The organism is Nannocystis sp. RBIL2 (assembly GCF_026626745.1).
In the GTDB taxonomy this organism is placed as follows: domain Bacteria; phylum Myxococcota_A; class Polyangia; order Nannocystales; family Nannocystaceae; genus Nannocystis.
Genome location: NZ_JAPNJW010000001.1, coordinates 1 through 57,671, shown reverse-complemented (window position 1 = coordinate 57,671; position 57,671 = coordinate 1). Strand labels below are relative to the sequence as shown.

The 57,671-nt window shown below is 72.0% G+C and carries 43 protein-coding genes (1 of these 43 running past the window's edge); 22 read left to right on the top strand and 21 right to left on the bottom strand.

Annotated elements, in window-relative coordinates:
• The 3 genes from OV090_RS00215 to OV090_RS00205 form a co-directional block, all read right to left on the bottom strand.
• Nucleotides 1-1,554: the 5' portion of a hypothetical protein gene (locus OV090_RS00215; protein WP_267701398.1), read on the bottom strand. 519 nt of this gene lie to the left of the window's left edge; 1,554 of the gene's 2,073 nt are visible here — the first part of the coding sequence; its start codon is at nt 1,552-1,554; the stop codon falls past the left edge of the window.
• Nucleotides 1,555-1,731: 177 nt separating this feature from the next.
• Nucleotides 1,732-2,739, bottom strand: a complete 1,008-nt coding sequence (locus OV090_RS00210) for a fused MFS/spermidine synthase (RefSeq protein ID WP_267701397.1) — start codon at nt 2,737-2,739, stop codon at nt 1,732-1,734.
• A gap of 89 nt (nt 2,740-2,828) precedes the next feature.
• A complete protein-coding gene (locus OV090_RS00205) occupies nt 2,829-4,286 on the bottom strand; it encodes a ferritin-like domain-containing protein (RefSeq protein WP_267701396.1) in 1,458 nt (485 codons plus the stop codon).
• A 455-nt stretch (nt 4,287-4,741) separates the two neighbouring features.
• Here OV090_RS00205 and OV090_RS00200 point away from each other — a divergent pair, with 455 nt between their 5' ends.
• Complete coding sequence (locus tag OV090_RS00200) at nt 4,742-5,506, top strand: ATP-binding protein (RefSeq protein ID WP_267701395.1); 765 nt, start codon at nt 4,742-4,744, stop codon at nt 5,504-5,506.
• A gap of 79 nt (nt 5,507-5,585) precedes the next feature.
• Here OV090_RS00200 and rnk read toward each other — a convergent pair whose 3' ends face one another.
• Nucleotides 5,586-5,993, bottom strand: a complete 408-nt coding sequence (rnk, locus tag OV090_RS00195) for a nucleoside diphosphate kinase regulator (protein WP_267701394.1) — start codon at nt 5,991-5,993, stop codon at nt 5,586-5,588.
• 289 nt (nt 5,994-6,282) lie between these two features.
• Between rnk and ada the strand changes: the two genes are divergently transcribed.
• Nucleotides 6,283-7,356 carry a bifunctional DNA-binding transcriptional regulator/O6-methylguanine-DNA methyltransferase Ada gene (ada, locus tag OV090_RS00190; RefSeq protein WP_267701393.1) on the top strand — a complete coding sequence of 358 codons (1,074 nt, stop codon included), beginning with the start codon at nt 6,283-6,285 and terminating at the stop codon, nt 7,354-7,356.
• A gap of 56 nt (nt 7,357-7,412) precedes the next feature.
• Here ada and OV090_RS00185 read toward each other — a convergent pair whose 3' ends face one another.
• Nucleotides 7,413-8,252 carry a hypothetical protein gene (locus tag OV090_RS00185; RefSeq protein WP_267701392.1) on the bottom strand — a complete coding sequence of 280 codons (840 nt, stop codon included), beginning with the start codon at nt 8,250-8,252 and terminating at the stop codon, nt 7,413-7,415.
• A 246-nt stretch (nt 8,253-8,498) separates the two neighbouring features.
• On the opposite strand from OV090_RS00185, the gene OV090_RS00180 reads away from it, so the two are divergent.
• On the top strand, nt 8,499-9,380 hold the full coding sequence (locus OV090_RS00180; RefSeq protein WP_267701391.1) for a peptidoglycan-binding domain-containing protein: 882 nt from the start codon (nt 8,499-8,501) through the stop codon (nt 9,378-9,380).
• A gap of 309 nt (nt 9,381-9,689) precedes the next feature.
• Complete coding sequence (locus OV090_RS00175) at nt 9,690-11,735, top strand: DUF4215 domain-containing protein (protein WP_267701390.1); 2,046 nt, start codon at nt 9,690-9,692, stop codon at nt 11,733-11,735.
• A 118-nt stretch (nt 11,736-11,853) separates the two neighbouring features.
• Here the strand turns inward: OV090_RS00175 and OV090_RS00170 are convergent, their stop codons facing one another.
• Nucleotides 11,854-12,846: a hypothetical protein gene (locus tag OV090_RS00170; protein ID WP_267701389.1), complete on the bottom strand. Its 993-nt coding sequence runs from the start codon at nt 12,844-12,846 to the stop codon at nt 11,854-11,856.
• A 235-nt stretch (nt 12,847-13,081) separates the two neighbouring features.
• On the bottom strand, nt 13,082-14,686 hold the full coding sequence (locus tag OV090_RS00165) for a mechanosensitive ion channel family protein (RefSeq protein ID WP_267701388.1): 1,605 nt from the start codon (nt 14,684-14,686) through the stop codon (nt 13,082-13,084).
• Between the two features lie 482 nt (nt 14,687-15,168).
• Here OV090_RS00165 and OV090_RS00160 point away from each other — a divergent pair, with 482 nt between their 5' ends.
• The 3 genes from OV090_RS00160 to OV090_RS00150 are packed head-to-tail and all read left to right on the top strand — an operon-like array spanning nt 15,169 to nt 20,351.
• Entirely contained in the window at nt 15,169-16,566 is a 1,398-nt protein-coding gene (locus OV090_RS00160; RefSeq protein ID WP_267701387.1) for a family 2B encapsulin nanocompartment shell protein, read from the top strand.
• Nucleotides 16,567-16,599: 33 nt separating this feature from the next.
• Nucleotides 16,600-17,997 carry a family 2B encapsulin nanocompartment shell protein gene (locus OV090_RS00155; RefSeq protein ID WP_267701386.1) on the top strand — a complete coding sequence of 466 codons (1,398 nt, stop codon included), beginning with the start codon at nt 16,600-16,602 and terminating at the stop codon, nt 17,995-17,997.
• 2 nt (nt 17,998-17,999) lie between these two features.
• A complete protein-coding gene (locus OV090_RS00150) occupies nt 18,000-20,351 on the top strand; it encodes a germacradienol/geosmin synthase (RefSeq protein ID WP_267701385.1) in 2,352 nt (783 codons plus the stop codon).
• Nucleotides 20,352-20,367: 16 nt separating this feature from the next.
• Here OV090_RS00150 and OV090_RS00145 read toward each other — a convergent pair whose 3' ends face one another.
• The 4 genes from OV090_RS00145 to OV090_RS00130 all read right to left on the bottom strand — a co-directional run bounded on the left by OV090_RS00145 (nt 20,368) and on the right by OV090_RS00130 (nt 27,338).
• Nucleotides 20,368-21,441: a serine protease gene (locus OV090_RS00145; protein ID WP_267701384.1), complete on the bottom strand. Its 1,074-nt coding sequence runs from the start codon at nt 21,439-21,441 to the stop codon at nt 20,368-20,370.
• 101 nt (nt 21,442-21,542) lie between these two features.
• On the bottom strand, nt 21,543-23,378 hold the full coding sequence (locus OV090_RS00140) for a DNA/RNA non-specific endonuclease (RefSeq protein ID WP_267701383.1): 1,836 nt from the start codon (nt 23,376-23,378) through the stop codon (nt 21,543-21,545).
• Between the two features lie 175 nt (nt 23,379-23,553).
• Nucleotides 23,554-25,320 carry a S8 family serine peptidase gene (locus tag OV090_RS00135; RefSeq protein WP_267701382.1) on the bottom strand — a complete coding sequence of 589 codons (1,767 nt, stop codon included), beginning with the start codon at nt 25,318-25,320 and terminating at the stop codon, nt 23,554-23,556.
• Nucleotides 25,317-27,338 carry an endonuclease gene (locus OV090_RS00130; RefSeq protein ID WP_267701381.1) on the bottom strand — a complete coding sequence of 674 codons (2,022 nt, stop codon included), beginning with the start codon at nt 27,336-27,338 and terminating at the stop codon, nt 25,317-25,319. The genes OV090_RS00135 and OV090_RS00130 overlap by 4 nt, the downstream gene beginning before the upstream one ends.
• A gap of 226 nt (nt 27,339-27,564) precedes the next feature.
• Between OV090_RS00130 and OV090_RS00125 the strand changes: the two genes are divergently transcribed.
• The gene (locus OV090_RS00125) at nt 27,565-28,566 is read left to right on the top strand and encodes a hypothetical protein (RefSeq protein WP_267701380.1); all 1,002 of its coding nucleotides are present in this window, start codon (nt 27,565-27,567) and stop codon (nt 28,564-28,566) included.
• 35 nt (nt 28,567-28,601) lie between these two features.
• A complete protein-coding gene (locus OV090_RS00120; protein ID WP_267701379.1) occupies nt 28,602-29,486 on the top strand; it encodes a hypothetical protein in 885 nt (294 codons plus the stop codon).
• A 10-nt stretch (nt 29,487-29,496) separates the two neighbouring features.
• On the opposite strand, the gene OV090_RS00115 is transcribed toward OV090_RS00120, so the two are convergent.
• Together OV090_RS00115 and OV090_RS00110 are read right to left on the bottom strand one after the other, a co-directional pair.
• Nucleotides 29,497-31,851 (bottom strand): FG-GAP-like repeat-containing protein, encoded by a 2,355-nt coding sequence (locus OV090_RS00115; RefSeq protein ID WP_267701378.1) that lies wholly within the window; start codon nt 31,849-31,851, stop codon nt 29,497-29,499.
• A 253-nt stretch (nt 31,852-32,104) separates the two neighbouring features.
• Nucleotides 32,105-33,211 carry a hypothetical protein gene (locus OV090_RS00110; RefSeq protein ID WP_267701377.1) on the bottom strand — a complete coding sequence of 369 codons (1,107 nt, stop codon included), beginning with the start codon at nt 33,209-33,211 and terminating at the stop codon, nt 32,105-32,107.
• 1,137 nt (nt 33,212-34,348) lie between these two features.
• On the opposite strand from OV090_RS00110, the gene OV090_RS00105 reads away from it, so the two are divergent.
• The 3 genes from OV090_RS00105 to OV090_RS00095 all read left to right on the top strand — a co-directional run bounded on the left by OV090_RS00105 (nt 34,349) and on the right by OV090_RS00095 (nt 36,760).
• Nucleotides 34,349-35,401: a cyclic nucleotide-binding domain-containing protein gene (locus tag OV090_RS00105; protein ID WP_267701376.1), complete on the top strand. Its 1,053-nt coding sequence runs from the start codon at nt 34,349-34,351 to the stop codon at nt 35,399-35,401.
• Nucleotides 35,402-35,678: 277 nt separating this feature from the next.
• The gene (locus OV090_RS00100) at nt 35,679-36,218 is read left to right on the top strand and encodes a hypothetical protein (protein WP_267701375.1); all 540 of its coding nucleotides are present in this window, start codon (nt 35,679-35,681) and stop codon (nt 36,216-36,218) included.
• Complete coding sequence (locus OV090_RS00095; protein ID WP_267701374.1) at nt 36,215-36,760, top strand: hypothetical protein; 546 nt, start codon at nt 36,215-36,217, stop codon at nt 36,758-36,760. Before OV090_RS00100 ends, OV090_RS00095 begins: the two co-directional genes overlap by 4 nt.
• A gap of 140 nt (nt 36,761-36,900) precedes the next feature.
• Here the strand turns inward: OV090_RS00095 and OV090_RS00090 are convergent, their stop codons facing one another.
• Entirely contained in the window at nt 36,901-37,221 is a 321-nt protein-coding gene (locus OV090_RS00090; protein WP_267701373.1) for a hypothetical protein, read from the bottom strand.
• A 199-nt stretch (nt 37,222-37,420) separates the two neighbouring features.
• Between OV090_RS00090 and OV090_RS00085 the strand changes: the two genes are divergently transcribed.
• The 5 genes from OV090_RS00085 to OV090_RS00065 all read left to right on the top strand — a co-directional run bounded on the left by OV090_RS00085 (nt 37,421) and on the right by OV090_RS00065 (nt 42,526).
• Entirely contained in the window at nt 37,421-37,876 is a 456-nt protein-coding gene (locus OV090_RS00085) for a hypothetical protein (protein WP_267701372.1), read from the top strand.
• 133 nt (nt 37,877-38,009) lie between these two features.
• Complete coding sequence (locus OV090_RS00080) at nt 38,010-38,759, top strand: DUF2071 domain-containing protein (protein ID WP_267701371.1); 750 nt, start codon at nt 38,010-38,012, stop codon at nt 38,757-38,759.
• A gap of 143 nt (nt 38,760-38,902) precedes the next feature.
• Nucleotides 38,903-39,682: a hypothetical protein gene (locus OV090_RS00075; protein ID WP_267701370.1), complete on the top strand. Its 780-nt coding sequence runs from the start codon at nt 38,903-38,905 to the stop codon at nt 39,680-39,682.
• Nucleotides 39,683-39,908: 226 nt separating this feature from the next.
• Entirely contained in the window at nt 39,909-41,117 is a 1,209-nt protein-coding gene (locus OV090_RS00070) for a trypsin-like serine protease (RefSeq protein WP_267701369.1), read from the top strand.
• Between the two features lie 68 nt (nt 41,118-41,185).
• Nucleotides 41,186-42,526, top strand: coding sequence for a hypothetical protein (locus OV090_RS00065; protein ID WP_267701368.1), 1,341 nt, complete (start codon nt 41,186-41,188; stop codon nt 42,524-42,526).
• Between the two features lie 17 nt (nt 42,527-42,543).
• Here OV090_RS00065 and OV090_RS00060 read toward each other — a convergent pair whose 3' ends face one another.
• From OV090_RS00060 to OV090_RS00050, 3 genes are read right to left on the bottom strand one after another with little or no spacing between them, the layout of a single operon-like run.
• On the bottom strand, nt 42,544-43,188 hold the full coding sequence (locus OV090_RS00060) for a hypothetical protein (protein ID WP_267701367.1): 645 nt from the start codon (nt 43,186-43,188) through the stop codon (nt 42,544-42,546).
• Between the two features lie 6 nt (nt 43,189-43,194).
• Nucleotides 43,195-44,631, bottom strand: coding sequence for a sigma-70 family RNA polymerase sigma factor (locus tag OV090_RS00055; protein WP_267701366.1), 1,437 nt, complete (start codon nt 44,629-44,631; stop codon nt 43,195-43,197).
• Nucleotides 44,632-44,665: 34 nt separating this feature from the next.
• On the bottom strand, nt 44,666-45,670 hold the full coding sequence (locus OV090_RS00050; protein WP_267701365.1) for a hypothetical protein: 1,005 nt from the start codon (nt 45,668-45,670) through the stop codon (nt 44,666-44,668).
• Nucleotides 45,671-45,912: 242 nt separating this feature from the next.
• Here OV090_RS00050 and OV090_RS00045 point away from each other — a divergent pair, with 242 nt between their 5' ends.
• A complete protein-coding gene (locus OV090_RS00045; protein ID WP_267701364.1) occupies nt 45,913-47,586 on the top strand; it encodes an amidohydrolase family protein in 1,674 nt (557 codons plus the stop codon).
• Between the two features lie 206 nt (nt 47,587-47,792).
• A complete protein-coding gene (locus OV090_RS00040) occupies nt 47,793-48,827 on the top strand; it encodes a hypothetical protein (RefSeq protein ID WP_267701363.1) in 1,035 nt (344 codons plus the stop codon).
• A 78-nt stretch (nt 48,828-48,905) separates the two neighbouring features.
• Here OV090_RS00040 and OV090_RS00035 read toward each other — a convergent pair whose 3' ends face one another.
• From OV090_RS00035 to OV090_RS00025, 3 genes are all read right to left on the bottom strand, one after another.
• On the bottom strand, nt 48,906-49,073 hold the full coding sequence (locus OV090_RS00035; RefSeq protein WP_267701362.1) for an alpha/beta hydrolase: 168 nt from the start codon (nt 49,071-49,073) through the stop codon (nt 48,906-48,908).
• Nucleotides 49,074-49,161: 88 nt separating this feature from the next.
• Nucleotides 49,162-50,217: a tryptophan 7-halogenase gene (locus OV090_RS00030; protein WP_267701361.1), complete on the bottom strand. Its 1,056-nt coding sequence runs from the start codon at nt 50,215-50,217 to the stop codon at nt 49,162-49,164.
• A complete protein-coding gene (locus OV090_RS00025; protein ID WP_267701360.1) occupies nt 50,214-53,036 on the bottom strand; it encodes a LodA/GoxA family CTQ-dependent oxidase in 2,823 nt (940 codons plus the stop codon). Before OV090_RS00025 ends, OV090_RS00030 begins: the two co-directional genes overlap by 4 nt.
• Nucleotides 53,037-53,488: 452 nt before the next feature.
• Here OV090_RS00025 and OV090_RS00020 point away from each other — a divergent pair, with 452 nt between their 5' ends.
• Together OV090_RS00020 and OV090_RS00015 are read left to right on the top strand one after the other, a co-directional pair.
• Nucleotides 53,489-54,619, top strand: coding sequence for a DNA alkylation repair protein (locus tag OV090_RS00020; RefSeq protein ID WP_267701359.1), 1,131 nt, complete (start codon nt 53,489-53,491; stop codon nt 54,617-54,619).
• 96 nt (nt 54,620-54,715) lie between these two features.
• On the top strand, nt 54,716-55,873 hold the full coding sequence (locus OV090_RS00015) for a hypothetical protein (protein ID WP_267701358.1): 1,158 nt from the start codon (nt 54,716-54,718) through the stop codon (nt 55,871-55,873).
• Here OV090_RS00015 and OV090_RS00010 read toward each other — a convergent pair.
• Nucleotides 55,865-56,584: an AraC family transcriptional regulator gene (locus OV090_RS00010; RefSeq protein WP_267701357.1), complete on the bottom strand. Its 720-nt coding sequence runs from the start codon at nt 56,582-56,584 to the stop codon at nt 55,865-55,867. The two genes, OV090_RS00015 and OV090_RS00010, sit on opposite strands and share 9 nt — an antisense overlap.
• 348 nt (nt 56,585-56,932) lie before the next feature.
• On the opposite strand from OV090_RS00010, the gene OV090_RS00005 reads away from it, so the two are divergent.
• The coding region (locus OV090_RS00005) for a hypothetical protein (RefSeq protein ID WP_267701356.1) at nt 56,933-57,671 on the top strand (739 nt) is incomplete at its 3' end.

Sequence of the window (57,671 nt, the reverse complement as noted above, 5' to 3'; positions counted from 1 at the left end):
CTGGCCGGGGACGCCGAGCATGCCGCGGGTGACGTCGACCTGCACGGCCATCAGCGAGGCGCCGAAGATGCCGCCCTGGCTGTTGCCGAAGTAATAGGCGGCCGAGGTGTCGAACATCGCCGGGTCGCCTTGCCAGGTCAGCGACGGGTCGCTGGCGAAGTCGCCGAGCATCATTCGTGTGGCGAGGATGAAGTTGAGGATGCCCTGCTGGCCGCGGTCGGGGATCGCCGCGAATTGGTGGAGGTTGCCGCCCAGCGCGCCGACGATCGTGACGATGTCGTCCTCGGCCATGCCGACCCAGTCGACCGCGAACAGGATGTAGTTGTAGTCCTCGGCGAACTGGCGGAAGTGGCTGGCCTTGACCTGCGAGCGGCTGCCGAGCAGGCCGTGGCCGTAGGCGACCGGGGCCGAGGGCGCAGTGAAGGCGCTGTACGGGATGAGGGCGGTGAACGGATAGGTGGCGGTGCCGTTTTGGGTCGGCAGGCCGGCGTCGTCGAGGATCATGCGGCCGCCCGACTCGGGCTTGTCGAGGTAGAGCGGGACGGTCATCTCGCCCTCGACGCACAGGGCGATGAACTCGTCGCAATCTTCGGTGATCGACTTGATCTCGTAGGCGGGCCCGGCCGCGCCGACCTGCGCCAGCGCGTGATCGCGGATGTGCAGCAGGCGCCCGGTGGTGTTCTCGGTGCTGCTGACGGTGTAGTCCCAGGCGAGCTGCAGCTCGTCGCGGACGACGCCGGCGGCCTCGAGGCGCTGGAAGATGTCGGCGTAGAGCGGGCGACGGGCGTCGATCGAGGGGTCGTCGGGGAACGGGGTCAGGTCGCGCAGGGCGGCGAACGCCGGCGAGGGCGCGAGCGGCTCGCCGCCGGCGTCGACGACGTTGCGCACGGCGTAGATCAGGCGGGCGCCGTCGCGCGGGCGCGTGACCGGGCGGATCAGCAGGGTGCGCCGGGCGTCGTCGCCGTGCGACATGTCGAGCTCGGTGAAGTGCGGCACGAGCTCGCCGGTGTCGACGTCGAGGACGATGGTCGGGCTGTCGGGCGTGACCGAGAGCTCGATGCTCCACGGGCCCGGCAGGCCGGTAATGGTGGCACCCGGCATGTGCACCATCCCCGGCAGGCCGCCCGAGAAGCCGTCGAGCTCGGCGAACACGTCGGTCTCCGGCAAGATGCCGCCGGTCGACATCGGCAGCGAATCGCGCGGGAGGGCGACGCGGCGACCGGTCGGGGTGGTCGCGTCGGCGGTGGTATAGACATTGTTGGGGAACGGGAACAGGCAGTAATTGGGGTCGAGCGGGTCGCACTCGAGGGTCGGCCAGTCGACGTTCGGGTCGGGCTCGGGCACCACGGGACCGGTGGTGCTGTCGTCCGTGCCCCCCGTGGTGGTGGTCGGGGCGGTCGTGCCGGTGCCGGTCGGCGGCTCGTCGGTGGTGGCGGCCGAGCCGGTGGAGGTGCCGTCGGAGGCGGATTCGGTGGCAGAGTCGCCGCAGGCGCCGACGAGGGCGGTGAGCGTCAAGGCGGTGAAGGTGGCGGCGAGCGGGCTGGTCCGGATCACGCTAAAGTCTCCCTCGGTCCGTCTTATCACAGCTCGCCGCAGCGCCTTCACGAGGCCGGCGTGCGCTGACACGGAGGCGTGACGACCTCGTGACGACCCCGTGCGCTTACGCGCGAGCGGTGAGACGCGACTTTCAGAGCCCGCGATCGCGGAGCCGCGGAGCCGCCGATCCGCAGATCAAGGCGAGGGCCGCCGCTCCCACGGCAAGGTGACCGCGGCGAGCTCGGTGAACGAGATCTTCCAGGTGCCGAGCGCGTCGAGGGCTTCGGCGCGGCTGCGCAGGGCCTCGGGGGTCGGCGCTTCGTCGGCGGTCAATGCGAGGACGATCCAATTGCTGCTGCCGGGGCGGCGGACCACCTGGACGTGCGGGAACACCTCGGCGATGGCATTCACGTGGGCGTCGTAGCCGGTCAAATGGTGAATGTTGAAGGCCGCGACGCCGCCCGGATTGAGGCGGGCCTTGACGCGGCGGAGGAAGCCGAGGCCGCGCAATTCCTCGGGCACGCCGGAATTGTCGGTGCCCGGGGCGCCGGGGTCGAGGAAGGCGTCGAGCCAGATGATGTCGTACGATTCGCCCTCGCCGGCGATGAAGCGAACGGCGTCGTCGGTGAAGATCCGCAGCCGCGGCCCCGGGACCACGCCGAACCACTCGCCCGCCAGGCGCACGACCTCCGGATCGATCTCGACGGCGTCGATCTGCGCGGCCGGCACGCGCGAATGGAGGTAGCGGATCATGGTCCCGCCGCCGAGGCCGACGACCAACAGCCGCCGCGGGTCGTCGACGACCATGAACGGCGCGGTCATGGTCTCGACGTAGGAATGCGCGGGGACGTCGGGATCGGCGAGGTCGACGATCGTCTGCACGAACTCGTCGCCGCGCTTGCGGATGAAGCCGAGGGTGCGCTTGGTGCCGGTCTGTTGCACCCGGATCTTCGAATAGGGCGAGGTGGCCTCGGCGAGGATCTTGCGCCCGCGGACGCGCGCGGGCGGGGCCGGGGCCGGCAGGGTCTGATCCGTCGCGGCGGCCGCGACCGGGGCGCTCGCGGGCGGGGGCTCGTCGGCCGCGGGGCGGTTGCAGCCGCCTGTCCCTGCGGACAGGAGGCACAGGGCGAGGACGCGCGCGAGGGACCTGCGGCTGCGGCAGGCGAAGTCAGGCGAATGCGACGAGGCGACGGCGGCGCGCACGCGGCGATGGTATCACCGGCGCGCCCCGGACGAGCGTCAGACGGCGGCCGCGAGCGTCGGGCCAGGAGGCGAGACGGCGGCTGCGAGCGTCAGACGGGGAGTTCGGTCGGGCGCGCGACTGCGAGGTCGTCGAGCAGGGCGCGGGCGCACGGGAGGACCACCGAGCGCATGCACTGGGCGGCCAGGGCGACGCGCTCGCCGGCGGGGAGGCGGCCGTGGCGGCGCATCAGGGCTGGGTCGAGGCGGTCGCGCGGCGGCGCGGCGATCCGCACCGCGAGGGCCTCGGCGACGACGCGGCGCAGGGCCGGGCCGCCGCGGCCGAGAGCCCACTGGACGGTGCGCCAGGCCAGCGCGGCGTGGCGCTGCTCGTCGTCGGCGATCCGCCGCAGGGTCGCGGCGAGGGCCGGGTCTTCACATGTCCTCGCGGCCAGGTCGAGCTCGGCCGCGGCCAGGGTCTCGCCGACGCAGCCCTCGCGGACGACCGCGGCGACGACCGCGGCCAGGTCGCCGGGGCCGCCGAGGGCGTCGTCGGTGGCCAAGGGCCCGGGGCCGATCGGGGCGCCGGCGTAGTCGGCGGCGAGGGCGAAGGTCAGGCGGGCGTGCAGGACCTCGTCGAGCTGGGCCGCGCAGGCCTCCTGGACCAGCCCGGGCGGGGCGCCGTGGGCGAGCAGCTGCAGGGTGAAGCGCGCGAACGAGGCGACCGAGGCGTGCTCGGCGAGGGCGTCGGCGGTCCACAGGGCCGCGAGCTCGGCGCGGGCGGCCGGCGCGAGCGCGGCGACGAAGGCCGGCGCGGGGCCGGGGGCGTCGGCCAGCCAGTCGCGGCGGCGCGCCGGGGCGGCGGTGCGAGCTGTCCCTTCGACCAGGAAGGGCCGGCCGTCGGTGCAGTTCCAGCTGTACTCGACGACGTGGCAGCACTGGCCGTCGACGGCCAGCGGGCCGCAGGCGAGCTGGTAGCCGAAGTCGGGGCACAGGTCCGGCAGCGGGCCGAGGCAGTCCGGCGCGCACTGATCGCAGCTCTGCAGGCCGTCCGGGAGGGGCACGCAGATCCGCATATAATCATAACAGTCGGAAGCGTTGTAATCCTCGCACCCCGGGATCTCGAGCAGATCGGTGGGCATCAACTCGTCGCCGAGATCCATGAGGTTGACGCAGGCCGGGCCGGTGGTGCTCGAGGTGTCGTCGGTGGTGCCGGACGTGGTGGTGGTCGTGGACGTCGTCGTGGAGGTCGTGGTGGAGGTCGTGGTGGTCGCGGGCTCGACGGGGCCGGTGCTGTCGACGGCGGTGGTGGCGACCGGACCGGTGCTGTCGACGGTGGTGGCGAGCGTGGTGCCGGCGCCGGTGGTGGTGGTCGTCGCCGCGCCGGTGGTGGGGTCGGCGGGGCCGCTGGTGGTCGTCGGGGCGGTGGTGGCCGCGCTGGTGGTGGTTCCGGTGCCGCTCGCGGTGCCGGGGTCGTCGCCGAGCGGCGGCCGGGTGCAAGCGGCGGTGAGGCCGAGGGCGTGGAGGAGCGCGACGCGGAGACACGTGAGCGACGAGGAGGCGGCCGACATCCTCTCCAGGCTAAGCGGTGTCGCGGCAGCGGCGGCACCTGGGGCCGGGGCGGGACATCACGCGCAGACCGGCGGCGACGGTGATGGATCGCGCAGGCTCCGGCCATCGCGGGCCCGTGAGCCGGCCGGGCGCGCATGTCCGAACGGTCATGTCACCCGCGACGGGCGGGGCCGGCCGGGACTTGGAATTCGTTGCATTCGCTCGCCTCGCGGTCGCGGGCCGCGCAGGTCGGGCGGGGCTCTGGTCATTGGCCGGCGTTCCGGGGCCGGTGGACGCGGCGCAGCGGCCGAACGAAGGCGCCGCAGACGTGCGATGGCGCCGGGCCGTCGCGCCGCCGCTCGCCCACGCGCGGGGGGACGGCGGTGGGCCAGCGTCTGCACGCTTGCGACACGGTGCTACACGGATCGCTGTGAATGCGTCAGCACACCTCTGCCTCGCAATCGCCAGCCGACGCATGGAAGTCGAGTCCGCGTCGCAGGCCGTGAACGGTTTCCTGCGCCGAATCGGGGTCGACGACGAGGCCTGCTGGCGCACCGAAGTCGCCCTGCGCGAGGCGGTCGCCAACGCGATCGTCCACGGCAACGGCGAAGACCCGCGCAAACAGGTCGGCGTGGCCGTCGAGCTCGGCGGCGGCCGCCTGGTCGTGCGCGTGCACGACGAGGGCGCCGGCTGGGACGGCAAGCGCCTTGCTGACCCACGCGACACGACGCGCCGGCTCGAGCCGCGCGGCCGTGGCGTGTTCCTGATGCGCCACTTCATGGACGAGGTGGTCCACGACCGCCGCGCCGGCGGCGGGACGACGGTGACGATGTCCACGCGCCTGGCGGACCCGACCCGGCCGCCGCGCGGGGCGTACGAGCCGGAGCCCCGGGAGGCCGCGATGACCCTCGCGGCGCGTCAACGCGACGACATCCACGTGTTCGACGCGGCCGGCAAGATCACGATCGGCGCCGGCGCGGTCCGCCTGCGCGAGGGGGTGCTGACGGCGCTGGAGGCCGGGGCGCGCAAGCTCTTGATCGACATGGCGCGGGTGACGACGGTCGACTCGTCGGGCATCGGCGCGCTGGTCAGCGCCTACTCGGCGGCGGCCGACTGCGGCGGCCGGCTGGCGCTGTGCCGCCTGCCGCCGAAGGTGCTGGAGATCCTGCAGGTCACGCAGCTCATCGGCGTGTTCGAGGTCTACGCCAACGAGCGCGAGGCGCTCGAGGGGCTGGCGTGACTTCGAGACATGTCCGAAGCGGCATGTTCAAGAGAGCATGTCACCAAGGACATGCTCTCCAGGGCATGTAGCGAGCGGCTCACAGGTCGAGGTCGCCCATGGCCTCGGGCTGGTAGAGGATCTCGAGCACGGTGAGCTCGGCGACCCGGCCGTCGGGCAGCGGCCACTCGATGTCCTGGCCGACGGCGAGGCCGAGCAGGGCGCTGCCGACCGGGGCGAGCACGGAGACGCGATCGGGGCCGACGTCGTCGGGGTAGACGAGGGTCAGCTCGTGCTCCCGGGCGCTGCGGCGCTCTCGCAGGCGCACGCGCGAGTTCATCGACACCACGGTGGGCGGAAGCGCGGCCGGGTCGACGACTGCGGCGCGCTCGAGCTCGTCGTCGAGGGCGTCGGCGGCGTCAGTGCCTCGCACCATGGGGTTGGCGAGCAGGCGCTTGAGGCGGCCGAGATCGAGGCGAGAGATCGTGATCGGTGGGACGGATTGCATGGCGATGGCCTCTGAAAAAAAATGAAGCCCGCCGAACGGCGGGCCTCGTCTGCAGGATGCGCGATGGCCCGGGCCGGCGCAACCGCGGCGGGCGGGCGCCGCGCGCGAGGCAGGCGACATGTCCGTTGCGCCAGGTGACCGCGCGGCGAGGTCGGCGAATGCGGCGTCTCCGGCGTCGTCCGCGCGCAGGCGAATGCGACAGCAAGACCCGGAGTGCCTCGGGCCGGTGGAGCGGCTAGCGTGACGGAAGCGGCGGGCGGATCCGCCGGAGCACAGGAGCACGAGCGCCATGTCCACCAAGTCCGCAACGCGCGCGGCAGCCGTCGTCAGCGATCCTCGCTGGGCGGCCGTGGTGGCGGCCGATCCGGCCGCCGACGACAGGTTCTTCTACTCGGTCGTGACGACGGGCGTGTACTGCCGGCCGTCGTGCGCCTCGCGGACGCCGCGGCCGGAGAACGTGGCCTTCCACGCCACGGTTGCCGAGGCCGAGGCCGCCGGGTTCCGCGCTTGCAAGCGGTGCAAGCCGGGCGGGCTGTCGCAGGCCGAGCTGCACGCGGAGATGGTGGCCGCGCTGTGTCGCTACATCGAAGACGCCGAGCGGGCGCCGCGGCTGACGGCCCTGGCGGCGCACGCGGGCCTCAGCGCGTACCACGTCCACCGGATCTTCAAGGCCATCACCGGCCTGACGCCGCGCGCCTACGCGGCGGCCCGGCGCGACGCGCGGCTGCGCGAGGAGCTGGGGCGCGGCAGCACGGTCACGGAGGCCATCTACGGCGCGGGCTACGGCTCGGGCGGCCGCTTCTACGCGCGCGCGGAGCAGGTGCTCGGGATGACGCCGTCGGCCTACCGCGCCGGCGGGGCGGCCACTGCGATCCGCTTCGCCGTCGGCGAGTGCTCGCTCGGATCGATCCTCGTCGCCGCCAGCGAGCGCGGGGTGTGTGCGATCCTGCTGGGCGACGACCCGGACAAACTGGTGCGCGACCTGCAGGACCGGTTCCCGCGCGCCGAGCTGATCGGCGGCGACCCCGAGTTCGAGCGCCAGGTGGCGTCGGTGGTCGCGTTCGTCGAGGCGCCGGGGCTCGGCCTCGACCTGCCGCTCGACGTCCGCGGCACCGCGTTCCAGCAGCGCGTGTGGCAGGCGCTGCGCGCCATCCCGGCCGGGGCGACGGTCTGCTACGCCGACATCGCCGAGCGGATCGGAGCGCCGCGCTCGGTGCGGGCGGTCGCGCAGGCCTGCGCCGCGAACGCGCTGGCGGTGGTGATCCCGTGCCACCGCGTGGTCCAGCGCGACGGCGGCCTGTCGGGCTACCGCTGGGGCGTCGAGCGCAAGCGCAAGCTGCTCGACCGCGAAGCGAGCGCGTGAGCCGGGGCCGTTCTGCGTGGTCTTCGGGACATGTCTGATAGGACATGTCTTGAAGGTCATGGGACGAGGCCGCACGCGCCGACGTCGATCAGCTCGGGCGGCTCGTTCCAAGCCTCGAAGTCGTAGCACTCGAGGCCGTCGGGGCAGACGCCGCCGAGCTCGCAGTAGGGCAGGCAGCAGCCGCCTTCGGGGCTCGCCTGGCACATCGGCGCGGCCTCGGACGGGGAGCACATGAGGCCGCGATCGCAGTCGTTGGCGGCGGTACAGGCGTCGTAGATGTGGCCGCCCTCGCCGGAGACGTCGGGGGCGCAGACGAAGCCCGCGTCGCCCGCGGCGCACATCTCGCCCTCGATGCAGTCCTGCGCCAGCGGGTTGCAGGTGTGCAGGCACTTGTAGTGGTAGTCGCCGAAGCCCTTGGTACAGAGCTGGCTCTCGGGACACTGCGGGGTGGCGGCCTGGCCGTCGCAGACCTGGACGCACACGCCCTGTCCGCTGGGGATCACGTTCCAGCACAACAGGCCGGCGTCGCAGTCGTCGGGGCCGGCGCCGTAGCCGTCCTCGGCGAGGCACAGCTCGCCGACCTGCGCGGGGCTCTCGTCGAGCGGCACGCACTTGGCGCCGTCGAGCGTGGGGTCGCCGTCGAGGCTGTAGAGGTTGCACTTCTGGCCTGGGGGACAGTCCTGCTGCCAGGGGTCGCACTGAAACGCCGGGCCGGGGCCGACGTCGTGCCCGGGCCCGGTCGGGCCAGGGCCGGACGACTCGCTGATGCCGGCCGGCTCGCCGTCGTCGACGTCGTCCAGCGGCTGGTCGGTCGAGCGGGTGCCGCCGGCGGCCTCGCACGCGAGGGCGAGGGTGAGCGGGGCGAGGCGCCGGAATATCGAGTTCGTCCGCGTCATGAGCGAGAGCCTAGCGGCGGTACCGCCTCCAGGTCCGGACTGCGATCGGAACCGCGACGGGCGCGGGCGCCTCGGGGCCCCGCCGGTGCGCAGCAGCGGGTTTATCGTGGCACCCTGGTGCGCGCATTGCGGGTCTCGTGAAAAGGGCCCCGATCGGCGGGCTTCGCCGCGGGCCGCGGGGCCGAGTTGAACGCCGGTGCCCGGGCGCGTACTCTGGCGAAATAGGCGAAGAAGGGTGGGCGTGCGATGGTGACTGTGCGGGCCGAGAGCCTCGATTTGTCGCTGCGTGAGGTGCTGTTCTTGCTCGATCGCGGGGTCCGGGCGGTCCAGGCCGACCACGGTCTGGCGATCGACGGAATCGTCGGTCCGCGGACGCGCGCGGCCTTGGACGCGCTGCTGCGCGAGCCGGTCGGGTTGCCGCGCGGCAAGGGGATGTTCGTCCGCTCGGTCAAGCACGTCGGCTCGATCGAGGCCATGCTGGCCCGGGTGGAGCAGACGGGGCTGCGCTGGCTGGCGTTCCAGGGCATCTGGCAATACGCGGACAAGAAGAGCAGCCGGTGGACCGGCTTCCTCGGGCACGCCAGGGCGCTGCGCGCGGCGGGGCACGCCTGCTGGGTGTGGGGATTTCCGTGGCCGGGCCGCGAGGCGGAATTCGTCGAGGTGCTGCTGGCGTCGGCGACGAGCTGCGGGGCCAGCGGGGTGCTCGTCGACGCCGAGGCGCCCTATCTGGACGCGCCGGAGGCGGCGCCGCGATTGATGGCAGCGCTGTTGCCGGCCGCGCGCGCGGCCGGGCTGGCGGTGGGGTTCACGTCGTACGGCGCGCCGTGGAACTTCCCGCGGTTCCCGTGGGCAGCGTTCACCGGGGTCGACTTCGCGGTGCCGCAGATCTACGACATCGACAACAATCAGGGGTCCGGGTATCCGCAGCGATCGATCGCCGTCTACCGGGAGCTCGGCTTCTCGCGCGTGATCCCGGCGTGCCCGACGTTCGGCAAGACGGCCGCGCAATTGACGGCGCTGCACGCAGCGATCGCGCCGCCTGACGGCGCGGCGGTGTGGTGGGATTGGTACAACAGCACGCAGAAGCCGTTCACCTGGAATCACGTGAGAGACTTCGAGTTGGCGTAATCGATCGCGCTCGGCGGTGGCGCCGCGGCGGCTGAGCTTGTCGCGGGATCTCCGGCGCCGGCGCTCGCCGTGTATGCAATGATGGCACCGCAGGCCCCGCTGCGAACGCGAGCATTCTCGAGTGCGGACGTGCCGCGGCGGGGGGCGGTCATGCGTCCGCGAACGTCGCTTTGCGCGCGCGCGCTCCCCGGTCGGTCGGCGCGGAGTTGCGCCGGTGGGCCGTCCTCGAGCGCGGACCTCGAGCCTCCATCCGTGGAGCGTCTCCGGCCGAACTATGACCTCTAGAGTGGCTCCCGGAGGATTTCAGGAATGAAGCGGAGCTGGCTTGGGACATTGGGGGCGTTCGTCCTCATGGTGGTGGGCTGTGGCGAAACGGACGCGACGACCACCGAGACGTCGAACGGGTCGGCGACGTCGACGGGGACGGAGACGGGCACCACGGCGCCCGATCCGACGACCGGGACGACGACGACCGGGACGCCGACGACGACGATGATGGTGCCGACAGGCACGTCGAATACCACGACCGGGACGACGGGTGAACCCGATCCGGAATGTGGTGACGGCCAGATCGACGACGGCGAGGCGTGCGACGACGGTGCCGACAATGGCCCAGGCAAGAGCTGCAACGCTCAGTGTGCCGTCAATGTCTGCGGCGACGGCGACCCGGGCCCCGACGAGGCGTGCGACAACGGGGCGATGAACGGCGACATGAACAGCTGCAAGTCGGATTGCACGCAGGCGAGCTGCGGCGACGGCGTGGTCGGGCCGGGCGAGGGCTGCGACGACGGCAATCAGGTCGACGACGACGACTGTACCAACAGCTGCGCGCTGGCCAGCTGCGGCGACGGCATCGTCGCGCCGACGGAGGCCTGCGACGACGGCAATCAGGACAACACCGACGCCTGTACCAACAATTGCACTCTGGCCGCCTGCGGCGACGGCTTCGTCGGGCCGGACGAGGGCTGCGACGCCGGGCCCGACAACAGCAACACCGGCGCCTGCACCCTCGAGTGCAAGGAGAACGTGTGCGGCGACGGCTTCGCCCAGACCGGCATCGAGGAGTGCGACGAGGGCGCCAACAACGGGCCCGGCGCGGTGTGCAACGCGATGTGCCTGCTCAACGTGTGCGGCGACGTCGACAAGGGCCCGGACGAGGAGTGCGACGACGGCAACATGATGTCCGGCGACGGCTGCTCGCCGACGTGCAAGCTCGAGGGCTGCGGCAACGCGATCGTCGACCCGAACGAGGACTGCGACGACGGCAAGGACGGCGACAACGACGACGGCTGCACCGACGTGTGCAAGCTGCCGGCCTGCGGCGACGGCTTCGAGTCGCCGAGCGTCGGCGAGGAGTGCGACCTCGGGCCCGGCAACAGCGACTCGGGCGTCTGCACCGCCGGCTGCAAGGACGCCGAGTGCGGCGACGGGCTGGTCCAGGCCAACGTCGAGCAGTGCGACGACGGGCCGAACAACGCCAACGGCAACGCGTGCAAGGCCAACTGCACCCTGAACGTGTGCGGCGACGGCTTCGTCGGCCCCGGCGAGGGCTGCGACGACGGCAACCAGAGCAACGCCGACGCGTGCACCAACGTCTGCAAGCCCGCCTCCTGCGGCGACGGCTTCGTGCAGGCCGGCGAGCAGTGCGACCTCGGCCTGCTCAACAGCAACCAGGGCCTGTGCACTCTGGCGTGCCAGAACGCGGCGTGCGGCGACGGCTTCGTGGCCCCGACCGAGCAGTGCGACGACGCCAACCAGAACAACAACGACGCGTGCACCAACACGTGCAAGAACGCGGCCTGCGGCGACGGCTTCGTGCAGCCGGGCGAGCAGTGCGACGACGGCAACGCCAGCAACACCGACGGCTGCACCAACGCCTGCGCGCCGGCCAAGTGCGGCGACGGTTTCGTGCAGCCGGGTATCGGCGAGACCTGCGACGACGGCAACAATATCCCCAACGACGGCTGCAACCCCGGCTGCGGGACCACCTGCAAGGCCGTCAACGGGCTCAACTGGTGCTACAACCCGACCGCCTGCGGCCAGCCGTGTAACGCCGTGTGCGCGTTCTACGGGCTGACCCCGGTGCCCGACCCGAACGTGTGGTTCGCGGCCCAGGACACGCAGCCGGAGTGCCAGGCGCTGGCCTCGGCGTTCGGCCTCGCCAGCATCGCGATGAACAGCTGGACCTACGCCTGCCTCGAGGACGACGCCGGCGATCACACCAACACGCCGCTGGTCGGGTCGATGTACTGCTCGACCTACGCCGGGTGCCCGAACGAGCACCTCAACAACATGGACCAGGTCGGGATCGCCTGCGGCGCGGGCAGCCGGCGCTCGATCTGCCCGTGCCAGTGAGCGAAGCAGCCGGATGGCTCTCGGGACAGGTGTTCCGGGGGCCGTCCGGGGCGTGACTGCGCTGGATGGCTCTCGGTACATGTCACGAGGGACATCCGGCGCCGGGCCGCGCCGACGGTCAGCCGGAGGAGGTGCCTTCCATGCAATCCTCCGTCACCCACGTCGGCACGCCGTCGATCAGCTGGCAGCTGCCGTCGCACGCCAGGGCCAGCAGGTCGCAGTCCGGCGCGGCGATGCACGGGCCGAAGCGCACGCTGCCGTCGATGTCGTCGCAGAAGGTCCGGCCGGCCACGCCGTCCTGCTCGCAGGCGAGGTGGAGGCCGACCAGCGCGCACGTGTCGCCCGGCGACGCCGTGCCGCCGGCCTCGGGCTCGCCGGGGATCGGCTCGTCGATAGTCGCGGGCTGCAGGACGGGCAGGAAGAACTCGTTGCAGCAGCCGTCGAACAGCTCGATGGTGCTGCAAGCGTCCGAGTCGAGGCCGAAGGGGAGCTGGCAGGTGCCGACCTCGGCGCCGTCGATCCGGCAGGTGCACAGCGGCGCGTCTCCGGTGGCGCACTGCATGTCGTACGAACGATCGTCGAGGCAGTCGCTGCCGTACTCGCACTCATTGGGCGAGCTGCCGCTCGACGGGTTGCCACCGAGGTGCGAGCAAAAGCCGCGGCAGACGTCGTAGGCGGCGTACACGGAGCCGCACTCGGGGCTCTCGCACGCCCACACCTCGTCGAAGGCGGTCGCCTCGGCCTCGCAGCGGCGAGCGGCGCGCATCTCGGCCCGGCACTCCTCCTCGAACTGGAAGCCGACCATGCACCATTCGTAGCAGGTGTAGTCGGTGCGCGAGCAATCGGCCGACCCGCGCTCGCTCAGGTTGGTGCACAGATCGATGCAGAGCTGCTCCTCGGTCGAGGGGCGGGTGTGCTCCGGCTCGTTCATCGGCCCCGTGGTGGGGCCGGTGGTGGTGCCGTCGGTCGGCGCGGTGGTCGCGGCGGTCGTGGTGCCGTCGGTCGTGGTGCCGGCGGTGGCAGTGTCGGTGCTGCCGGGGTCTTTGGGGCCGCAGGCGAGCAGGGCGGCGGTGGCGAGGACGGGGAAGGCGTGGCGGTAAGCTAAACGCATCGGCGGATGCTACGGGACGGCCCGCGCGGGTGACAAGCGGGGCGTCGCCGAGAGGCAGGGGAATCCACCTGCTGTCTCTCGAGACATGTCATCCGTGGCCGCGACGCGACCGGGCGCGAGGCCTCGCGGTTCGTCGACGCGCACCGGCTCGCTCGCGCCGCGGACGGCCGAGCCGGCGACGCGGGGGGGACGGCCCTCACCGGTGTCGCCGTGCCGACGCGCGCGGCGCTCGGCGTCAGCGCGGGGCCGGGACGTTGTGCAGGACGACGACGTGGCTGGCCTGCGGCGCGACGCCGGCGGCCACCAGGGCGGTCAGCAGCTCGGCGCGCAGCAGCTCGCAGGTGGCGTCGTCGCGGCCGGGCTTGACGCGGGCGACGCAGCGGACGAGGACGCCGGTGTCCTGCAGATCCTGGACGACGAATTCGGGGTCGTCGAGGATGTCGGGGCAGCGCGGCCGGAACTCGGTCAGGTGGGCCTTGAGGCCGGCGATCACGCCGTTCACGTCGGCGGCGTAGGGCAGGCGGAACTCGACCAGCGCGTTGACGTAGAGGCGCGCGTGGTTGGCGATGCTGCGCACCTCGCCGTTGGGGATGCAGTGGAGCACCCCGGCCTCGTCGCGGATCTTGAGCACGCGGACCCCGATCTCCTCGACGTTGCCGACGACGTCGCCGACGGTGACGCGGTCGCCGACCAGGAACAGGCCCTCGAACAGGATGAAGAAGCCGGACACGACGTCGCCGACGAACGCCTGCGCGCCGAGGCCGACGGCCAGGCCGAGCAGGCCGGCGCCGGCGAGGATCGGCGAGGTGTCGACGCCGAGCTCCTGCAGGGCCATGACGGTCATGCAGAAGTAGATGGCGTAGCGCAAGATGCTGCTGGCGACCGGGACGAGGGTGAGGCGCTGCTGGTTCTCGGCCTCGCTGCGCTTCTCCGGGTCGGCCAGCAGCAGCTCGCGCACGAACAGCTCGAACACCTCGATCAGCACCCGGCCGGCGTACACCAGGGCGATGATGCGGATGCCGATCAGGCCGAACTCGGACAACCGCCCGCCGGGGTTGATCTGATCGAAGATCCAGGTGGCCGCGCCGACGAAGAAGAAGTAGTCGAGCGTGCGCTTGGTGATGCCGGCGAGGTGCTCGAGGCGGCCGACGTAGCGCAGGGTGCGGTGGCCCTCGCGCCCGCGGGCGAACTGAAACACGACGTCGACCGCGAGGTGGGCGATGACGATCATGGTCCGGGCGATCAGCACGCCGAGCACGACGATCGTGACAGTCTCGAGCGCCCGCACCACCGGCTCCGGCGGCGGCGCGAGGGCGAAGCACAGGTTCGCGGCCGCGAGGGCGATGCCCCAGCGCAGGGTGACGAGCAGGCGCTCGAGCAAGGTGGCGAGCTGCGCGTCGTGGTGGGCGAACGAGGCGTTGCGGCGCAGGCCGGCGATCAAGTAGAGGGCGACGACGCGGACGAAGCGGTAGACGACGAAGGCCCCGGCGACGACGCCCAGCAGCTTCAGGACCTGCCACACCACCGCCATCGGATCGCGGAGGAGCGACGCCTCGGCCCAGGCCCACAGCTGCGGCCCGCAGTCGATCTCGTACATCGTCAGCGACACGCCGGCGCAGATCAGGGCGATGGCGACCACGGTGGCGACGACGACGATGGCCCGCGAGACCCGGCTCGCCAGGTTCGCCGCCAGCGCCTCGTGGTCGGGCGCGCGGACGAAACGCAGCGCCACCCGCAGCAGGCGCCCCGACTGCCGCGAGACGATCAGCGACGCGACGATGACGAGGAGGAGGGCCGCGCCGAAAATGAGCGCGTTGTTCAGCAGCATGGTGGCGGACATCGGTCCGTCAGTCTTGATCGTCGGCCGCGACCCCGTCGAGACCCATCATGTACACCGATTGCTTACGGGCAATCCATGGAGAACATGAAAAGAACGACATGTGCAACGCGCATTGTTGCCCGTGACCAGGGCCTTACCGGTGGGCGCCCGCTGGGCGCCCAGCGAGCGCCTTTGGGCGCCCAGCAGCCAATTTCGTCACACACGTCGACGTTGCGTCAGAATATTCGTGAGTCCGCGGGGCTCGCATCCGCGCCGGGCGTTTGTCGTTGACATCGTAATGTTGAGTCGGTAGTAGCTCACCCCGACCAGTTCAATCACGCGACTCCGCGCGCGAATACGGACGCCGCGGAAATGTCACGAGCCCGTACGGTTCTTGTAGCCATCGAATAGCGAGCGCCCTGGTGGACGATCTCCGGGGAGCGCGCACCGATTCGGCGGTGCGGGTCAATCGTCGCAGTTTTCTAGCAACCTCGAGGTACGTCATGACGAATGGACAGAATCCCGGTGATCACGCGCAGCAGACCAGCCTGACGACCGCAGCAGCGCGGAATTTGGCGACGACGACCAAGTCGGAGCCGCAGATGCAAGGAATCAGCTCGCGGTGGCTGCTCAAGCTGCTACCGTGGGTGCGCGCCGCGGGCGGCGTCTACCGCGTCAACCGCCGGCTCAGCTACGCGGTCGGCGACGGCCGCCTGAGCTTCACCAACGTCGGCGCCAAGGTGTCGGTGGTGCCGCAGGAGCTGACCGAGCTGCCGCTGCTGCGCGGGTTCGACGACGTCGAGGCGCTGGCCGCCCTCGCCGGCAAGTTCGTGCAGCGCGAGTACAAGGCCGGCGAGGTGCTGGTCGAGGCGGGCAAGCCGGCCGACCAGGTGTTCCTCATCGCCCACGGCAAGGTCAACAAGCTCGGCACCGGCAAGTACGGCGACGAGACGGTGCTCGGCGTGCTCGCCGACGGCGCCCACTTCGGCGACCAGAACCTGATCGAGGAGAACGACACCTGGGGCTACACGGTCAAGGCCGTCACCCGCGTGATCGCGCTGACCTTGCCCGAGAAGGCGCTGGCCGCCGCGGTCGAGCAGTCGCCGGCGCTGCGCGCCCAGGTCGAGAAGTTCAAGGCCGCCCGCAGCAAGCCGCAGAGCCACCAGGGCGAGGCCGAGATCGCGCTGTCGTCCGGCCACCGCGGCGAGGTCGTGCTGCCCGGCACGTTCGTCGACTACGAGCTGGCGCCGCGGGAGTACGAGCTCAGCGTGGCCCAGACCGTGCTGCAGATCCACAGCCGCGTGGCCGACCTGTACAACGAGCCGATGAACCAGACGCAGCAGCAGCTGCGCCTGACCATCGAGGCGCTGCGCGAGCGGCAAGAGCACGAGATGATCAACAGCCCCGAGTTCGGCCTGCTGCACAACGCCGACCTCAAGCAGCGCATCCACACCCGCTCCGGCCCGCCGACCCCGGACGACCTCGACGAGCTGCTGGCGCTGGTGTGGAAGGAGCCGACGGCGTTCCTGGCCCACCCGCGCACCATCGCGGCCTTCGGCCAGGAGTGCAGCAAGCGCGGCATCTACCCGCACCCCGTCGAGTTCGCCGGCCACCACATCCCGGCCTGGCGCGGCGTGCCGATCCTGCCGTGCAACAAGATCCCGGTGACCGACACCCGCACCAGCTCGATCATCCTGCTGCGCGCCGGCGAGAAGAACCAGGGCGTCATCGGCCTGCACCAGCCGGGCATCCCCGACGAGGTCGAGCCGAGCCTGTCGGTCCGCTTCATGGGCATCAACGAGAAGGCGATCATCTCGTACCTCGTCAGCGCCTACTACTCGGCCGCCGTGCTGGTGCCCGACGCGCTGGCGGTGCTCGAGGACGCGGAGATCGGCCGCTGAGTCGGCGCTAGCGCAGCTACAGGAGCCTGGATCATGACGGACGCTTCGACCCCGAGAGACCACGCGCAGACGAGCCTCGCCACGGCGGCGGCTCGCAACCTGGCGACGACCACCAAGTCGGCGCCGCAGATGGCGGGCATCAGCCCGCGCTGGCTGCTGCGCCTGCTCCCGTGGGTCGACGTGCCCGGCGGGACCTACCGCGTCAATCGTCGCCTGACCTACGCGGTCGGCGACGGCCGGGTCGGCTTTACCAGCGTCGGCTCGCGCGTGCAGGTGATCCCGCGCGAGCTGACCGAGCTGCCGCTGCTGCGCGGGTTCGAGGACGACGCGGTGCTGACCGCGCTGGCCGACCGCTTCGTCCAGCGCGAGGTCGCCGCCGGCGAGATCATCGTCGCGGGCGGCGCGCCCGCCGATCAGGTGGTGCTGCTCGCGCACGGCAAGGCCCACAAGCTCGGCGTCGGCAAGTACGACGACCCGCTGATCCTCGGCGTGCTGGTCGACGGCGACCACTTCGGCGACGAGGGCCTGGTCGCGCGCGGCGACGCCTGGCCGTTCACGGTCAAGGCGCTCACGCGCTGCATCGTCCTGACGCTGTCGGAGCAGGCGCTGACGCGGGCGATCGAGGACTCCCCGGCGTTGCAGGCGCACGTCGAGGCGTTCGCGCGCCAGCGCAAGCAGCCGCAGGACAAGAGCGGCCAGCAGGCGATCGCCATGTCCGCTGGCCACGCGGGCGAGGTGACGCTGCCGATCAGCTTCGTCGACTACGAGCTGAGGCCGCGCGAGTACGAGCTCTCGCTGGTCCAGACGATCTTGCGCGTACACACGCGCGTGGCCGACATCTACAATGAGCCGATGGATCAGACGCGCGAGCAGCTGCGCCTGACGATCGCGGCGGTGCGCGAGCAGCAGGAGCACGAGCTCCTCAACAACCGCGAGTTCGGGCTGCTGCACAACGTCGACCTCAAGCAGCGGATCCCGACTCGCAGCGGGCCGCCGACGCCCGAGGATCTCGACGAGCTGCTGTGCCGTCGCCGCTCGACGCGGTTCTTCCTGGCCCACCCGCGCACGATCGCGGCGATCGGCCGCGAGTGCACGAGCCGCGGGATCTATCCGCAGACGGTGAGCCTCGAGGGCAGCGCGACGATCGCGTGGCGCGGGGTGCCGATCGTGCCGAGCGACAAGATCCCGATCACACCCGAGGGCACCAGCTCGATCCTGGCGATGCGCGTCGGCGCCGACTCGCAGGGCGTGATCGGGCTGCACCAGACCGGGATCCCCGACGAGGTCGAGCCGAGCCTGTCGGTGCGCTCGATCGGCGTCGACGACCGAGCGATCCACGAGTACCTCGTCACCGCCTACTTCTCGGCGGCGGTGCTGGTGCCCGACGCGCTCGGCATGCTCGAGGACGTGGCGATCGGTCGCCAGGAGTAGCCATGACGCAGAAGCAGCCGTTCCAGTTGCCGGACTTCTACATGCCGCATCCGGCGCGGATCAATCCCCACCTCGAAGGCGCGCGCCGGCACACCAAGGAGTGGGCCTACGCGATGGAGATGATCGACACCGGCGTGTGGACCGAGGAGGACCTCGACAACCACGACTACGCGCTGCTGTGCGCCTACACCCATCCGGACTGCTCGGGCCAGGAGCTCGACCTCATCACGGACTGGTACGTGTGGGTGTTCTTCTTCGACGACCACTTCCTCGAGGTCTACAAGAAGACCCGCGACATGGCCGGCGCGAAGGAGTACCTGGCGCGCCTGCCGGCGTTCATGCCGGTCGACCTGACGACGCCGATCCCCGAGCCGACGAACCCCGTCGAGGCGGGGCTGCTCGACCTGTGGCGCCGGACCACGCCGACGACGTCGGCCGACTGGCGGCGACGCTTCCACGTGGCGACCCAGCACCTGCTCGAGGAGTCGCTGTGGGAGCTCGGCAACATCCGCCAGGCGCGGGTCTCGAACCCGATCGAGTACATCGAGATGCGGCGCAAGGTCGGCGGCGCGCCGTGGTCGGCCGGCCTGGTCGAGCACGCGGTCGGGGCCGAGATCCCGGCGCGGATCGCCGAGACGCGGCCGCTGCGGGTCCTCAAGGACACGTTCAGCGACGCCGTCCACCTGCGCAACGACCTGTTCTCGTACCAGCGCGAGGTCGAACGCGAGGGCGAGAACGCCAACTGCGTGCTGGTCGTCGAGCGCTTCTTCGAGGTGCCGACCCAGCGCGCGGCCGAGATCACCAACGACCTGCTGACGTCGCGGCTGCAGCAGTTCGAGAACACCACCTTCGTCGAGCTGCCGCCGCTGTTCGAGGAGTACGGGCTCGACCCGCTCGAGCGCCAGGGGGTGTTCCTCTACGTCAAGGGCCTGCAGGACTGGCAGTCGGGCGGCCACGAGTGGCACATGCGCTCGAGCCGCTACATGAACGGCGGCGGCGAGGGCGGGGCGTCCTCGCCGACGGTCGAGCTGTCCGTCCCGGCGGCGCTGCAGACCCACTTCCGCGTCGGCACCGAGCGCCGCCTCGCCCGTGGTGAGCGCGACGACGCGGCCAGCCGCGCGGCGACGCTGATCGAGCGGGTGCTCCGCGGGCCGACCGGCCTCGGCACCTCGGGCGTGCGGCTGACGCTGTCGCCGTCGGCGCTCGGCCTCAAGCGGGTCAAGAACCACTCGCACCTGCTGTTCCAGCCGGTCGGGCCGACGAAGCTGCCCGAGTTCTACATGCCCTACAAGGCGCGGGTGAACGGCAACCTGGCGCGCGCCAAGCAGCACTGCATCGACTACGCGCGGGCGACCGGGATGCTCGCGGAGGTGCCCGGGGTGCCGGGCGCGTGCGTCTGGGACGAGGATCGCCTGGCCGGCTACGACTTCGCCGAGTGCGCGGCGCGCATCCACCCCGACGCGACCGGCGACGAGCTCGACGTGTCGTCGGCGTGGCTGACGTGGGGCACCTACGGCGACGATTACTTCCCGCTGGTGTTCGGCAACCAGCGCAACTTCGCGGCGGCCAAGCTGCAGAACGATCGCCTGTCGCTGTTCATGCCGCTCGACGGCGAGCCGATGCCGCCGCCGCAGAACCCGCTCGAGGCCGGCCTCGCCGACCTGTGGCAGCGCACCGCCGGCCCGCTGGGGCCGAGCCAGCGCGCCAGCTTCCGCAAGAGCGTCGAGGACATGACCGACAGCTGGTTGTGGGAGCTGATGAACCAGACGCAGCACCGGATCCCCGATCCCGTCGACTACGTCGAGATGCGGCGCGCGACCTTCGGCTCCGACATGACGATGAACCTGGCGCGGATCACCAAGGGCGAAGGGATCCCGCCCGAGGCGCTGAACTCCCGCCCGCTGCGCTGGCTCGAGGTCTCGGCCCAGGACTACGCCTGCTTCACCAACGACATCTTCTCGTACCAGAAGGAGATCGAGTACGAGGGCGAGCTTCACAACATCGTGCTGGTGCTGCAGTCGTTCCTCGATCTGTCGCGCGAGGAGGCGGTCGAGGCGGCGAACAAGCTGATGACGTCGCGCATGGAGCAGTTCCAGCACGTGCTGGCGCACGACGTGCCGCCGATGATCGCGGACCTCGACCTCGACGCCGAGGCCCGCCAGGCGCTCGACGCCTACATCGAGGGCCTGAAGGACTGGATGGCCGGGATCCTCGACTGGCACCACATCTCGCGCCGCTACCCGGAGGCCGAGCTGCAGCGCCACCGGGCCAAGGCGCTCGGACCGGCCGCGCTGGTGCGCGGGGTGATGGCGGCGATGCCCCGCGCGCTCGCGGGGCTGTTCACCGCGGGCTGAGGAGCTATTCGGCGGCTCAGCGCGGCAGCGCCGCCTGGGCCGCCTCGATCTCCTGGAAGATCGCGGGCGCGTGGCGGCGCAGCCGCTCGAGCACCGCGAGCAGCTGCACGCCGTAGTTCTCGGTGCGCACGAGGACGCTGTCGAGCTTGATCGTCTGACCTTTGAGCTCGCGGCACCCGCGGTGCAGGGCGACGACGCCCCAGTCGTCGTCGCACACGGGCGAGCCGGACGCGCCCTCGCGGGTGTCGGTCAGGTAGCTGAGCCAGTTGCTGTCGCCGTGGACGACGAAGTTGTTGCGCAGGCCGATCCGCATCGGCGCGCCGCCGGGGTGCTGCAGCACGTTGACGCACTCCTGCAGCGGGGTCTCGCGGGTGCGCTCGAGCAGCTGCTTGCGCAGGCGCAGCGGCGGGCGCTTGCCGGCGGGCAGGCGCAGCAGCGCGAAGTCGAGGTCGGCGTCGGCGGCGACCGACTCGATCGCCTGCACCGACTCGAACTTCGCGTCGGGTGCGAGGTAGTCGAACTGCAGGGTGGTGCTGCGTGCCTGGCGGTCGAAGTCGCCGGGCGAGACGTCGGGCTCGCCGCCGTGGCGGGCGGCGATCACGTGGTGGTTGGTGATGCACAGGTTCGGGGCGATGAGCCAGCCGGTGCCCGTCGAGTGCTCGGGGCTCTCGTCGCTGCGGTAGCGCGGCTTGTCGCCGAAGTGGCGGTGGACGAGCACCTTGGCCACCGATCTGGCCGCCTCGGCGCCGCGGACGAGGAAGCGGGCGGAGACGGTGTGATCGCGGTGGGTCGGCAGGGCCTCGAGCTGGATCTTCGCCAGCTGTTCGGGCGAGCTCCACGCGAACGGCTTGACGGACTCCGGCGGCGCGGCCCACAGCGCCTCGACCGCGTCGATCTCGCCGCTGCGGCGCGGCCGCTCCTCGCGCAGGCCGGCGAAGAAGGCCCGATCGACGAGGCTGTGGCGCTCGAGCAGCTCGCAGACGGTCTCCACCATCAGCGCGAGCGAGCTGGTCGGGCCCGGCAGGGACTCCGTGACTGCGTCGTCATATCGATACCGCAAGAATCGCCGCAGCTCGTCGGCGCTGAACATACTGCGCAATAGGTGCTCCAACCGTTGTCGTCGCATGGATACTCCGCGAAGAAAGTCCGGCGAGTATAGCAACGCGCGGCGCGGGCGTGGGGGCGGCCAGGTCAGCCCAGGGCGATCTCGGAGAGCGCCCGGATCGGCCGCCGCCGGCCCGATTCGTCCAGCGCGGGCTCGACTGCCTGGGCGAGCGCGCCGAAGTCGAGGCCGGTCAGCGCAGTGATGTCGGCGACGCCGACCTGATAGGTGTGCCAGCCGTCGCCGAGCGCCTCGAGGAAGTGCTCGACGAGGTCGGCCTGGCTGAGGACGAACGCGACTGCGTGGACGGTGGCGCCGCGCTGCCACGCGACCAGCTTCCAGAACGCCTGCGGCAGCTGGACGCCGCGGTACACCGGATCCTCGTCGTCGAGCACCGGGCCGGTGAAGACGAGCAGGCGATCGCGCTCGACCCTGGCGTGATCGAGGACGTGGTCCTCGAGGCGGTTCCACAGGCCCTGGTTGAAGTCCTGGTGCTGCGGCGAGCAATTGGTGAAGAAGAAGGTGTCGTCGTTGGCCTGCTGGACCTCGCGGTCGTCGCCCCAGCACGGGTCGAGGCGGCGCACCAGGTGGCCGCGGTCGAGGGCGTTCTTCGCGTACAGCCACTCGCCGGTCTGAGCGTCGCGCGGGATCCGTCCGTCGATGAACCACTTGTCGCTGCGGCCGATGCGGGTCAGCCGCGCGCCGTCGATGTTGACCGCGGTGAAGACCGCGAGCCGCCGCGTGGCGTGCATGACCAGAGAGAAGTGGGTGTAGTCGAGGACGGTGGCGCCGCTGTCGTCGATGACGAGCACCTGGCCGGCGAGGTCGCCGGTCGGCTTCGGCAGGGCGATCGCTGCGCCGGGCAGGAACTCGGGGTCGTAGCCGCGGCGCCCGGCCAGCGCGCTCGCTTCGAGCACGACCTCCTCGATCGGCGCCTCGGGCGGGGCGCGCAGCTCGGGGACGTCGCTGCCGACCAGACGGGCGACCGCGTCGAGCACGGCCCGGCCGCGGACGGCGTAGTTGGCGAACTGCGACATGCCGGAGAAGTGCAGGCCGACGGCGCGGCCGCGCACGACGTCGAGCAGGAGCGAGCCCGAGGAGCCGGCCAGAGTCGAGCAGCTGTGCTGCAGGGTGAGCTCGCCGGGGAACGTGGCGGGCTCGCGGGCGATCACGAAGCCGGGGGCGATCCGCTTCTTCTCCAGGGTGCCGGCGAACAGCTCGGCGAGCGCGGCCTGATCGCGCTCGCCGATGTCGTTGCCGGGGTAGCCGATGGCGGCGACGAGGGTGCCCACGCCCGGCTCCTGCTCGTCGACGAGCACGGCCTCGGGCAGCTGCGCCCCGGCGGCCGGGATCAGCAGGGCGACGTCCGGCGACATGACGTCCGGGTCGTAATAAAGGGCCTCGATGACGATCGTCGACGAGCGGACCGACCCTGCCTCCTCTAGGAAGTCGACCTGGACCCGCAGCGGCTGCCCGCTCGGATCGTGGGTGGCGAGCACGGGGCGACCGTCGACCCGCTGCGCGAAGATGTCGGCGACGTGGCGGTTGGTGACGAGCCAGAGCTTGCTGCCGTGCAAGACCACCGCGGTGCCGACGGCTCGAGTGCGGCCGCCGACTTCGAGCTCGACGCGACCGACGGCGCGGATGGCCGCCTCGAGCTGCGGCCGGTGGAGCCGCATCGGCGTCGCGTACTCCGGGATCGCCGGCAGCTCGAAGGTGCCGTTGCGGATCAGCAGCGACGGATAGCCGAGCTCGATGATCTTCTCTTGCCCGGCGGCGGTGAGGTACCAGCCGGCGTCGCCGATCCTCTCGCGCGTCACGTCCGTGCCGCCGCGGGTGAGCGGCTGCTTGGCGCGCACGGCCTCGGCGGCGAAGGCTCGCGCGACCGCCGGATAGATCGGGGCGCGCATCAACTCTCGCAACATTTCATCACGATGTTTCACAAAGATCTCCAAGTTCGCCGAGACGATAGTGGTCGCGACAGGGGGCGACAAGGCGCCGAGCGTCGCTGTCACGAGCGTGTAATGGGTATAGGGGCAAATGGATGGAGCGTCGCTCCATCGCCGCGGCGGCGGGCGGAACGCGCGCCGCCGCGGGGATTCACTCTGAATCGTGCGAACTGGCGGGAGCGCCGATCTGGACCTCGATGGTGATCGGTACGACGATTCGCAGGGTCTCGCAGTCGGCGGCCGGCGCAGGCGCGGGTGCGGCCACGACCTGCACGCGTCGGCGCGGGCGTGGAGCGGGCGGGGTCGCGTCGGCGATCCGCCGGCGCAGGGCCATCGAGGCGCTGCGCGGGACGGCCGGGAGCTGCGAGCGCCCGAGCAGCGCGTCGACCAGCGCGCTCCGATAGGCGTGGTCGACGACGAATTGCTGCAACACCTCGACGCCGAGGCCGGGCGGGGCGAGGGTCAGGTCCTCGCGGGCGCCGAACAGCGCGGACACGCCGGCGCGGACCCGCTGTTCGACGCTGCGAGCCAGCTCCGCCGGCGCGGCGGCCTCGAGGGGTTCGGACCGAACCTCGCGCGCGTAGGCGAGGGGCAGCGCTGCGTCGACGAGCATCGATTCGGGGCTGGCGGACGGCGAACCGAGGAAAATGGCCTCCTCGCCGACCGGCAGCGGGGCCTGCAGCAGGGCCGCGCAGTCGAGCAGGCCGGCGCCGAACCACGCGACGGGGAACGGGCCGGGATCGACGGCGGGGCGGGCCATGCCGGTGAGCACGCGGCGGAACGCTCGTGGCAGGGCGGCGCCGGGGTAGCGCTCTCGCAGCGCGGCCGGTCCGTGCAGGGCCAGCCACAGCGCGGCGGCCGAGGCGACCAAGGCGGTCGCGTAGGAGGTGCCGCTGCTCGGGCCGGTCACCGGATCGCCGTCCTGCCAGTCGGCGACGACGACCCGGTGCCCCGGGGCCGACAGCGCCACGCTGGCGCCCTTCGACGAGCCGGACCACGCCTGTCCTTCGGGACCGGTGGCAGCAATCGCCAGCGCCTCGGGATAGGCGGCGGGCCAGACCACGAATTGCACGAAGTTGCCGGCGGCGGCGACGACGATGACGCCGCGCGCGTGGGCCCGTTCGATCGCGCGGCGCAGGCGGGCGCCGGGCAGGCCGCCGAGGCTGAGCGAAATGATGTGACAGCCGCGCAGGACCGCGTGGTCGATGGCCCGGGCCAGGCGCGCGTGCCAGGTCAGGATGACCACCGAGTCGGTGACGCGAATGGGCACGACCTCGACCGCGGGCGCGAGGCCGACGACGCGGTGCGGCGCGTGCTCGCGCCCGACCATGAGGCTGCTGGTCGAGGTGCCGTGGCCGGGCTGACCGAACGGATGGAGGGGGTCGATCGGCGGGCTGCCGGGCTCCATCAGGTTGAGGCCCTGCGCGTGCAGGACCGCGGCGCCGGCGAGGCTGGGGTGCGCGGTGGTGCCGCTGTCGGGGTGACCGATCCGCACGCCCGCGCCGCTGCTGTGCTGCCAGGCGAGGTCGGCGTGGAGCTCGGGGAGGTGCCAGCCCGGCGGGAGGTCGGCGAACAGATCGGTGACGGCGCCCTCGTGCCATTCGCCGGCGTTGCGAGCGTCGATCTCGGTCAGCTCGTGGTCGAGCTCGGCCTCGGCGACCGCCGCGAATTCGGGCTGCGCGGCCAGCTCGGCGGTGAGGGCGTGGGCGGCGTTCCAGCCGCGTCGCATGTCGGTGTCGGCGGGCGCGAGGACCTCGATCAGGCGCCGCGGCTCGCCGGCGTCGACGGGGCCGGTGACGCGCCAGCCGCGGGCTTCGAGGCCGATCGCAGCGACTGCGCGCTCGACCGCGGCCGTGGCCTCGGCCGCGCTGGCGACGGTGAGCTCGACGACGATGCCGGGGCTCCTGGGCGCGTTCACGGGGCCCCCAGTCCGAGCGCGAAGTCGACGAGGTCGACCCACTGCGGATGATCGATGAAGGGGTTGCGGTTGCCCTGCACCGCGAAGATGGCCTGATTGCGGTGGCGCTCGTACTGCCCGGGCGGATCCTCCTTGGACCATTGCTTGAGCAGCTTGAGCTGCTCGGGGGTGAGCTCGTGCGGGGCGTCGATCTCGCCGGGGTAGCGGACCAGGAAATAGAGGGTGGCGCGCGCGACCGGGCCGTGGCCGCGGCCCGGCTCGAAGTGCGGGCCGTCGCCCATCCCGCAGGGAGGCAGGGGGGCGTCGTCGGCGAAATCGTAGTAGGAGCGGTCGGCGCGCAGGGCGTTGCAATGCACGTCGCAGGCGAACAAGTGGTGCAGGTCGCCGCGCATCGGCTCGCGCTTGCGGAACCAGCTCTGCGGGACGACGTGCTCGCAGTTGTACGGCAGCTCGGCCTCGATCGCGGCGTCGACGTCGGTGAAGGAGGCGAACTTCCGACTGGCCAGCGTCTGGGCCCGGCGGGCCCGGCGTTCGGCGTCGATGCGGGCGTCGGCGGCGATCAGCTGCTCGGGGGTGAAGGTCGCGTCGGAGTAGATCGAGGCCAGGCGGAGGTCGGGCCGCAGGTCGACCCACGGATAGACCTGCCGGCTGGGATCGTAGGACGGGGTCTCGAGGTGGGTGGCCGCGACCAGGGCGGAGAGCGTCTCGTAGCAGACGTCGTGGACGACGTCGGCGTAATACTTGTCGCGGTCGACCGCGTCCTGGCCGGCGTCGTAATAGCGGCGACCTCGCGCGGCGGCGACGAGCTGGCGCAGCTCGGGGGGAATGATGGGAGGCGACTCGGTCGCCGGGGACGCCGAAAGGGTGGCATCCGGGGCGAGTGGTTGGCCGAGCCGCACCGTGATCTCGATCGGCACGGTGAGGCGCAGGGTCTGGGCGGGGAGGTCGATCGCGGCGATCTGGGGGCCGGGCGCAGGCGCGGGCGCGGGCGGCAGGAGCTCCTCGACGTCGTTCCACGCGGCGCTCCACTCGGACGGTAGGTCGCCTCGCCTCGGCGCGCCGGCGAACGCGACTCCGGCGTCGACGACCCGCGGGTCCCACGCGAGCTCGGCGGCCGGGACCGCGAAGTTGCGATCGAGGTAGACGCCGCCGAAGTGGAGGCCGAGGACGTGGCCGGTGACGACGTCGAGGATGGCGGCGCCCGAGCAGCCGCCGAGGGTCGAGGAGTCGTGAAGCGCGGCCGAGACGGTGCGGCCGAAGCTGATGACGGAGCGGCGCCCGCCGAAGTAGCCGGGGGCGAGGCGCTTGAGGTTGTAGCGGCCGCGGAACACGCGGTGCTGGATCTCGAAGTCGTTGCGCGCGTCGAAGCCGGGATAGCCGACGACCGCGACGCGCCGCTGCGCCCCGACGTCGTCGACCGCGAGCTGCAGCGGCGCGACCCGCAGGCCGTCGACGCGCAGCAGGGCCACGTCCCAGTACGGGTGGATCAGGACGAGCTCGGTCACCGCGTAGGTCGGGCCGTCCGGCTCGTCGGGCTGCTCGTGCCGCGGATCGAAGCCGACTGTCTGGCCGGGGAGGAAGCGCAGGCGCCGGCGCCCGACGCCGCTGGCGAACAACTGGGCGACGTGGCGATTGGTCATGACGAGGCCGTCGCCGACCACGAAGCCGGTGCCGCCGTACGGGACGGAGAGGTTGGCGGGCAGCTCGATGCGGCCGATCGCGGGCAGGCAGGCCTCGATCCGCGCGCGCAGGACGCTGTCGTCATAGAGGTCGAAGAACTCGCCGCGCGGCAGTGCGACGATTCGGCCGTCGGCGAGGTCGGCGACGGGCCGCTCCTTGGGCAAAATGATCGCCTCGAGGCAATTCAGATCGGCAGGATCGAGCGGGGCGCGCTGGACCCACCGGATGGCGGTGGTGCGGACCTGCTCGGTCTGCCGCGCGTCGAGGCCGAACCACTGGGCGGCGCCTTCGGTGATACCGTCGATTGTGCCGCTGGATTCGAGCTCGGTCCGCGGCAACAGAGATTCCGCATAGGCGCGGAGGCGTTCGGGTGCGACCATAGAGGCCCCGAGCAGACCACGCGGGCGCGGCGAAGAAAAGCCCTCAGCGCTCCCGCTGTGACGATTGCCAGCGGCCGGCGATTGAACCGTGTTCGTCGGCTGCGCGGGCGGCGGTCCGGGGAACGCGCGCCCGACGGCGCGGCTGCCGGTCGACCGCGAGGCGGCGGACGGGTACTCTGTGCCGGTGACGTCGCAGCGGACGAAGCCGTTTCAAGCCGGTCGGCGGCTGGTGTTCGTGCGGTCGATCGGTACGCTGAGTGGTCAGGCGGAGCGGTCGTGGTGGACGGGCGAGCCGTGCTGCCTGGTGCGCTGGCTTTATGGCTCGGCCGAGCTGGTGCGCGAGACGGCGAGCGGGAACGGGACGACGTGGCTGAGCGCGTCCAGCGGGGGGCCGCGGCTGATGGGCATGGGGGCGCCGCGCTCCGGCGACGCCCTGGTGATCGTCCACGAGTGTGGCGCGGGGGCGCGGCTGGTGGTGAAGCGTGGCGAGGAGGACATGTCGGAATGGACATGGCCGGAAGAACATACGGACGTCGACGTGATCACCGACGGCCGGAGGATCGTCATGCGGCACGGGCGCGGGAGGCTGTCGTGGTTCCCGGCGGATTCGCTCGGCCCGCCGCGACCGTGGTCGCTGGAGCTGGTGCGGAAGGCCCTCGGCGAGGTGCGCATGGAGGTCACCGGGCTGTGGGATCTCGGCGATTCGCTGGTGGTGACCACGGTCGACACGTGGTCGCAGTGGCGCTGGGACGGCGAGCTCATGGCGTGCTGGAGAGCGCCTGCCTACGAGCTCGCGGGGGTGACGGTGGTCGCGTGGCACGCCGCGGGGCCGATCTTGTACATGCGCATGATCGATCCGGCGACAGGAGAGCCGGGGTTCGGTCGCGACGCGTATCGACTGGTGGTGTGGGATCCTAGGCGCGGAGTGGGCCGTCCGCTGGGCCCGGCGCACGACTGGCCTCGCGCGGCGCGGTCGCCCGACGGCCGCTGGCTGGTCGCCGACCGCGTGACGCGAGAGGGCCGCGGGCTCGATCTGTGGGATCTGGCGACGGACACTCTGGTCGAGCGCCTGCCGACGCCCCGACGCGCAGTCCAGGCGCTCGCGTTCGCCCCGGACGGCTTGCACGTGGCGGTGGCGACGATGCAGGACTGGTTCGTGCTGCGGGTCGTGCCCGGCGAAGAGTGAACCGCGACGGGCCCGGCTGTGCGAGGCTCGCGGCGATGGCGAGGATCCACGACTACAGCAAGGGAGAGCCCGTCGGGGACGACGCGGCGTCGCTCGTCGCCCGGCACGAGGTGCTCGACAGCTCGTTCTGGATCGAGCAAGGCGAGGCGGTGCTCGAGGTCAGCCACATCCGCTACGGCGCCGAGGGCTTCTTCTGCCACTGGCACGAGCGCACCGGGCACGGCACGCAGGCGGCGATCGGCCGCGGCCGTCACGGCCTGGCGCTGGCGTACGACGGCGGGGGTGAGCCGTTTCTGATCGACAGCGCCTGCGCGATCGATCGCGCCGCGGCGGTCGCGGTGGTCGAGCGGTTCTTGCGCGACGGCGGCCGCAGCGAGGCGGTGCGCTGGGGCGCGGGCATCGTGCGCACGACCATGGACGACGAGGAGGGCTGGGTGCTGAAGGCGATCGGGCAGCCGAGCGGGCCGCGGGGGTGGTTGCCGGGCGGGCTGCGCTCGGCGGTCGGGGGGCCGCTGGATCCGGCGCTGCCGCAGACGGCGAGCTGGCGGGCGCTCTCCGAGCTGCTCGTCTACGACGTCGCGTGGTTGGCGGCGCTCGCCGAGACGCCGATGCCGGCGCTGCGCCGGCTCGTCGTCGACGCGTGGGACGGCTCGCTGGCGGCGCTGCCGGCTGCGATCGCGGCCTCGCCGGCGCTCGAGGAGCTGGTCGTGTTCGGCGCGGCGGTGCTGGAGTTGCCGCGCTTGGTGTCGCCGACGCTGCAGTGCATCGGCGTCGGCCTCGGCGAGCTCGCCAATCCGTTCGACGACGATCCGCCGCCCGGCTGGTTCAACACGATCGCGGCCGCGCTGGCGCGCTGCGAGCTGCCGGCGCTGCAGACGGCCAGCATCGAGCTCACGATCGACTCGGGGATGGACCTGTGATCGGCGCGCTTCAGCCGATGACCTTGCAGGCGGGGTCGAGGACGGCGGTGTTGTTGTCGGTGCGGCACTCGTGCCACGGGTGCTCGGGCATGCCGTCGTCGACGATCAGGACCAGCGGCTTGCTGCCGTCGATGAAGCTCGGCGGCAGGTCTTGCAGCTCGAGCACCAGCTCCTGAGCTTCGGCGGGGTACAGGACCTTGGTGGTGTTGAGGGTGCCGAGCAAGGTGCCGCCCTGGTCGGGGTCGCCCTCGTAGAAGCCGACGGGCACGCCGGCGGGCACGGCGGCCTGACCGAGGTTGCGCACGCGGGCGAACGCCTTGAAGCCGTCGAAGCACTGGGTGTGGCCGGCGACGACGAGGTCGGGCGCGGCGAACTCGCCCTCGGGCTGGACGTTCTGGCGGAAGTTGTTGAGGCCCGGGGTGGTCCAGTTGGAGACCTCGGCGGTCGGGATGGTGCCGTCCTCGGCGACGTTGGTGACGTGGTAGGCGTGCTGGTTCCAGATCCGGCGCGTGCGCACCCACTGGTTGTTGGCGTCGCCGAACACCCGCACGCCGCGGGTCTTCATCTGCTCTTTGGGGCAGGTGAGGCTGGAGTAGTCGTTGGAGGAGACGACGATGTCGGCCTGGCCGTCGTTGTCGACGTCGGCGACCAGCGGGTACTCGTGAAGGGTGCCGGATGTGTTGCAGACCTCGAGCAGGACCTCGCCGGTGGCGCCGTCGTAGATCCGCATGTACTGCTCGTCGGCGTAGACGACCTCGGCCGAGCCGGAGCCGTCGAAGTCGAACACCGAGCTGCCGGTGAACGCGGACGAGCAGTCCTGCGTCTGCTTGATCCACAGGAAGGTGTCGGCCGCGGCGACGTTCGGGTCGATCAGCTTCTTGCCGTCGAACACGGCGTAGCCGATGCCGCCGGCGACGCCGATGTCGGGGGTGCCGTCGCCGTTGAAGTCGGCGATGGTCGGCGGGCCGCCGCCGCCGATGTTGCCGGCGCTGTCGGCCGGGCACAGGTCGGGCGACAGCGGGCCGTTGATGTCGATGTCCTGGCGGACGACGACGAACTTGCCGGGGGCGTTCGGGTCGTAGCGCCAGATGTTGAGGTCGTGGGTGCCGGTGCCGTGGACGTTGTCGATGCCGACGACCTCGGGCACGCCGTCGAGGTCGAAGTCGGCGACCGCAGGGAAGGTGCCGCCGAGGCCGGTGTCGACGAGGACGGTGCCGTCGGCCTCGAGGATCCGGGTCGGGGTGACGATCTCGAGCTGGCCGTCGCCGTCGGCGTCGGCGGCGATGGCCTTCTTGTTCCACCAGCTGCTGGTGAGGCCGTCGATGGTCAGCTCGAGCGCGCCGGTCTTGCCGTCGAGCACGCTCGACTCGGTGAGGACCTCGACGTTGCCGTCGCCGTCGAAGTCGGCCAGCGAGATGTGGTCGCAGCCGACGACCTCGGCGCTGATCCACAGCTCGGCGCCGGCGGCCCCGTAGGCCCGCACCTTGCCTTCGGCGGTGCAGGCGACGATCTCGTTGCCGGGCACGCCGTCGATGTTGCCGCCGGCCAGCGAGCGCCCGCCGAACAGGGTGTCGACGGCCGGCTTCTGCGTCCACTTGGTGACGAGCGCGCCGTTGACGATCGAGATCGCGTGCAGGGTGCCGTTGGAGCTGTAGTTGCCCTCGTCGAACGACATGAACACGATCTCGGGGATGTCGCGCTCGTCGACCTCGCCGTTGCAGTCGTCGTCGTCGAGCTGGATGACGATCGGCGGCATCATCACGCTGGCGTCGGTCCACGCGTACTTCAGCACCGGCTCGAAGCTGGTCTGCGGCTTGTATTCACAGCGGGGCAGGCAGTCGATGTCGTCGCCCTCGGGCACGACGCCGGGGTCGCACTCCGGCGGCTCCGGCAGGCACTTGCCGGTCGCCGGCATGAAGCCGCCGCCGCACTGATCGCCGCCCATGCTGCCGGGCTCGCCGAGGGTGTATTCGCAATAGTTGCCCTCGGGACATTCGGCCGCGTCGACGCATTCGGCGCCGGGGACGACGCACTGCTGGAAGGAGCACACCTGGTCGGACTGGCAGCAGATTTCGCCGCACGCGAGGTCGGCGGCGCAGCAGACGTCGCCGACGCAGGCGCCGTCCGGGCAGCTCTCGAGGCTGCAGGTCGCGCCGGTGGTGCCGGTCGAGTCGGTGAGCCCGCCGCTGCCCTCGGTCGGGACGACGTCGGTGGTGCTGTCGGTGGTGGTGCCGGTCAGGCCGTCGGTGACGGGGAGGGTGGTCCCGGGGGTCGTCGGGGTCGCGGTGTCGGCCGGGCGACCGTCGTCGCCGCACGCGGCGACGAGCGCAACGAGGAGGTTGGGGGCCAAAATCGCGCGACGCATCGCGAGGATGGGACCACGTACTCCCCGACGATGACAAGTCGTCGCTTGCGGATCGAACCGGCGAAGCGTGGTGCGGCGATTGCGAGGTCCCGGAGAGGCCGTGGCGAGCGACGATCGAGCGAATTCGCGGAATCGAACGAGCACGCGCGAACCGGCCGCAGGCGCGCGTCCGCCCGCGCGCAATCGGCTTCATCGCGCGGGCCCGGAGCCGCGGACGCAATGAGGGCAGTCGCCGCGCGACGCGACGGACGAATCAGCCCAGGACGTCGGGCGAATCGCCGGTCAGCGCCGGCATGGCGGCGGCCGTGAGCCCCGCGAGGGCGGTCGGCCGCGCGACGGGAGAGGCGGCCTGCCAGCGCCCGCGGGCGGCGTCGAGGATCCCGCCGACGAGGGCGTCGTAGCTCCAGCCGTGCCCGGCGGCGAGGTTGGCGAGGTCGCTGAAGCCGGGGCGCAGGCCGGGCAGAGGGTTGATCTCGATGAACTGGACCTCGCCGTCGCGATCGCAGCGCAGGTCGACGCGCGAGATGTCGCGGCACTCGAACACGCGGTGAGCGGCCAGCGCGAGCTCGTGGATCTGGCGCAGGCGCGCGGGCGAGACGGCGCCGCGGCCCAGCAGCTCGTCGGTCATGTGATAGCGGACCTCGACGCAGTAATCGCGCTTGTACTCGAGCGAATAGACGAACTCGTCGAGCGGGCCGCTGGGGACGATCTGCATGACGCCGAGGACGCGGGCGTCGTCGCCGTTGCCGAGGACGCCGACGGTGTACTCCTCGCCCGGCAAGAACTCCTCGACCAGGACGGGCTGATGGTAGGCGGCGTGCAACGAGCGGACGAGGTCGTGCAGCTGGGCGGGGCCGGTGCAGCGCGAGCGGCTGCGGATCCCGATCGAGGAGCCCTCGCCCACGGGCTTGAGGAACAGCGGATAGCGCAGGCCGCGGTCGTCGCAGGTCTCGCCGACCGGGACGAGGCGGAACGGCGGGGTCGGCAGGCCGTGATCGATGGCGACGAGCTTGGCGATCCGCTTGTCGAGGGTGAGGGTGAGCGCGGGGGCGTCGCTGCCGGTGAACGGGACGCCGAGGAGCTCGAGGATCGCGGGGACCTGCGATTCGCGGCCGCGCCCGCCGAAGCCCTCGGCGAGGTTGAAGACGCCGTCGAGGCGCTCGGCCAGGCCGCCGCGGATCAGGACGTCGAGGAGAGCACGGCCGCCGCCGAGCCGGACCACGTCGTGCCCGCGGCGCCGCAAGACCTGCTCGATGGCGACGATGGTGTCGATCGCCTCGAGCTCCTCGTAGAGGTCGTTCGGCTCCGACGCGGCCGGTGCGTCCGCCGGTTTGAGGTCGTAGGTGATGCCGATCCGCATGGCGGGAGGGACGAGTAGCACGGGCCGCAGACACGCACGAGTCGCTTCCACCGCGCGTCGCCGACTCGGAATTGTACCTGCAACGGAGGCGGAGACCCCTGAGGCCGGTCCCGGGCCAGGAGGAACTGGAGGCACGGGCGCGCAGCGGCCTCGACTTCGATGGGTTCACGCGAGGCCGGCCAGGTGGTTCGTACGGAGGTGGGTCGGGTGACCGGCGTCGACGACGCGAATCGGCTCGCCAGTCGGCGCCGGTGGTCTGCATGGATTGGCGAGCGCCTCGGGTCGAGGCGGAGGCGATCGCCGGCTTCTCGCTGCCGTCGTCGCGGTGAAGCGAGGTCGCACGGCGTACGCCTCGGTAAGACATCCGGCGGCGACGCCGGCGCCATCGCAGCAGCCGCGAGTCGAGGCGCGAGGAGATCGGCGAAATGCGAATGGCCCGACTGCCCGGGATCGGCTCGCGCGGGTAGGAGCGTGGTGGAGTCCCGACGCGGGGGCGAGGAGGTCGCCCGGCGCCGCGTCGCAGAACCGGGGGCAGATGGCGTCAGACCACCGACTGCGCGGGCGGGGCTGCGCGGCGGGGAGGACGTCGGCGGCGGCGATAGGTAGGCGCGCCCGGGCGAGGACGCCGCGAAAGTGGCGCGGGCTTGACATTGTTCGGGCGCCGGCAGTGTTCCGGGCGCGCGGCGCGAGGCGGCGCGATTGAGGCGAGCAACGGCGATATCGGGCGACTGAACGCGATTCGACGGAGAGGCGCGAGCCGGCGATGCGGGGGCTGCCGGCCCTGGCGAGCGCCGGCGCGCGCGATCGGAAACGCGATTTGACGCGAATGATGCGACATGGTAATCGAATGGTGTCGGCGGGGCGCTGCGACAGGTTCGCAGCAATGCTTCCGCCGTTCGCCTTTTAAGTGCGGGGCGGCGGGGCCTGGCCATGGATGGTCCGGGGGACATGTCCGATCGACCCGGTGGGTTCGGCGCTCGCGGCGCTGCCCCGCGCCGTGTTGTCGCCAGGCGCTCGCGGCGATCGAGGTGTCGCCGGGTGGCGCGATTCATGACACGCGGACGTGCGCGAGCGGCCGCCTTCGCGGCGTGATCACGTCGCGTGGCGCAGCGCGGGAGGTCGGGCCACGAACGGGAGATGGAGCCGCTGCTGTTCGCATTGTCGGGGGTGCTGGCGGAGGTGCCCGAGGCGGCGCTGCGAGCGACGCTGCCGCTGTGGAGCGTGGTGCAGGTGCGCGAGCAGTCGATCCTGTGGCGGCAGGGGCGGCCCGCGGACGCGTTCGCGCTGGTCCTCGCGGGCGCGCTCGACGTCCTGGTCGACGGGACGGTGATCGGGCGGGTCGAGGCGGGCGACACGATCGGCGAGTCGGCGCTGTACAGCGGGGAGGCGCGGCGATTCGCCAGCGTGCGCGCGAGCGTGCGGACGCACGCGCTGGTGCTGTCGCGGGCGAGCATCGCCCAGCTGCGCGCGCTGGGCAGCCCGGTCCACGACGCGCTGCTGCGGCGCGCGATCGCCGGGACGACGCACCGCAGCCAGGTGTTCGACCGCGTGCTCGCGCAACTGCAGGTGGCCAAGTTCGCGGCGCCGGCGTCGGCGTCTTCGGGGATCTTCCGCCGACTGTGGCGCCGGGTGGCCCGGACCACGCCGAATCCGGCGGACTGCCCGCCGCTGACGGGGTTCCTGGCGCACCATCCACTGCTGGGTCGCGCGAGCCCGCCGGTGCGCGCGGCGATCGCCGAGGCGTTCACGCCGCAGGCGTTCCGCGCCGGCCAGGTGCTGCTGCGCCAGGGCGACGCCGACGCGCGCGTGCTGGTGCTGGCGGCCGGTCAGGCCGACGTGCTGCGGTCGATCGACGCTCGCGGCGGGTCGATGCTGCTGGGCCGCCTCGAGCCCGGGGCGCTCGTCGGGGTCGATGCGTTCGCCGGCGCCGCACGCACCGCGTCGATCGTGGCGACCACGGCAGGATGGGTCCACGCGATGACGCGCGACGCGTTCGAGCGGCTGCCCCCGCCCGCGCGGACCGCCTGGCTCGAGGTGACGCTGGCGGGCTCGGTGCGGCGGTTCGAGGCGGCCGCGCAGGCGCTGCAGGCGGCGATCGGGGTGTTCGCGTCGCGCCACGAGGAGACGACGCCATGGCAGACGACGGCGACCGCGCCGCAACTGGCGGGCGAGGCGTGGAAGCAGCGCTAGTGCGCGTCGGGTGAGCGAGCGAAGGCAATGGAGGGGGCCGGTCGAGCCCGCCGAATCGGAGCGCTGTTTCGCGGCGTCGGCCGATCGGCGCATTACTGATTCATTACAGGGCGCAGCGTCGCCGCGAAGAGAGCGCCGGGCGGGGCGCTTCGCGGCCGAAGCAGCCTGTGACGTAATTCTGCGGGTCATCGCCTTGACGCGAGGCGGGTTCCGGAACACATCCGTCCTTCGTGTTCGAGGCCCGCCGATCGGGCGGGCCTCCGGGGTGATGCAATTGATGCGTAACTACGAAGTCCGAAAGTCGGGGCGATTCTTGCGTCCCGGGATTGTTCACATCGTCGGCGCGGCGCTGGCGCTGCTGTTCGGGTCGGTCGCTTGCGAGGGTGCGGAGCCGGGCGCGAACACGACGGCGAACGGGCCGGGCGCCGCGGGGGAAGGGGCCGCGAGCGAGTTGCAGGCGCCGTGCCCGGGCCCGAGCAGCTCGGCGATCACTCTGGCGACGCCCACCGGCGATATCAAGGGTTCGTTGCTGCTGCCGGGCGGTTGCGGGCCGTTCGCGGTGGTGCTGATCCACGCCGGCTCGGGGCCGACCGACCGCGACGGCAACGCGCCGGGGGTCGTGAACGACTCGCTGAAGCTGTTGGCAGAGGGGCTGGCGGAGCGCGGCTTCGCGGCGGTGCGCTTCGACAAGCGCGGGGTGGCAGCCAGCGCCGCGGCCGGGCCAGCGCTGGAGTACGACTATCGCCTGGACATGTACGTCGACGACGCGGCGGCGTGGCTGGAGATGCTGGCCGAGGATCCGCGCTTCCGCGGGTGACGTTCGCGGGTCACAGCGAGGGCTCGCTGATCGGGATGCTGGCGGCGCAGCGGGGCCCGGTGGACGCGTTCGTGTCGATCGCCGGGGCGGGGCGGCCGGCGGCCGAGTTGCTGCGCGAGCAGCTGGCGAAGCACCTGAGCGGGCCGCTGCTCGCCGAGGCGAACGCGATCCTCGGCTCGCTCGAGGCGGGCAAGGAGGTGGCCGAGGTGTCGCCCGAGCTGTACGACCTGTTCCGGCCCAGCGTGCAGCCGTATCTGCTGTCGTGGTTCCCGCACGAGCCGGCGGCGTTGATCGCGACGATCACGGCGCCGACGGCGATCGTGCACGGCACGACGGACGCGCAGACGAGCGTCGTCGACGCGGAGCTGCTGGCGGCCGCGGCTCCGGATGCGGCGCTGTTCCGCATCGAGGGGATGAATCACGTGCTCAAGGCGGCGACCCTCGACGAGATGTCCCAGCTGCAGGCCTACTTCGATCGGAGCCTGCCCGTGGTGCCGGAGCTGTTCGCCAGGCTGGTGGCGTGGTTGAACGAGGTCCGCTAGGCGGGTGCTGCTGTTCGCGCGCGCCCGGACGACGGGCGGCCGCAGTCGGCGGGCGCGGCGGGAAGCGGGGAGCGGGCGCGAACGGGAGGCGTGGATGTGCTTCAGGACATGTTTTAATGAACATGTCCGAAGGGATCAGTTCAACCGCCGTCCTCGCACAGGACGCCGCCCTCGACGTCGCCGCAGGAGCCGGGGCAGAACTCGGCGAAGTAGGGCTGCAGGCAGGCGCAGGTGGGCTCGCCGGCGCAGGCGGCCGGGAGCAGGGCGCAGGTGCTGGCGCCGGACTGGTGGCTGACGCAGGTCCAGCCGTCGCCGCACGAGCCGGGGGTGCAGCCGCCGCCCTCGCAGTAGCGCGGGTGCATGCACCCGGCCCAGCAGTCGCCCTGGACGGTGTTGACGGTGCCCTCGGGGCACTGGGGCCTGGCCTGGTCGCAGGCGACAGGGCCGTCGCTGCAGGTCATGTCGGCGAATCGCAGGTGCCCGAGCGGCAGGCCGCCTGAGCGCCTCCCAGGCTCAGCGCGTCGCAGGTCGGTTGCAGGCAGTTGCCGTCGCACGCGGCGACCTCGGCGGTGGCCGGCTTGGGATCGCACTCGCAACAGGGCGATCGCCGTCCGCCGCCTCGCGCTTGTGGGCGGGCCCCGGCTGGCGTATGCATGCTGCATGGCTTTGTCGAACAGGACCACGACCCGATGGCTCGCCGCCGCCTGCGCCGCGACGCTGATGTTGGACCCGGCGATCGTCCGCGCCCAGGCGCCGGACCCAGGTATCGACAGCTTGCAGCTGCGACGCGACCGCGGCAAAAAGCTCCTGATCTCGGGCGGGGTGATCGGCGGGGTCGGCCTGCTGGCGACCGCGATCGGGTTCGGCGTGGTCGCGGGGATGCACGCCTCGAACCCGGGGGTCGGCAAGGAGTTCATCTTCGCGCCGGGGCAGGACGAGCGATCGATGCTGCGATTGGCCAACGGGATGGAGATGGCGGGGATGGTCGGGGCGTCGATGCTGCTCACCGGTATCGTCCTCGCGGCGGTCGGCGGCCACACGCTGCGCCAAACCCGGGCCTCGCGCTTCAGCGCCGGGTTCGGCCCGCGCTCGGTGAACCTGGTGTTCCGCTTCTGACGGGCGCCGAGCGGGCCCGGGCTCGCGCGCTCGCGTGAGGCAATGAGCGTCGGTCCGCCGCTCATGGTCGTGAGGGTGCGCGCTGCGGTCGCAGGGGCCGTCGACGCCGAGTGTCGGGTGCTACTCTCGGCGTATGGGCGACGCCGCGTTCCTCACCGCCGAGTGGCGCGACCTGGTGATGCTGAACTTCGTCGTCGACCCGGCAGTGCTCGCGCCGCACGTCCCACCGGGCACCGAGCTCGATCGGTTCGGCGGCGAGGTCTACGTCAGCCTGGTCGGCTTCATGTTCCTGCGCACCCGGCTGCTCGGCTGCCCGGTCCCCTGGCACCGCGACTTCGAGGAGCTCAACCTCCGCTTCTACGTCCGTCGCCGCGGGCGCGACGACGAGCCCCACGTCGGCCCCGACGGCTACAAGCGCGGGGTCGCGTTCCTCAAGGAGATCGTGCCGCGGGCGGCGGTCGCGATGGTGGCGCGGCGGCTGTACGGCGAGCGCTACGAGGCCTGGCCCATGAGACATACGAGGACTGCGGGCGCGATCGAGGGGAGCGGTCGGGTCGGCTACGGGGTGCGCGTGGGCGGTCGCTGGCACGATCTGGGCCTCGGCTACCGCGGCGAGCCGGCGGCGCTCGTGCCCGGGTCGGAGGCGGAGTTCATCGCCGAACACTACTGGGGCTACGTCGCCGGGCCGGGGCGACCGACGATCGAGTACCGCGTGGAGCACCCGCCGTGGCGGGTCTGGGCCGGCGTCGAGCCGCAGCTGGACGTCGACGTGGCGGCCCTCTACGGCCGCGAATTCGCGCCCGCCCTGGCAGGCGCGCCGCGCTCGGCGTTCCTCGCCGAAGGCTCGCCGGTGACCGTGTATCACGGCCGCCGGCTGGCGTGAGCGCGCCCTTGCGGTAGCGCGGCGCCTCGGCTAACCGTGGCTGCCACGGAGCCCGGGCAGGATGTGCGAAGCAGGACGATCGAGCGACGAACCGCGGCGCGCTGCGGGCCCGCCGGGGTCGGTTCTCGTATGTCCTCGGCGACATGTCCTCCGGGACCATGGGAGGTGCTCGCGTGGGTCTTTTCGATTTCCGCTGTCCGCTGTCCGGCCTGTCGCTGCGGGCCTGTCGCGCCGTCCACGTCGCGCTGATCGAGCGCGCGCCCGGGGAGTGGTCGCCGCTGACGCTGCCGCTGGTCGGCTACTACGACCGCCTCGGCTCGGTCGATGGCTTCACCCCGGACTTCCGCACGGAGCTGTTCGTCAAGGGCTTCGTCCGCTTTGTCGCGGCGAAGCGGGTCGACGCCAGCGGCGCTCGGGACGAGCTCGGCAAGTTCACGCGAAGGCCCGGCATCGAATCGCTGCTCCACCTGTTCGAGCGCGTGAACACGATGAGCCAGTGGGGCGAGATGCAGTTCACGCTCGACGGCTGCCGGCTGCGTCAGGTGCTGTACCACGCGAGAGCGTTCACGGCCCTGGCGCCGCTGGTGACGCCGACGCAAGCCCCGGAGTACGAGGCGCTCGAGCAGCAGCTGGCGCGCGCGCCGATGGCCCCGCAGGCGCGCGAGATGTTCGAGGAGGTGATCATCGCCGACGACGCGGTCCGGCTCGCCGCCAGCGCGGCGCTGTCTCAGGTGACCGCGTTCTCGCGCTGGCTGGTGGCTCATCAGCGACGGTGGTCGCCGGCGGCCGAGACCGGCCAGTTCTCGGCGCGCGACGACCTCGGGTTCGCCCGCGAGGCGCTCAAGAAGCTGGACGCGCACCCGAAGCTGCTGCCGGTGATCGAGGACGTGCTCGCGGAGCTCGAGGCCGAGGACCGAGAGTGAGGAGCGGTTCGAGAGTTCATCCCCTGCGCGACCGGTGAAGGCGGTCACACGCCACGAGCCGCGGGCGAGGGCGCGTGACCGCAGGCGGCCGCAGGGGCGCGTGGACGCGGCCGCGGCGGAAAAATCGTCGCGGCGCAATTGCCGGGCGGCCCGGTGTCACTCCTCGGGCATGAAGCGCAGCCACGACATCCTCTCCACATCTTCGACCCTAAATCGTCGCGTATCCGTGTCCCGCCTCGCCTGTGCCCTGAGCGCGCTGCTCTTGCCGGCTGCGGCCTGCGACGCGGAGCCGGAGGCCGACGAGGACGCGCCGGCCGCGGAGGGCTCGGAGCTGGGGATCGAGCCCGAGCTGCAGTTCCGGGCGCCGATCGAGCTGGTCACGGTGCCGGACGACTACGAGTTCCACCCCACGATCGTCGACGAGGATCCGCAGCATCGCCTTGCCAGCCGCGACCCGCTGCTGTCGCAGTACGAGGCCGGCGAGGGCGGCAAGTTCGGCGTCATCTACGTCGATTACGAGGACAGCGCGGAGTACATCGCGACCTACGACGCGGCGGCGGTGCACGCGGCGGCCGAGCAGCTGGCGGCTCTCGGGTTCGCCGACGCGAGCCCGAGTGAAGAGGACGAGGACATCGTGACGCCGCGTGGTTGGTCGCACGACGTCGACAACCGGATCTCGCTCCAGGGCATCTCGCTGACGCACTCGACGTTCCGCCGGGTCGGCAAGGTCGGCGGCGGCTGCACCGGCGCGCTGTTCGGCAACCGCCTGGTGCTGACCGCGGCGCACTGCATCTTCGACGGCAACGGCGACTACAGCGCCAACCACACCTTCCAGGCCCGCCGCAACGGCTCCGGGCTGCCCTACGGCACCGTGACCTCGCAGGGCGCGGTGTATCCGATCTCGTACCTGAACGACGGCTGCAACACCACGTACACCGGGTCGTGCGTCAAGAACGACTGGGCCATCCTGATCCTGCCGGCGAACCCGTGGGCGAGCAGCCCGAACGGCGCGCCGGGGTACTTCGGCGTGTACTGGGCCGGCGACGCGACGGTCGCGACCTGGGCCACCAGCAACACCGGCTACCCCGCCTGCGGCGACGCGCTGTCGCCCTCGCCCTGCACGAGCAACGTCGCCTACGCCGACGTCACGTGCGCCGGCGTCGCCCCGGCCGTGTCGGATCCGGACTCGCGCTGGCCGCTCTACGGCACGAACGGCAAGCTGCGCACCGGCTGCGATACGAGCGCTGGCCACAGCGGCGGCCCGATCTACAGCGACAGCCCCGGCGTGAACGGGCCGTACATCATCGGCAACACCGTGTGGAACCAGTGCAACTCGAGCACCTGCGCGGCGAACACGGACTACTCGTCGGCGGGCATCCGGATCTCGGAGACCCTGGCCGAGTACATGATGAGCCTGCGCGCGACGTACCCCTGAGCCCGGTCGCAGGCCCGCGTTTGCGAGCCGGCCCGGGCCGGTGCAGGATGGGCTAGGGTCGAGGGGCCATGGACGGCATCATCCTCGCACCCTCCCATCCTTCGCCGGCTCGCCGGCTCGCGTCGTCGCTCGTGCTCGTGCTCGCTGCCTGCGGCGCGGACAACAGCGCGGGCACCGAGCAGGACCCCGACACCGAAGCGAGCTCGAGCTCGTCCGGTGCGATAGCGACGACGAGCACCACCGCGGCCGCGTCCACCGATGCGCCGACGAGCGGCACGACCGGCGATGCGTCGACGACTTCGACGTCGACCGCTTCGACCGACACCGGCGAGCTCGGGACCACCGGGACCACGGGCGAGCCCGGGACCACGGGCGAGCCCGGCAGCACGGGTGAGCCGGCGGGCACCGGCGACGAGCCTCCGGTCGACCTGTGCGCGCACCAGGACGACGCCCCGCCGGCAGTCGACGCGCCGAAGGCGATCAACGACGACCCGGCGTTCATCCAGGTCTACGTCAACAACGTCGAGAACTTGAAGATCCAGGGCGAGCAGTGCCCCGGCGACTGGACCGACCTCATCGCTTACATGAAGTCGATCCAGCCGAGCCCGGACCTGTTCCTGGTCCAGCAGATCTCGGACAGCGCGCAGCTCGACACTCTGGTAGAGCGCATGACCGACGAGATGCCCGGGATCTTCGAGGGCATCATCGCCGACGCCGATCCGTGGACGCAGCTGTCGCCGTGCGGCAAGGAGAAGGAGAAGCAGACCAACGCGATCATCATCCGCCAGGGCCGCTTCTCCGTGGTCGGCGAGAAGCACGTCTGGCAGTCGTGGGTCAACAAGGACGGCGAGTGCGTGCGCAACAACCAGGCGCGCACCCGCAACGTCATGGTCAAGCTGCACGACAAGATCGCCGACAAGGACGTCACCGTCGCCTCGCTGCACTGGGCGACCGCGCAGGGCGAGGGGCCCGATCCGGCCTGCGCCAAACAGAACGTGCTCGAGGCCGACGAGAAGCTGCACAAGAAGGCGTTCGGCGGCGACCTGCGGATCTTCGGCGGCGACTTCAACGAGCCTGATCGCAAGGACAACGACGATTGGCGCCCGTGGTACGCCGAGGCCAACGGCGACGTCGGCGGCGCGCTCAACTACCGCGACCCGATCTTCCGCGCGTGCAAGTCCGGCGGCGGGGTGCAGGCCTGCCTCGACGACAACTGGACCATCGGCGGCGACAAACGCATCGACATGCTGTTCGGCCAGGACGGCCACGGCTGCCGCGCCCGCACCCGCCGCGCCCACACGATCACGTACGCGGAGGCGGAGGCGGCGGCCAAGGAGCTCACGGGCGACACCGATCCGGACCTGAACTACTCCGAGCACCGCGGGATCCGGGCCGAGTTTTATTATTGAACCCCAGGCGCCGCGGGTCAGAGGCACAGCTCGGGATCGCCGGCGCAGGTGGCCTCGATGTCGTCCGCCTGCGCGGCGTCGAGGTGATCCTGGCAGGCACACACCTTTTGACAGCACAGCGGGGGGAGCAGGGAGACCGCCGTGCAGCGGAACCCGGTCGCACAGCCGGCGAGGGGCGGGCAATCCTCGTCGAGCGCGCAGGTCTGGGTGCAGCGCGCGTTGGCGGCGATGAACGCGGGCGGCAGGTTGCACAGGCCGTTCTCGCCGCACTCCGCCCCCTCGTTCTCCGCCGCGCAGGCGAGGTCGCCGGCGCAGGCGAGCGGAGGAGCGTCGCTCACGATCAGGCAGATCCCGCTGTCGCAGACCGGGTGGGGGACGATGGCCGTGCGCTGAACGTCGGGGCCGACGCCGCCCAGCTCGCAGAACGAGCCGTACTCGCCCTCGGCCGGGACTCCCGTGGTGGTGCTCGTACTCGACGCGTCCCCGGTGGTGGTCGTCGGCTCCTCGACCAGGGTGGTGACGCTGACGCCCGTCTCGGGACCGGTGACTGCGGTCGCGTCGCCGGTCGTGCGCTCGGGCAGCGTCTCGCCGACGAAGTCGGGCGGGAGCGGGCAGGCGGCCAGCGTGAACGCGAGGAGCAGCGGATGTGGCGGCGAGCGCATGGCGGTTCAACCTCCCGCGGCCGCGGGACACAGGCCCCGGGCCTTGCGCGACGCGGCGGAGTCGGGGTGTTCGCCGTCGATCCGGACGATCTCGGCGCGGGCCGCCTCGAGCTGTCCGAGCGAGCAGAGCGCGGTGACGAGAGAGAGCCGGCGCTCCTCGACCAGGGCGCCGGCCGGGAACTCGAGCGCGTGCCGCTGCAGCAGCTCGTGGGCCTGCGTCCACGCGCCGGCGCTCAAGGCGGCCCGGGCGTCGGCCATCAGGGTGGACTCGCGGCGCAGGGCGTCGAGGTCGACCGCGGCGGGGGCGGTCGGCGATTCGGTGGATGCCCCCGAGGACATGTCCTTGGGGGCATTGATCGGAGTCGCAGCCGGAGCGCGCGATGCGAACACGTCCGGCGCGGATTGACTCGCCCGCGCGGCGGCGGCTGCCAGCCGCGCGAACGGCACCGAGAATTCGTCGGCGGGCGCGGCAGCGGTGGTGGGCAATGGGGCGGGCGCAGGTGCGGACTCGGGCGGCCTGGCAGCGGCGTGATCGTCGCCCGCTCTGGCCTTCGCCTCGACTGCGGCGGTGCGTGCGGGAGGCTCGTTCGGCGCGGGCCGGGCGGCCACGAGCACCGCGCCGACGAGCCCGACCACCGCGACCCCGAGCGCGTGTCCACCGGCGGTCGTGCCGGACCACGCGGCGAGCTGCTGGCCGGCAGCCGAGGTCCAGGCCGACGCCTGGGCCGGAGCGGCGCCTCCGGACGCGGCCGCGGCCTCGCCGGCCCCGGCGAGCCCGGCCCCGGCGATCAGCGCCAGCCACACGCGCTGGCGCGTCGCCGGGTTGGGCTCGCCGGCCCGCCGGGCACGGCTCAGGAGCAGGGCCTGCTCGTCGAGCGCGGCCTCGCCGGTCGACCGCCGCTCGCGCAGGCGGACGCGCGCGAAGGTGCGGTCGAACTCCTGCCGGGCCGCGCGCAGCCGCGAATAGACCGTGTTCTCCTTGACCTCGAGGGCGCGGGCGATCTCCGGCGCGGTCATCTGCTCGAGCTCGGCGAGCAGGAACACCGCGCGCTTGTCCTCGTCGAGGCGGCCGAGGAAGCGCTCGAGCAGCGCGGCGGCCTCGCGCTCGGCGACCGCGACTGCGCCGTCGAGCGCGCGCGGGGCCTCGTCCGCGAGGGCCTGGGCCAGGCGATTCTGCCGGCCGGCGCTCCGCCGCTGCCGCCAGGCGATCCGGCGGGCGATGCCGTACAGCCAGCCCCGGACGGAGGTGATCGGCGCGTCGGGGCGGCGCAGGACGACCAGGAAGACCTCCTGGACCGCGTCCTCGACGGCCGCCGGCGGCACGCCGAGGCGGCGCAGGTTGCGGTAGACGAAGCCGAAGTGCTCGCGGAACAGCGCCTCGAACGAGGCGCCGTCGACGGGCGTCTCCGCGCGGAGCTCGGGTTCGGCGGGCTGCAGCTGCATGTGGACGCGGTATCTCCGGGTCGCGGTGGTTCCGTCAGAAAAACTGCACCGCGATGCCGCCGCCCAGACGCACCCCGACCGGCGGCACAGAGTAGAACACGCCGCCGTCGCGGGTGGCGTAGCGGCGGCGCGTGAAGGCGACCACTGCCTCGACCTCCAGGCCGAGCGCGAGCCACGGCAGCGGCCGCCACTGCAGGCCGGGCGCGAGCAGGCCCGCGGCCCACAGATTGCGGGTGGTCTCGTTCTGCACCAGGCCGACCCCCTGCGCCTGCAGCTGCCCGAGCTCGAGGCCGCCGCACAGCTCGAGCGCGAGCGCGCGCCGCACGAGGCGCGGACAGCCGCGCACGGCCCCGGCGGCGAGCCGCAGCGCCGCGCCGACGCCCGGATGTTCGGGGTGCTGGAGCGGGCTGCGAAACCAGCCGCTGCCGCGCAGGTCGAGCCGGGCCCGCGGCCACAGCAGCGTGAAAGTGCCGGACAGACCGGCGGCGAAGCGCTGGCTGGGCCCGATCCCGGCGGCCGCGCCGATGCCGAGCGCGAGCCCCGGCCGTCGTCGCGCGGGCGCGGGCGCGAGCGAGGCAGAAGAGGTCTCCGCCGGCTCGCCCGGGTCGGCCGCGATCGACGGGGTCGGGCCGAGGTCGATCTCGAGCGGGTCGCTCGGGGCGGGGGGCGGCGCGGCGACGACTCGCGCGGCGATGGCAACCGGCGCGGCGGCGACGGCCACGATCACCGCGGTGGCGTCCGCCAGCGCCGCACAGCGCGGGCTGTGGAGCGTCCGCTGCTGGACCGCACCGGCGTCGCGGACCTGCAGCTCCAGGGTGTAACCGGCGGCGTCGGTGGCGATCCGGGCCTCGGCGGTCACCGGCTGCGGCGCGCTGCCGGCCGTCAGGCGCCCGGCCGTCGCCTCGACCTCGGCCCGCGTCGGGCAGCCCACTACCTCGGGCCAGCGCAGCTCGAGCCACGACGGGGCGGCCGCGGCCTCGCTCGCGCCGAGGAGCGCCACGCACAGCGCTGCGAGGCAGGAACATGGTCGAAGAGACATGTGGGCCGCGACGGCCCGCGAGGGTAGCGAGGCCGGTCGACCCCGACAAGCCGAAGGACGCCGCGCGGCCGCCACTGGCGCGGACACGACGCCTGGGATCGTCGCGGAGTCGCGTACCGGGTCGACACCGAGGATCGGCGCGCCTTTCCGCGCGCAATGGAGCATCGGCGCCCATGAAAAGAATTGCGAGTCGGCCCGAAAAATTTTTCGACGGGACTCTGCGGTGCCGGAGATGTGCGGACATGCATTCGACATCCCGTCCCGTCATCGACGCTTACTCTATCTCTACACCCGCCGTCCGCCTGCGCAGCAGCATGCATTCCATTAAAAGGATCACGCGCTGCGCGAGCCTGGGTTGCTGGATCGCCGCCATCGCCGGCTGTGACGGCAGCGGCGCGACGAGCACCGCCCAGACGACGGACCACACCACGGGCGACGAGTCGACCACGGCGTCCTCGCTGACGGAGGACAGCACCGGCGACGCGACGACCGTCCCGGGGACCACCGCGGCCACCGACCCGAGCGCCGGCAGCACCCACGGCACGAGCGCGAGCGAGGCCAGCACGACCGAGGTCGGCACGAGCAGCACGACCGAGGACAGCACCACCGCGAGCAGCGCGACGACCGAGGGCACGACGACCGAGGGCACGACGACGGAGGGCGCGACGACGGAGGGCACGACGACGGAGGGCACGACGACCGAGAGCACGACGACCGAGGGCGCGACGACCGAGGGTTGCGAGAGCGACCTGCGGGCGGTCAAGCTCGCGCGGTTGATCGATCCGGCCGACGGCAGCGTCCTCGAGCCCGCGATCGTGATCGTCCAGGACGAGCGGGTCCTCGCGCTCGCGACCGACGAGGCCGAGATCCCGTGCGGCGCCGAGGTCGTCGACTGGTCGGGCTACACCGGCGTGCCCGGGCTGGTCGACGCTCACACTCACTTCATCTACCAGACCGACGACGAGCCCGGGACCTTCCCGTGGCAGCGGAGCTGGTGGCTGTTCCAGAACTCGCCCGAGACGCTGGCCGAGCTGGCGCGGCAGGCCGCGGAGAAGACGATCAAGCTCGGCGTCACCACTGCGATCGACAAGGGCGCCGGCCCCGGCGACTACCTGGTCGCCGAGCTGCGCGACGCGATCGCGGCCGGCGAGCTCACGGGTCCGCGGATCTACACCGCCGGCTACGGCATCAGCGGGCCGGTGCCGTCGATCGAGGTGATGAAGGGGTGGATCCAGCAGAACGTGGCCGACGGCGCCGACCTGATCAAGGTGTGGGCCGACAACTGCAGCGACGACACCCTGACCTGCAGCTCGAAGTTCACGTTCGAGCAGCTCAAGGCCGCGGTCGACGAGGCGCACGCGCTCGGCCGGCCGATCGCGATCCACGCCTATCACGCCGACACCGCGAAGCTGGCGATCATGGCCGGGCCGGACTCGCTGGAGCACCCCGAGGGCCTCGATACCGTCGACTTCATGGACATGATCGCCATGGGGGTCACCTACGTACCCACGATCGATCACAACCGCTATTACAAGGACAACCTGGCCTATTTCGGCTACGCGCCGGGCAAGGCCGCGGAGTTCGAGGCGTACATCGCGTTGAACCTGGCCACCGCCAATGAGGCCTTCCTCGCCGGGGTCGACATCGCCATGGGCTCCGACGCGGTGTTCAGCGGCTTCGGCGAGAACACCCGCGAGCTCGAGTGGTTCATCGACGCCGGGATGACGCCGCTCCAGGCGCTGCGCTCGGCGACGATCGAGGGCGCGGCCAGCATCGGCGTCGAGCACGAGGTCGGCCGGGTCGCGGTCGGCTACTTCGCCGACATCGTCGCGGTCGACGGCGACCCGCTCACCGACGTCAGCGTGCTGATCGGCAACGTCCACGGCGTCATGAAGAGCGGCGTGGTCGTGCCCTGAGCCGCGGCGGACCGGGGATCCGCCGCACCCGGCCCGGACGCGCGGCCCGACATCGGGCGCGCCCGGGCAGGGCGCCTGCGGCCTCGCGCATCCTGGTTCGAGGACCGCGAGGTCAGGTGCGTCGAGGGATCGACACTGCTTCACGCCCGCGATCCCGGAGCTCGACTGCTGCGCGACTCACCCTTTCACGCGGACGCCTCGCCGCGTTGCTCGCCGGTCTGACCGGCTGCGCGCCGACTGATCCCGGCGAGAGCACCGCATCGACCGCAGCGGCTTCGACGACGACCGACGCGTCCACCGGCTCGCCGACCGGCGACGCGACCACGATCCCGACCACCAGCGAGGCCTCGACCCAGGGGACCGGCGATGCCACCAGCGCGGCGAGCACGAGCGCGGCGAGCACGAGCGAGGCGAGCACGAGCGAGGCGAGCACGAGCGAGGCGAGCACGAGCGAGACGTCGACCACGGGCCCGATCGGCTGCACGAAGAACGTGGTGCTGATGGGCTACTGGCCGCCGACGAACGAGATGCTGCGGCCGTGGAGCACCGATCCGACGCAGAACCCGGACGGCTGGATCGGCGCCGACTGGGGCGGCTACGGCTACGACGTCCACGCGTTCTTCCCCGAGTTCCCGCCCGACGGCGATCCGAGCAACGACGACATCGGCGATCCGGGCGCGGTCGGCTCGCCGGACTACGACCTGCGCGTCGACTATCAGGCGACCTCGGCGGACTTCTGGCGGCTGGTGGACGAGTACCAGCCGGTGATCCTCGTGACCACCAGCCGCGGCGGCGACATCGGCTGGGAGATCGAGGCGCTCGAGGGCGGACACGGCCTGGACAACCCCGGCGGCCCGGCGCAGGACTGGCTGTCGGACGGCCACGGCGCAGAGCACCTGCCGACGAAGGCGACGACCGAGGCGCGCTCGTGGGACGTGATCAGCGAATACCGCCAGGGCAACACGCTGCCGAGCCAGCTCCCGATCGAGGCGATCGTCGCCGCGACCGAGCCGCTGGGCATCACGTCGGTGGTCATCGATCAGCAGACCAGCGGCAACTTCCTGTCCGGCTTCCTCGGCCTGCACGGCGTCTACTACAACCAGATCGCCCCTCACAACGTCGCCGCCGGCCACATCCACGTCGGCTACGGCCTCCCGGTCGCCGACGCCAGCGCGCTGCTCGAGGCGACGCTGCACGCGGTGCTGCAGGCGCACCCGGCCGACACCGTCGAGTGTCCGTGAGGACGAGCGCTTTCGCATGACCGATCGGACATGTCCGATCGGTCACTCCCCCAGCGAAGCCGTCGCCACGTGTCGTCGCTACGCGAGCGTGGCGAGGAATCGCTCGAGGTGAGCCGCGAGCGCCGCGGGTGCCTCGCACCACGGCCAGTGCCCGGCCGCGGGGATGACCTCGAAGGTGGCGCAGTAGCCGTTGCCCTCGACCTTGTTGTTCTCGGTGCGGCACTCCTGCCACAGGTGCTCGGGCATGCCGCAGCCGACCCGCATCTGGCGCTGCAGCCCGCCCGCGACCGCCTCGCCGCCCCCGAGCTCGAGGGCACTGCGCCGCGGGGCCCCGTCACAGACGGCGCAGCCAGAACGGCTCGTCCGGCCACCGGCGCTCGCGGGCGTAGGTGGCCAAGCGGTGCTCGAGGTAGCGCTCGTAGAGCCGTTCGACTCGCTCACCGTAGGCCGGCAGCCCGCGCGGGTCGCCGTCGCGGGCCGCGACGATGGCCTTCGCGCCGGCGTCGGCGGTGAGGAGGGCGTCGGCGAGGCCCTGCGACGACAGCGGATCGACCGAGAAGGCGGCGTCGCCGACGGCGATCCACCTGTCTCCGAAGACATGGGAGAGCCGGCCGGTCCGCGCGTCCGCACCACGCGGGGCCTCGATCGGCAGATAGTCCCCCGCGGCCAGGGTCGCGGCGATGAAGCGGGTGCGCACCAGCTGCTGCACGAACTCGGCGCGCGCCGAGCAGGCACCCGGCTCGTGATCGCGGAGCAGGGCGACGACCCGCTCGCCCGTGGGCACCCGCACCGTGTACCACCAGCCGTACGCCGCGGCCTCGACGAGAATGCGGGTGTCGAGCTCGCCGGGGACGCCGGCGCGGAAGCGGGCGTAGGTGGCGACGAGCGCGTCGACGTGGGTCCGCGTCGCGCCCAGCCGACTCGCCAGAGCCGCCGGCCGGCCCGAGGCATCGATCGCGAATGCAGCGACCACGCACGCCCCGTCGTCGAGGCGTAGTTCGAGCGCCTCGTCGCCGCGGTGGGCGGCGCCGACGAGGCGGGCGATTCGCAATACCGCGCCGCCCTCGCAAGCCCAGCGGCGCAGGCCGGCGTCGAACCGCGCGCGGTCGAGGATCCACCCGTGGCCGTAGGGCCCGCCGATATGGTCGTACACGCCGAGCTCGTCGCTGCCCCACGAGGACAGGGTGCCGTTGCCGGGCAAAGCGTCGCGTACGAGCGACTGCAGCCCGAGCGCGTGCAGTAGGGGCCGGGCCGCGGGCGGGAGCCCCTCGCCGATCCGGAACCCCTCGGGCCGCGGGTCGATCATCGTCACGGCGAGACCGGCGCGCGCGAGCAGGCCCGCCGCGATCGCACCGGCCGGGCCGGCGCCGGTGACGACGACATCCATCATCGCCGCGCTGGCTTGTGGACGGGCACCGGCCATTCGTGCGGCTCGAGCTTGCTGACCTCGCCCTTCAGCGGGCCCGCGACGCCGCCCGACGCGACGCGCAGTTGGCTCGGCACGCCCGGGACGTCGCTCGGGCCCGGCTGCACCTCGAGCAGCCCCATCTCGTGGAACTCATGGACCATCTGGACCATCTGCTCGGGCGCCTTCCCCTGGAGGCGCGCGTTCCAGTCGGCGCGCGCGGCGAAGGCGTCGCGGCGGGCCTCCAGCGGCCGCGAGGTGTCCATGAGCACCCGGTATTGCTCGAGCGTGAGCACCTGATTGGGCACGCGCGCGGGCCAGAAGCTGGGGATGAAGGGATCGTAGGTCTTGTCGTAGCCGGCGCGGCAGAACGCGGTGTCGGCCTGCCAGGGGAGACCCATCCAGCGCGTGAGATCGCCGGGGCCCTGGTCGTGCAGCGGGCCGTTCGGGCCGAGCACCACCGATTGCGTCAGCGTCGAGCCGTAGCTCGGCGCCGGCGTGCCCGCGGGTCGGTGACGGATCCGGAACGGCCGGTCGAACATCGTCAGATGGCGCATCGGCCAGGTCACCTCGCAGCCCGGATGGAACGCGTCGGCGAGCGCGTGGTCGAGTGCCGCGCGGTCGAGCATCCCCGGTTGCTCGGCCAGCGGCACCTCCTCGAGCGCCGCGTACGTCGGCAGCTCGACCGCGAGATCGTCGATGAAGTCGCCGGCGACCCACCTGGCGAGCACCTGCTCCTGCGTCCACGTGATCGCGGCGTTCTGCCGCGGGTTGTCGATCGCTACCGACTCCATCGCGTCCCCGTAGAGCCACGGCCACGGCAACTGGTTGCCGTCGCTCGGGGTCGACGGGCGGAAGCTGTTGGCGACCTGCCGCCGGAGCTCCTGATTACGATCGTACCCCCCCTGCGCCGGCTTCCACGCCAGCTCGGCGGCCAGCGCCGGATCGTCGAAGTCGAGCCGCGATCCGGCCCCGAACGCGACCGCGAAGCCGTGATTGTTCCACTGCAGCCCGGACAGGCGGCGCAACAGCGGCCAGACGTCGCGCTTGAACGCGACGTCGCGCCGCGCCGGCAGCCAGCCTGCTTGCACGTACAGGTCGACGAGCAGGTCGTGGAGCGTACGCACGCCGAGGACGCCGGGCCCGTAGTCCGGCGGCGCGGTGACGACCCAGGCGCCCTCGACGGGGATCTCGGCGCCCTCGATGCGGACGGTCGCGGTGACGGGGCCGTCGGAGGTGTCGTCGTACCAGCCATCGGCGTTGATGAAGGTCGTCGGCACATTGGGATCGAAGATCGGCTGGTTGGTCGGCGAGGCGGACACGCCGTGGCCGCCGAGGAACACCAGACGGCCGGCGTCGTCGGTGCGGAGCTGGCCGAGCTGCACCGGCGTGCCCTGAAACTGGCCGGCGATCGTCGGGCCGACGGTGGACTTGCCGCGGACTTCGACCGGCCCGCCGTCGATCACGAGCCGCGCACGCTCGGGCGCGGGCACGCTGGCGTTGCGCAACGGCAGCGTGACCGTCTCGGCCTCGGGGATGTCGAGCGCGATCTGCCACTGGAACCAGGCGGCCTTGCTGTTGGCGACGTGGACCCGCCAGGTGATGTCGGCGGAGTTGGCTGTGAGCTCGCCGACGACCTCGCCCGCGGCGTTGTAGCCGTAGATCCGGAAGCGCGCGGCCTGCCGCTTGATCGCCCCGGTCGAGTCGCGCCAGGCCCCGACGGGCGCGGGCGGGGCATCGACCACCTCGGGGCCGTAGAGGTACTCGCTCGCGCTGTTGCCGACGCGGGCGACGCCGATCGCGGGGTGGATCGCGGCGCGCACGACCCGGCGATCGACGGCCGTGGGATACGCTCGACCGTCGTCCCACGTGTCGGGCCGCGGCGCGGTCGGCTCGCCGCGCGGCTGGCCGTTGACGTCCCGGCGATTGTCGGCAGAGGCGCGGTAGACCACCCGGCGCGCTTCGGAGATGCTGCCGACCGGCGCGTGCGCCGGCAAGGCGTGCCACGGGTTGAACGCGAGGCTCTCGCCGTACGCCGACTGGCCGCGGGCGTCCAGGTCCTGCTGCGGGAGCACCAGTGTACCGACGCGCACCGGCGGGCTCTCGCGCTCCGACCATTCGACGGTCGCGCGGTCGAGCGGCATCTCGCCCTTCCTCAATTGCACATAGAACCCGAAGCGGGCCTCGCCGGCGGCCATGCGGCGGTGGAGGTCGGCACGCAGATAGGTCGGATCGTCGAACGCTGCGGGCGGGCCGTCCCCGGCGGCCTCGGGCACCAGCTTGTATTTGACGTGCTCCTGGCCGAGGCTGTACGGCAGCACGCTCCAATAGGGGGTGGCCAGCGCCGAATCGACCTGCTTCTCCATGTCCTTCAAGATCTGGGCGGTCTCCTCGTTGTCGGCGAGCCACTGATCGAGCTGACCGTTCAACGAGGCGCAGGTGAATGCGCACATCTTGGCGGCGTCGTCGACGAAGAAGACCGGGTGATTCTGCAGGATGAAGTCGTGCGTCCGCGCCTCCTCGTCGGGCTCGAGCAGCTTCGGCCCGTCGACGTCGAACAACTTGATCCCCACCCCCAACGTGCCGCCCAGGTCCGGCCGACCCGGCTGCAAGTCGCTCGAGAAGCGGACCCACGCGCGATGGACCGCGCCCGGCGCGAACACCCCTACTTGAAGCTCGACCGGCAAGTCTGCGCGCACCTCGAACCGCCCGTGCGCCGCGCCATGCAGGCGCAAGAACACCGGGCGCGTCGCGGGATCACGACCGGTGGCGAGCGCACGATTCTGGGCGAATCGTACGAACATCCGCTCGAGTCCGCCGATAGGGTCACTGTCGCAATCGCAGGGCGGCGCGGGGGGAGCGAAGTCGCGGCTCACGGTCATCATCACCTCTTTTCGCCCGGGACCGTACACGAGCCCGCAAATCTTGACAACGACCTCTTTGCGACGAGCCTTATGGGCGGTGGCGGGGACACTGCCGATTGTCGATAGCGACGGCGCATTCGAGGTCGGCGTCCGGAATTGGCGTGAGCGGTCGAGCGAGCTAAACGTTGATCGCCGGTCCCTACACTGTTCGCTCGCGTGGTCGCCAGGACCGCCGACACGTTGCGCGAGCGAGGTACGCACGTGAGAACCCCGAGCGACGTCGAGCGCGGCGAACCCGCAGCAGGAAATGCCGCTCGCCGCGCTCGAGCCGAGCGGCGCGGCGCCACCGAGGAGGCGCGAAAAGACCCCGAGTCGGCCTATGCTGCCGGGCGATGGCCGAGCCGTTCAAGAACCTGATCAACACCGAGGTCGTGCAGGCCATCGGCCACCACCTGAAGCGCGTCGATCCGGGCTTCGATCGCCGCGGTTTCGCGGCCCGGGCGCTGGCGCGCCTGGACACGCTGGAGCTGAAGGCCCGCGTGCTGCAGGTGGCCGATGCACTGGTGGCCACGCTGCCGGCCGACGTCGACCGCGCGGCCGGGCTGCTGGAGGCCAGCCTCGGGCCGCCGGGCGCGGGTGACGACCTGAGCGCGCTACGGACCAGCGAGCGCGGCCTGGCCGGCTGGGCGGTGTGGCCCTTGACCGAGGCGATCGCCCGCCTGGCGATCGACGCGCCCGAGCGTGGTCTGGCCGCGCTCCACGCGATGACCCAGCGATTGACCGCCGAGTTTGCGATCCGGCCGTTCATCGTGCGACACCCCGCGGTGTGCTACGCGACGCTCGCGCGCTGGGTCAGGGACCCGAGCGCGCACGTGCGACGGCTGGTGAGCGAGGGCAGCCGTCCGCGCCTGCCCTGGGGCCTGCGGCTGCAAGCGCTGGTGCTCGACCCCACGCCGACGCTGCCATGGCTCGCCGCGCTGCAGGACGACCCCAGCGAGTACGTGCGGCGCAGCGTCGCCAATCACCTGAACGACATCGCCAAGGACCACCCCGCGCACGTGGCCGAGTGGCTGGTGCGCTACTTGCCGGGTGCGTCGCCCGAGCGTCGCGCACTGCTTCGGCATGCCAGCCGCACCCTGATCAAGCAGGGCGATCCGGCGGTGCTGGCCGCCTGGGGCCTGGGGCAGGCCTTTCGCGGCGAGGCGGAGTGGACCGTGGCCCCGACCCGGGTCGCCATCGGCGGTGAAGTGACGCTGCGCCTGGTGCTGCGCTCGACCGCGGCGAAGCCCCAGCGCCTCGTGATCGACTACGCCGTACACCACGTGAAGGCCAACGGCAGCACCTCGCCCAAGGTGTTCAAGGGCTGGGCGATCGAGCTCGGTCCACGAGAGGAGCGCGCGCTGGAACGCCGCCACTCCTTCAAGCCGGTGACGACGCGCCGTTACTACCCCGGCGTGCATACCGTGGACCTCCGCATCAACGGCCAGGTCCTGGGCGAGGCCGCAGTCCACCTGCGAGCATGAGTGTCGTGACGGGGACACGGGCGAACCACACGGTCGGGCGCGCCAGGTCAAGTGGATTCAAGCCCGACGGTCCCATGACGGCCCAAACAGGGCGTCATGCATCGACGCGCCTGCCTCGCCACTCTGGCCCACCTGCCGCTGCTCATGAGCAGCTGCGCCCACCTCCGGGCGCCCGCGACGCCGCGCACCCGCTGGACCGTCGCCGCGTCCGAGGGCCTCGATCTTCTGTGCCTGCTCGGCCCGCTGTCAGGTGATCCGTTCTACGCCGAGTGGTACCCGCAGGAGCTAGCGCAGCTCGCCCCGCGGCTCGACGCCGACACCATCGCCACGATCCAGTCGCTCAAGTCGGACGCCGCCGCACGCCACTCCTTGCTCGGCCCGTACCTGTGCCTGCTGTTCTCGGCCGGCCCGACCGACACTCTCGCGCAGCTCCGCGACTCGCTCGCGCGCGCCGAGCAGGTGCTGCTGCCGACCTATCGCGCCAGCCCGTACTGGGAGGCCGACGACTGGGGCTGGTTCATCGCCGCCAGGCCGGCGCTCACGCGCCTGTTCGCGGCCCTCGCTGCCGCCGAGCTGCCCGCGTTTCGCGGGGCCGTCATCGGCGACCGCGCGACCCGCCGCGAGACGGAGTTGCGGGCGCGCCTGGCCAGCGTCGACGTCATCGCCGAGCAGGAGCGCCTGCTCGGCCGCCCGCTGCGTCCGGACATTCAGATCGACCTCCTGCACTTCTCCAAGCCCCACGGCATCAAGGTCCAGGGTCAGCGTTTCCTGACCCACCTCGACTACTCCGACGAGACCGTGATCCGCAACGCTGCCCACGAGATCCTTCACCCACCGTTCGACGAGTCGAGCCCGGCGATCCGCGACGTACTCGCCGTGCTCGCGGCCGACCCCCTCCTCAGCCGCATCGTCGCCGAGCACGATCCGAGCTTCGGCTACACCTCACTCGCGGGGTACCTCGACGAGGACACTACCGAGGCCCTCGAGCAGTTGGTCAACGAGCGGCTCGGCGTCGCAGTACCGGCCGGCCAGCGCTGGCGTCGGGCCGACGGCGGCATGCACGTGCTCGCCGCGGGCCTGTACGGCCTGCTGCGAGCCGATGGCTTCGATCGCACCGGCGGCGCGATCGAGGCGTGGCTCGGCGCCGCCGCACGCGACGGCCGCCTCGCGCCGCCTTCATTGCACGCTGCCGCGGCCGCGGTGCTCGAGCTCCCACGTGCCGACCTCTGGACCCCACCCACGGCCTCACCGTGAAGGCGTCGGCCGCGGCGTCGAATGAATCGTCGGGCCTGAATCCACTCGACCCGCGACGCGCCGCACGGCCGCGGGGGTGCGACCGGTGAGCTTGACCAGGGCGCGGGTCATGTGGGCCTGATCGGCGAACCCGAGCTCGAGCGCGAACTCGGCGAGCGTGAGCGGCGAGCTGGCGATGCAACGCCACGCCTTCAGGGCCCGCACCTCGGCCCGGTAGCGCTTGGGCGAGACGCCGTAGGCGCGCAGAAAGCCGCGGGCCAGGGTGCTAGGGGCGAGGCCTGCGGTCTCAGCCCAGGCGTCGAGGCGCAGCGAGGGGTCCGCGCGCAGATCAGCGGCGAGCAGGTCGGGCCAGTCGCGCTCGTCGCAGACAGGGTTCAGTGAGGCGAGCGCGAGCGCGGCCGCGGCCGCGGGGTCGCGCTCGGCCAGGCGGACCACGCCGTCGAGGTCGGCGAGTCGACCGACCGGTAGAGGGGGCGCGTCGGGCGGGCAGGGCAGATTGAGCACGCGGGCGCCCGCAGTGCCGAATTGATCGCCGTGCGCCTCGAATTCGCGGTGATGCACGAGCTGGCCGGCGGTGAGGCGAAACCGGCCGGCGTCTCCGGCTTCCGTATAGGCGCCGTCGATGACGACGGCGAGATAACCCGCGGCGTGGCGGTGGCGGGGCAGGCGGGCGCCCGGCGCGAAGCGCTGGTGGATCTGTGGGGCGCCCATGGTTCACACCGAGCTCGTGGCCGTAGCGGGGATTATCGACCTTTCGCGCCACGACGACGAGGGGTCAGGTCAGGCCTCTCCGGGCGGTGGCAACCGTGGGCCCGTTTACGGTGGGCCGTAGCGAAAAGAGCCAATCGGCGACGAAGTCGAGGCAGACTTCGAGACGACCGGGAGAGCGCGCGGCCGCGCATTTGGGCTTCCGCGCCAGCGTAGATCCTCCGGCGGGCCAAGCTCTCGGGCCGCCGGTCGCCGAGCAGAGCGAGGACGGAGGCGCGCGTGCGCGGACGTGGAAATCGACGTCATCACGGCCGCGGAACGAGGGCCCTGTGGCACGATCGCGGCCCGGACGTGAGCGAAATCGTCGAATTCTCGTGCGGCTCGTGCGGTTCGCAGATCCAGGTCGAAGCCCACCTGCGGACCGCGACCTGCCCGTACTGCGCGTCGCCGGCGGTGGTCGAGCGGCCGCGGGAGGCCGGGCGGCCGCAGCCGGACTTCGTGCTCGCGTTCATCGTCCCGCACGAGCAGGCGCTGGCGGCGGCCCGGCGCTGGGTGAGGCGGGCCTGGCTCGCCCCGGAGGCGTTCCGCAAGGCCACGGTCGAGGCCATCCGCGGGATCTACGTGCCCTCGTACCTGTTCTCGGCGGCGGCCCACGCGGAGTACACCGCCCGGATCGGCGAGAACTACACGGTGACCTACACGACCACGGACTCGAAGGGCCGCACGGTCACGCGCACGCGCACGGAGACCGAGTGGCACACGCTCGCGGGGAGCTACTCGGCCTACGTCAGCGACGTCGTCGTCACGGCCTCGCGAGGGATCGACAACCATGAGCTCGAGGGGGTCGAGCCCTTCGACCTGCGCGCGCTCCACCGCTATTCGCCGCGCCTGCTCTCCGGATGGATCGCCGAGGAGGCGTCGATGACGGCCGAGGTGTGCCGCGAGCTCGCGGTCGCCGAGGCGATGGCAGAGGTTCAGCGGCGCATCACGAAGATGATGCCCGGCGATCGGCAGTCGGACCTCCAGGTCAGCGCCCGCCTCGCCGACATCGCCCAGATCCTGATGCTCGCGCCGGTGTGGGTGCTGCCGG

Excerpts from the sequence above, each read along its gene's own strand:
- OV090_RS00205 (WP_267701396.1), bottom strand. The coding sequence starts at position 4,286 with ATGTCGGCCGCCTCCTCGTCGCTCACGTGTCTCCGCGTCGCGCTCCTC.
- OV090_RS00200 (WP_267701395.1), top strand. The coding sequence starts at position 4,742 with ATGGAAGTCGAGTCCGCGTCGCAGGCCGTGAACGGTTTCCTGCGCCGA.
- rnk (WP_267701394.1), bottom strand. The coding sequence starts at position 5,993 with ATGCAATCCGTCCCACCGATCACGATCTCTCGCCTCGATCTCGGCCGC.
- ada (WP_267701393.1), top strand. The coding sequence starts at position 6,283 with ATGTCCACCAAGTCCGCAACGCGCGCGGCAGCCGTCGTCAGCGATCCT.
- OV090_RS00185 (WP_267701392.1), bottom strand. The coding sequence starts at position 8,252 with ATGACGCGGACGAACTCGATATTCCGGCGCCTCGCCCCGCTCACCCTC.
- OV090_RS00180 (WP_267701391.1), top strand. The coding sequence starts at position 8,499 with ATGGTGACTGTGCGGGCCGAGAGCCTCGATTTGTCGCTGCGTGAGGTG.
- OV090_RS00175 (WP_267701390.1), top strand. The coding sequence starts at position 9,690 with ATGAAGCGGAGCTGGCTTGGGACATTGGGGGCGTTCGTCCTCATGGTG.
- OV090_RS00170 (WP_267701389.1), bottom strand. The coding sequence starts at position 12,846 with ATGCGTTTAGCTTACCGCCACGCCTTCCCCGTCCTCGCCACCGCCGCC.
- OV090_RS00165 (WP_267701388.1), bottom strand. The coding sequence starts at position 14,686 with ATGTCCGCCACCATGCTGCTGAACAACGCGCTCATTTTCGGCGCGGCC.
- OV090_RS00160 (WP_267701387.1), top strand. The coding sequence starts at position 15,169 with ATGACGAATGGACAGAATCCCGGTGATCACGCGCAGCAGACCAGCCTG.
- OV090_RS00155 (WP_267701386.1), top strand. The coding sequence starts at position 16,600 with ATGACGGACGCTTCGACCCCGAGAGACCACGCGCAGACGAGCCTCGCC.
- OV090_RS00150 (WP_267701385.1), top strand. The coding sequence starts at position 18,000 with ATGACGCAGAAGCAGCCGTTCCAGTTGCCGGACTTCTACATGCCGCAT.
- OV090_RS00145 (WP_267701384.1), bottom strand. The coding sequence starts at position 21,441 with ATGTTCAGCGCCGACGAGCTGCGGCGATTCTTGCGGTATCGATATGAC.
- OV090_RS00140 (WP_267701383.1), bottom strand. The coding sequence starts at position 23,378 with ATGTTGCGAGAGTTGATGCGCGCCCCGATCTATCCGGCGGTCGCGCGA.
- OV090_RS00120 (WP_267701379.1), top strand. The coding sequence starts at position 28,602 with ATGGCGAGGATCCACGACTACAGCAAGGGAGAGCCCGTCGGGGACGAC.
- OV090_RS00115 (WP_267701378.1), bottom strand. The coding sequence starts at position 31,851 with ATGCGTCGCGCGATTTTGGCCCCCAACCTCCTCGTTGCGCTCGTCGCC.
- OV090_RS00110 (WP_267701377.1), bottom strand. The coding sequence starts at position 33,211 with ATGCGGATCGGCATCACCTACGACCTCAAACCGGCGGACGCACCGGCC.
- OV090_RS00105 (WP_267701376.1), top strand. The coding sequence starts at position 34,349 with ATGGAGCCGCTGCTGTTCGCATTGTCGGGGGTGCTGGCGGAGGTGCCC.
- OV090_RS00100 (WP_267701375.1), top strand. The coding sequence starts at position 35,679 with ATGCGTAACTACGAAGTCCGAAAGTCGGGGCGATTCTTGCGTCCCGGG.
- OV090_RS00090 (WP_267701373.1), bottom strand. The coding sequence starts at position 37,221 with ATGACCTGCAGCGACGGCCCTGTCGCCTGCGACCAGGCCAGGCCCCAG.
- OV090_RS00085 (WP_267701372.1), top strand. The coding sequence starts at position 37,421 with ATGGCTTTGTCGAACAGGACCACGACCCGATGGCTCGCCGCCGCCTGC.
- OV090_RS00080 (WP_267701371.1), top strand. The coding sequence starts at position 38,010 with ATGGGCGACGCCGCGTTCCTCACCGCCGAGTGGCGCGACCTGGTGATG.
- OV090_RS00075 (WP_267701370.1), top strand. The coding sequence starts at position 38,903 with ATGTCCTCCGGGACCATGGGAGGTGCTCGCGTGGGTCTTTTCGATTTC.
- OV090_RS00065 (WP_267701368.1), top strand. The coding sequence starts at position 41,186 with ATGGACGGCATCATCCTCGCACCCTCCCATCCTTCGCCGGCTCGCCGG.
- OV090_RS00060 (WP_267701367.1), bottom strand. The coding sequence starts at position 43,188 with ATGCGCTCGCCGCCACATCCGCTGCTCCTCGCGTTCACGCTGGCCGCC.
- OV090_RS00055 (WP_267701366.1), bottom strand. The coding sequence starts at position 44,631 with ATGCAGCTGCAGCCCGCCGAACCCGAGCTCCGCGCGGAGACGCCCGTC.
- OV090_RS00050 (WP_267701365.1), bottom strand. The coding sequence starts at position 45,670 with ATGTCTCTTCGACCATGTTCCTGCCTCGCAGCGCTGTGCGTGGCGCTC.
- OV090_RS00045 (WP_267701364.1), top strand. The coding sequence starts at position 45,913 with ATGCATTCGACATCCCGTCCCGTCATCGACGCTTACTCTATCTCTACA.
- OV090_RS00035 (WP_267701362.1), bottom strand. The coding sequence starts at position 49,073 with ATGCCCGAGCACCTGTGGCAGGAGTGCCGCACCGAGAACAACAAGGTC.
- OV090_RS00030 (WP_267701361.1), bottom strand. The coding sequence starts at position 50,217 with ATGATGGATGTCGTCGTCACCGGCGCCGGCCCGGCCGGTGCGATCGCG.
- OV090_RS00025 (WP_267701360.1), bottom strand. The coding sequence starts at position 53,036 with ATGTTCGTACGATTCGCCCAGAATCGTGCGCTCGCCACCGGTCGTGAT.
- OV090_RS00020 (WP_267701359.1), top strand. The coding sequence starts at position 53,489 with ATGGCCGAGCCGTTCAAGAACCTGATCAACACCGAGGTCGTGCAGGCC.
- OV090_RS00015 (WP_267701358.1), top strand. The coding sequence starts at position 54,716 with ATGCATCGACGCGCCTGCCTCGCCACTCTGGCCCACCTGCCGCTGCTC.
- OV090_RS00010 (WP_267701357.1), bottom strand. The coding sequence starts at position 56,584 with ATGGGCGCCCCACAGATCCACCAGCGCTTCGCGCCGGGCGCCCGCCTG.